This is a genomic window from Burkholderia sp. LS-044 (assembly GCF_004803625.1).
In the GTDB taxonomy this organism is placed as follows: Bacteria; Pseudomonadota; Gammaproteobacteria; order Burkholderiales; family Burkholderiaceae; genus Burkholderia; species Burkholderia cepacia.
In genome coordinates, this window is the sequence record NZ_SSWO01000027.1 from 1 (window position 1) to 55539 (window position 55539).

A 55539-nucleotide genomic window follows, 5' to 3' on the forward strand; every position below is an offset into this window, starting at 1 on the left:
TGGCCAGCGGCCACGCCAGCGCGGCCACCGCGGCCGGCAGCGCCCAGCCCGCGAGCGCGGCGAGCCAGCCCCAGCGGGCCGCGGCGAACGGCGCGACGACGCTTGCGAGCACGGCACCGCCCATGATCGACGTCGAATAGACGCCCATCGCACCGCCGATCCGCGTCGCGAAATGGGCCTTCACGAAGCCGGGCAGCAGCGCCTGCACCATCGCGATCCCGACACCCGCGCAGCAGGCGCTCGCGAGCAGCAGCCACGCGTGCTGCGCGCCGATGCGCGACACGCAGGCCAGCCCGATCAGCGCGACGCCGAGCCACACGCCGCCCGCGATGCCGGTCACGCGCTGCAGGCGCCGCGCACTCAGCGCGCCGAGCCCCATCAGCAGGATCGGGATCGTCGTCAGCAGGCTGGCCGCGCCGTCGCCGATGCCGGTCGCGCGCTGGATCATGTCGAGCAGCGGGCCGACCGCGGCGAGCGCCGGCCGCAGGTTCAGCCCGACGAGCACGATGGCGGCGAGCCGCCATCCGGGGGAAGTGAAGCAATTCATCGCAAGGCCCTCGAAATCGGTGCGCGGCCCCGGAAGGGCGCCGCGCGATTTTCATGTAAAGTATCTCGACATCAAGATAAACGCCGATTTATCTCGACGTCAAGATAACTGGTGGACCGAGGAGGGTTAATGGATCAGGTGGATCGAGCCGCGCATGCGCTCGCGCAATGGCGTAACGAGCGTCCGGATCTCGACGCGTCGTCGATGGTGGTGATGGGGCGGCTGCAGGAAGCGGCGCTCGTGATCGCGCGCGACCGTCTCAATCCGCTGTTCGCGCGCTACGGGATGCAGCCGGGCGAATTCGACGTGCTCGCGACGCTGCGGCGCGGCGGTGCGCCGTTCGCGCTGACGCCGACGGCGCTGTACGACGCGCTGATGATGTCGTCGGGCGGGATGACCGCGCGCATCGACCGGCTGCAGAAGGCCGGCTGGGTCGAGCGCCGGCCGAACCCGGCCGACGGGCGCGGCACGCTCGTCGCGCTGACGGATACCGGCCGCGCGCTGATCGACGAAGCGGTCGTCGCGCACATCGACAACCAGCGCGCGTTGCTTGCCGTGCTGTCGGATGATGAGCAGGCGCAGTTGTCGCGACTGTTGGAGAAGCTGCTGGCGGGGCTGGGGGACGGGGTGCCGGGAGAGCCGGAAGGCAAGTAGCGCCGCGGAATGCGTCATGCACATGCACGCCGCGGGCAAAAACAAGGTTCTTCGTGAATTTTCGTGGATGTCGCTTGGCGACCCGAAGCGGACGATCAACGCGCCTTAAAGTGGGCATTCATTGGTTACTCGGGCGACAGTTTGATCCGTCAGCAAGAGAATCTGAGTGACGGAACCCGCGAATGCCCTGCCCAAGGTCGCCGCGAACAGTACGAACAGCGCCGCCAGGATGACGCGATCGCGCCCGAAACGGCGGGCGAGCCACGGCGTCGGCAATGCCAGTAGCCCCATGAGCACGTCGGGGATCGACGGCAGCAATGGCCCGATCGAACGATGCCCGGCCGCAGATTCACACCAATCAGCACCAGGCAAACGAGCCCCACGGCAAGCGACAACGGATTGTTGCGCCGACCATTTCCGACCGGTATTTCCAGCGGCGCACCCACATCGCTCACTTCGTGATTGAACTGATTACCCGACATGCTCTCGATCCTCAAGGCTGCTTGCGGGGCGGCCATTGACTGCCGCCCCGGCGCAGCAGGTCAGGCAACGGCGTCCTGAAGGAAACCTGCATCGATCTCGATCTTCGACAGGTGCGCGACCGTGTTGACGAGCGTCTTGCCGGCCACGGCCATCGCAATCGCCACCGCCGCGCGGCGGTCGAAGCCTGCCGCCTTCAGCGCGTTCACGTCGCTATCCGATACCTGCGTGCGCTTCGATGCGATGGCTGTCGCGAACTGGCGCACCGCTTCGAGCTTCGGATCGGCAAGCGCGCTGCCGGTACGCAACGCGTCCACCACGTCGGCGGGGGCACCGAGCCTGCCGGCCAGCGTCGCGTGGACGGCCACGCCATAGTCAGCGGCATTCACGCGGCTCGCGGCCGCCATTGCGACCTGCTGCGCCACCGCATCGAGGGTCGTGGTACCGAGAGAATGAAGCCACTGCAGGTAAGCCGATAGCACCGGCGGTTCGACCGCAAGCGCGTGGCCGAGATTCGGCACGAAACCGAATACGCCGCGCATCGCATCGAACAGCGGCTGCGCCTCCGCCGACGCAGACACGTCGTCCAGTGCGCCAAACAGCGCCTGACCTTGTGCGACGTCCAGCGTGCGTGCGAAGAACGCGCGAATGATGCCGGCCACTTCGTCCAGATGCGATTCGAGCGGGAAATGACCGCCATCGACGAAATGCACCTCGGCATCGGGGATATCACGCTTGAATGCCTCGGCTCCCGCAGGCAGGAAAAACGGATCGTGCTTGCCCCACACAGCCAGCGTCGGCGGACGATGCGTGCGGAAGTATTCGTGGAAGCGCGGATAGGCTGCGACGTTCGCCTTGTAGTCGCCGAACAGGTCGAGCTGGATATCGTCGTTACCCGCGCGGTCGAGGAAGTGCTGGTCGAGCGTGTAGCTCTCCGGCGCAATATGCGACGTATCCGCCTCGCCATGCTGGTACTGGAACTGCGTGGTGCCGGCCGTCAGGAAACCGCGCAGTTGCTCACGGTTCGCATCGGACGGGTCCTGCCAGTAAGCACGCATCGGATTCCAGCCGTCGCTCAGGCCTTCCTCGTACGCGTTGCCATTCTGCGAGACGAGTGCGGACACGCGATCCGGGCGCGACGCAGCCAGGCGGAAGCCCACCGGCGCGCCGTAATCGAAAACGTACAGCGCATAGCGCGTCAGGCCGAGCGTGTCGGTAAAGCTCTCGATCACGTCCGCGAGATGGTCGAAGGTGTAGCCGAACGTCTTCGCTTCCGGGGCGTCGGAGAAGCCGAAACCGGGCAGGTCCGGCGCGATCACCCGGTACTTGTCGGCGAGACGCTCGATCAGCCCGCGATACTGGTGGCTCGAAGTCGGGAAACCGTGCAGCAGCAGCACCGCGGGCGCGTCCTTCTGGCCGGCTTCCCGGTAGAACAGATTGAGGGCCGAGCCGGTACGACGATCGGCGACGGAGGTGGTTTGATACGTCACGAGTGTGGACATCGAAAATCTCCTGAATCACGGAAAGAGGCGTCGGCCTGAATTATCTGTACCGAACGATCGGTACAGTACGTCCGGAAATTACGGACGTCAAGGGTTGATTTAACGAGCGAGGCAACTTACCCTTCCGCTTGTACCGAACGATCAGTACTTTTGGGGAAGCGAAAAGATCTATGGCCACTGCTCAGGCATCGAAGGACGAAATCATTGACCGGCTGTTCACGGTGTTCCGGGATCGCGGCTTCGAGGGTGCGTCGATCACCGATCTGTCGCGCGCAACCGGTCTCGGCAAGTCGAGCCTCTATCACCACTTCCCCGACGGAAAGGAGCAGATGGCCGAGGCCGTGTTGGAGCGCGCGACAGCGGTAATCGACAGCGAAATCCTGAACGCGGCGCGATCGTCCGGCACGCTAAAGGCCCGCATTCGCAAAATCGTGGCCACGCTGGACCAGATGTACGTCGGTGGGCGCGCCCCCTGCGTGCTCGGTCAACTCGCCACGGCCAATATCGGCTCGGTTGCGAAACAGGGTTTGTTGCTGGCGTTTTCGCACTGGATCGACGCCATCGAAGCTTTGGCGCGTGAAAGCGGCATGTCGCCGGCACGGGCGCGGCATTTTGCGGAGGACTGGGTTGCTCGCCTGCAAGGGGCGCTCATCCTGCAGGCGGCAAACAGCGATCTCGGGCCGTATAAGCGGGCCATGGCCGCGTTGCTCGAACTTTCGAAGGACGGCAAGGATCACGCTCCGGAGTAAGTCTCATCGCCACCTTCTGATGGCTTCTGGTGATTCCGGAGGCTACATGGGGTATCGGCAGGCGAATCTCACGCACTGAACTGTCCGTTGCCGCGCGCGGCATGTGACGCTCCGGCTACCCTTCAAATATTTCCAGAGTCAACCGGGCGACTCGCCCATGCCGCATCTAGATAATCGTGTCCCGGTACATAAGGCTTCAGCAGAAAGGGATGACGCCGAGTCAGCCCATCCGCGAAGAAATACCAGTCGCCGATCGAGCTTTGATCCGCTTCGTACGTCTTGTCGCGGGGAACGCGCTGCTGGATCCGGGGCCACAGGTCGGCATGTAAATCGCGCCATCGCGACGGCCTGCCGTTGTCGATCGCCGGGATGAACGTCTTGATGCTGTAGCAGTCGTCTCGCACTTCACCCACAAATACGCCTTCTTCGCACGCGAGGCCCAACTGCAACCATTTCTCCCGGTAGATCCACGGCTGCAACCAATAAATATTCGCCATGGCGGTGTAGAGGCGTGTGCGAACCTCGTCCTCGCCAGTTAGGCCCGTCCGCTGAATGATCCGTTGCATCGCATGCTGGCTAACCTCGATCCGGTACATGAGACCGTCTTCCGGCCGAGCAACTGACGAACAGACAAGGAAGAAGAAATCCAGCCCGCCAGCGGCGCCACGTTGCTCGAACAATCCGCAGTACAGGGTCATTTCGCCAAGGCGTATCAGCGGAAACGTGACCAGGTGCTTGTCGAGTTCTGGCTTCAGCACACGTTCCATGTAGCGGAATGCCTTCCTGCCGCTCATCCCGGGTCGCCATTGCTTTGATACCCGCTTTATCGCGCCATCAAATACCCTGAGAAACGTGAACTGAGACGTCGCGTCTGAAATGGATCTTGCTCGTCCCTTCGCTATACGCGGATCTACGAAGCGCGGATGGTCCATGATTCATCGGACCTCTGCCGCATGCGGTCGATGTGCCGGGTCGGCCACAACGGGAAAGTCGATATGACCGCGCTGTCTGGCTACGCTCGCAGCGAATTTCACGACCGCTTCGGCCTTCGGATCCTTCGATCCACCGTTGCGGTTAAGTTCAATTTCGTCCGGGGATAGCTTTGCGAAGTTGGTGGCGAGAAAACGATGCGCGGACAGGCAGTAGTCCGATCCATTGACTTGCGCAACCACCAACGCAATGCGCTCACGGTTCCTGGAATCGAGCGTGGTGGACAGGCCGTCCTGAAAAGCCGCAAATGCTGCCAGTGCGACCGGGCTGCTGCCGATGAGACGGTAGAAATTCGGCACGACGCCCAGCTCTGATAGACAACGTCCAGTATCGGCTTACTCTCGACCGGAGCATCGTCTCGCGTAGAGATGTGCAAACGGGACATCGACGATTCCTTCACGAATCGCCGCGCCCGTCAGGCGCGACAATCCAACGTGATTGCTTCAATAGACGTGTTACGACCGACCACGCCCGCATGGAGAATTGCGCATGGTCAGAACGGAGCAACCAGCCATCGAGACCAGGCAGCCGGACGCTTCATACGGCGCCCAGTCCGCCCGGGCCTCAGGCGGCCTCACGGGCCCGGGTCTGAAGCGGCGGGAACGTCGCGTCGATGTCGGTCTTGAACGTGTTGTTGAAGAGGTTGGTGATGAAGCTGAACGCGGTCTCGGCGACGATGTCAACGATCTGCTCGTCGGTGTAACCCGCAGCACGCACGGCTTCGACATCCGCGTCTTCGATGTGACCGCGCGACGTGGCGATCTTGTAGGCGAACTGCAGCGCGGCGTCGGCCTTGAGATCGGTCGAATGACCGTCGCGGTTGAGTTCCATGTCTTCCGGCGTCAGCCCCTGCAGCTTGGCGCCGAGATAGGTGTGCGCCGACAGGCAGTAGTTGCAGCCGTTCACTTCGGCGGTCATCACGTGGATGCGTTCCCGGGTCTTGTGACCGAGACTCCTGCCGAGCGCGCCGTGCATGTCGGCGATCGCCTTCAGTGCATCGGGGGATTGCGAGATCAGGGCGAAGAAGTTCGGGATCACGCCGAGAACTTTTTCGTAGTTCGCGAGGATCGGTTGCGCTTTGGCGGGAGCAGCTTCTTTCGAGGGGATTGCAAGGCGGGCCATGAGATTTCTCCGTTGATCCGAGCCACTGCGGCTTCGGTAGGAGAGATAGTAGGGACTTCCGCCCAAAACAATAATTGGCTATTTTCGAGAACCGACCTTCCATTCAACGAAAGTATCGAGAAACGGGAAAGGGGCGCATTCGGTAGAGCGAACGCCCGTCAGGCTTTACCCAGCTCCGACATCGCCGAGCGCAACCGGTCGGTTGCGAAGTCGAGGAAGACCCTCATCTTGAGCGGCAACAGCCCGCGCTCTCCGTGGATGAGACTGACAGGAATCGACTCGACATCGAACTTCGGAAGGACGTGGACAAGCTCCCCGGTGCGGAGCGCGGCATCGCAGTGGTAGCGGTACACCCTCGTCAAACCGGTGCGACGGAGCGCTGCCTGTACGGCAGCCTCAGCGGTGGTGACGGACAGGCGCGGAATGATGTTGACATTGAAATCACGTTTGGTTGCCGGATCCCGAAACCACCACGTTGCGGTGGAAGGGCCAGTGAAGACAACGCACGGAAGCTTTTCCAGGTCAGTCGGGTGTTTGGGTTTGCCGTGCGCAGCTAGCAGGTCCGGCGAAGCGCACACCAATGTATCCATAGTACCAACACGGGTTGCAATCATGTTGCTGTCCGGCAAGGTGCCGATGCGAACGGCCATGTCAACGTGGTCATCATAGAGATGAAGGTTCCGATCGGAGAGAACCAACCGGACGTTGATCTCGGGATAGGCAGCCAGGAAGTCCGTGACAATGGGCAGGATGTACATATGGCCAAACAGCACCGGCGCGGTGAGAACCAGCTCTCCGCGTGGAGTGGTGTACTCGCCGGCCGCAGCTCGTTCGATTTCCTCGATCTCTTCCAAGATGCGTTTGGCGGACTCGACGTAAGCCTGGCCGGCATCGGTCAAGGTCAGCTTGCGCGTTGAACGATGCAGCAATTTCGTGCCTAGGTACTCTTCGAGTTCCGTGACCTTCCGGCTGACGGTCGGGAGCGGCATGTTCAAAGCCTTCGCGGCCGCAGTGAGGCTACCTTTTTCGATCGTGAGCAGCACGATCGACATTGCTTCCAGTCGATCCACTTAATCTTCCACCCAATGAAAGATGATTCATGGATGCAAAAGTATCATTTTTCTGGGTGAAACATTCGGAGTGCGCCGAATGAATGCTGCGGATGGCTGCTTCTGGCCGAGCGCGGTCGGCGCCGCTCGGTGATGCATGACCGGCGCAGATCGACCCGATTCAGACATTTAGCTCCACCGAAGGCTGCCTTCCAATGCAGTGCCCAAGTGGCGGGTCGAGCAGCAGTGCGAGGGCGGTCAGCTGGACGCGATTCTGCTAGCGATCTGGGCTGCACTTGCCAATTTGAATGCTCAGATCATCGGGACGCTCGGCATCCCCGCCACGCCCCGAAGCCAGAAGCGACTCGTACTGCTTTGAGTCTTCCCGCTTAAGTTGTTGCCAGTAGCCTTGGCTTGTATACGCACCCCGATACACAAGTTCAAATCTGCGCGAATCCTTGTCAAAGTTAGCGTCGGCTAACCCGGGCCGACATAGCAAGCTGCCAAATGTGAAGTCGTTTTCGACACATGTCGCCAAGAGCATTTTTCCGTCAAAGAAGGCCCAGTTTGCCTTCGGATCGCGGTTGAGCAAAGTACGGTACTCGGCGATTTTCGAATCGTCTTCAGTTAATCGACGCAACACAAATTCCTTACCGGGCTTGAACGCTTTGGGCGCCCACGTGGTTGTCTTACTGTCGTAATGCAGACCTGCAGACTGTTCGACGACACAGGCATATGCGCTTGGCTCAGCCGAAACACTGTCAACCTTCGCCAATACCAGTAGTGCGAACAGTCAACACCTAATCATTTTTTGTCACCCTGAATAAGGCAAAGGTTAAGCGCGAATTCCGTTTCTTTAATCATTTGCATCTTATGACTTCACAGAATCGATCAGTGTCTTTCGAGTGAAATCCCGCCTATCCGTCAGTTCCATGTTCTTCCCAAAATTTTTAGGAGAGAGGCCCCCGGCCGAAAGCTCACCCTCGTGTTCTTCCTGGAACTTCCACCATTCGCGATATGCTTGGAGGAAGGTCTCCAGATTCTTGAAAACTGCCGGGTTGCAGGCTTCAATCATGTCGTAAAGTTCGAAAGGCATGTAAAACTCATAGTCCGAAACTTCGATATCACGAGCAACCGTCACAATCACTTGCGACTCAAACCACGCGACATTCTCACGAGTCATCGTCAACATGCTTGCTCCTTGTCTAAAAGATTGAAACCCCGTTGCCCTGCATTCGGCCGTACAGGTGGCAATTATCAACAATTTAGATGCGAGTGTGAAGGTCCGCTTCTGGCCGAAGCCCGGCGCATCTCGCTGTGGCCGCGTTCAGAATACCTCGAACGAGCACCAGTCTGGCACAAACCCCTCGAAGATAAAAAAGTCTTCGATATACGTGAGGCCAAGCTTTTCCAGAGATCTCATGCATTCGTCGGCTGCATCACCTCCAAAAAAAGGTCCAAGCGATACCAGATTGTCAGATTCGTCAAAGTATCTACCAAGATTGAATTCGGTCATGACCATTGACAGGTCGACGTTCTTGGCCGAAAGCGCGGCCCGCCGGACAACAATTCCGAAATCCCGGGATACTTTCATCGATGTGGAGCTTGAGTGAATGAGTCGCCACGATTGTCGGCGCTCTATGTGCCGAGGTCGAGTGACCGAAACTGGTCGAACGCGGTCGCCCAGCAGTAGGCGTCGCATCAGGCGAAACCAAGTTCGAGACGCTCAAATTGGATACTCGAACATTCCGATGTAGACCAGTTCGAATCCTTCGCCTTGCACTGACCTTGGCGATTTTATCTGTTCGCAATTTATGAAAATCAGCGCGTTCGCATCTCCCAAATTTGCGGCGCGCGCCGCTTCACATAGCGCTTCCGACCATTTGTCCGAGTACGAGTGAGGTGCAAAGAACTCTTCCAGTGAAGTACCCGACTGTCGCAGCCCTGTTTCCATGAAATCATGATCACAGAAGAACTCCCCCTGGGAGCCGTAGAACTCGGAAACGGGTCGACTTTCATCCTCGCCGTAGTGTTCTGCGAGAAAGCTTGAAAATCGGGAGGCGTCAGTTATCCGGCCAAGATAGAAATGAGAAGCTTCCATTCTATGCATCGTTGGTTGACTCCCCTTGAGCGCAAAGAAAATTGCATTCCTTCACCTACTGAGCGGCTGCCTCAAGCCGACTGTCAACGTAGACATTACGTTGCAGCCAGCGCGGAGCAGGGCTTCCGCGCCTCCCCCCCAAAAACTCGGCCCACTGCGGATCTACCGACTATCCAGCTTGCCTTGTCCTCGTGAATCGTACGTGTTGCACAAACGCGCGATGCCGCAGCCTCTGCGGAAAGCGGCGGTTCTGGGAAATTTCTTGCAGTATGCCGGCTATCTCGTCGTCAACGGCCAGGCCTTGCTCCAACCAACCGATCGCGAGGTCACACCAATATGGAGTTGGCCATCGTAGTCCAGCGACAGCGACGTCGCGCGCGGAATCGATGTTCGAAGCGAAAGCCGTCAAGGGGTGTTCAAGTGGCTTGACTATTGAGGGCGATTTCATCTCGGATCTTGTTCAACTTGGTAGGGGACGTCGCGTGCAAGGTGAGTCTGATCGATTGTCATCCGTGTAGGCGCCCACGTCGACCGACAGCTTCTGGCCGAACACCGACCGTCTCCCCAGCATTCCCCGGAAAATCGCAATACCCCCGAAAGCCCGCCGCCCAACACGGCGGGCGCTTCAAGTCCACAGCTACGCAGGCCGGACAACGCGCGACCCGCCCAGCCGCTCAGCCGCGCGCCGGAATATTAAGCCCACGCGCAACAGCCGGACGCGCAACAAACGCATCGAGCACCCGTTTGACGTTCCGGAATTCACTGAAGCCGACCAGATCGCCCGCTTCGTAGAAACCAACAAGATTTCGCACCCACGGGAAGATCGCGATGTCGGCGATCGTGTAGGCATCGCCCATCACCCACTGGCGGTTCGCGAGATGCGCGTCGAGCACGCCGAGCAGGCGCTTCGACTCGTCGACGTAGCGGTCGCGCGGGCGCTTGTCCTCGTAGTCGCGGCCGGCGAACTTGTGGAAGAAGCCGACCTGGCCGAACATCGGCCCGATGCCGCCCATCTGGAACATCACCCACTGGAGCGTCTCGTAGCGGCCCGCGAGATCCTTCGGGATCAGCTGGCCCGTCTTGTCCGCGAGATAGATCAGGATCGCACCCGATTCGAACAGCGGCAGCGGCTTGCCGTCGGGGCCGTCCGGGTCGATGATCGCCGGGATCTTGTTGTTCGGGTTCAGCGACAGGAACGCGGGCGAGAGCTGGTCGTTCGTGTCGAAGCGCACGAGGTGCGGCTCGTACGGCAGGCCGGTTTCCTCGAGCATGATCGACACCTTGACGCCGTTCGGCGTCGGCAGCGAGTAGAGCTGGAGACGGTCGGGATGCTGGGCCGGCCACTTTTGCGTGATCGGGAAGGCGGACAGATCGGGCATGAAGGTTCGCTCGTCGAAGTGAATGACTTGCGCACCGTCCTTGCTGCCGCGCGCCACGGACGGTGGCGCGGCGGCGGGACGGCGCGCGCTGAAAACGCCCACTGTAGCCGATCCCGGCGATCGATGCTGGCGGCGGCTGCGCGCGACGGCATCAGCTCCGGCACAATAAATTTTGGAAATGCCAGCGAAGCTGGGAACGTTGACGAGGTGACCCGCAAAAAATTGGTTCATCGCAGGAAACCGCGGAGAGTTTTCGAGCGATTGCGTAATCCGACACCTGATTCTGAGGATAAGCGATGAAGTCAAACGAATTCAAGCAAGGTATATTTGCGTCTCTAATGGAGCGCGGCTTCCTCCGGCGAGGTAATTTAATGTGCTTTTCTGGAAATGGAGCACAAATTGCGGTCGGAGTGGAAAATGGTTTTGGTCAACAGTGGTTTGTTAATGTGGGATTCTGCCTTGACCGCATCGGAATCGGCGAAATAACTCGTATCGAACAGTCACACATGTACTTTCGGCTTGATCGTTTGTTTGCACAGCATCGCGAGTTGATTGTCTGGGCGGGGGCGCTTGATGATATGGAGCAGTCGAGAAAATATGAAGTTTTCCTCAGTCTACTGGCAAGCGAAGTTGGAGAAGAGTTGAAGCAATTTTCTAGTGAGCAAGCGATTGCTGATGCATATCGTGCCGGAAGGTTTCGGGAAGGCCTTATTACTAAGTCGGCTAGAGATTTAATTTCTTCTTCAACTTAAAATTTCATAGTAACTGCGGGGCCGACTTACTGAAAAATTTTAAATCTCTGGAATAAATTGACAGTATCCAAGCACTAGAGCGCCCGATGCATCGCATCGGGCGTTTTGTATTTCAGGGCGATATATGGCCGCTCATGGTTGTAGGTAGATATGCACCACCTGCTCGACCATCTTGGCAGCCTGTTCAAGGCGAATTCAACCGGTCGTCGCAGGTTCAAGCCCTTGCCCGGTTCAATCGTCACTTCTTCCTTGCGTTTGCGAGGCATAAAAGTGGCTCCTTGGTCGCCAGTTTATGCCTCGCACACAAAGTTTCGAATGAACTCGGCGGGTAACCCAGATGCATATTCATCTCGGCGCCCATCGCGCATTCGATGACGGCCTCGTCGAACTCCTGCATCAGATCCTGAACCTCGGCTGACGACATTGGCGCTTTGATCAACCATTCGAGCAGTTTCTTGGGCAGTTCAGGCAGCGGCACGCGGGCCGCTGCCTGAGACGCTACGTTCGTCTTTTCTTTTTCATCAGCATATCCATCGCCTTTGCACCTCATGATATGCCTCGCCTACAAAATGACGGATAGGTCCACTTAATTGGGAAATACCCCAAACTTTATTGCCACGAAACAGCCACCACATGCCCCGCAGCCGTCAAAAATTGTGCCGCAGCCCGACCATCGCGGCCGTCGTGCCGACGCCCGGCGCGACCGGCTGCCCGTACACGAGCATCTGGTCCATCGTGCCGCGATTGTTCACGTGGCCGACCTGCGCATAGACCGTCGTGCGCTTCGACAGGCTGTAGTCGGCCGCGAGCACGACCGACGTCGACTTGTTCGCCGAGACGTTGCGATCCTTCAGGTAATACACGGCCGAGCTCACCTGAAGGAAAGGCGTGAAGCGATAGCCGATGCCGGCCGACAGCATGTCGAGGTTCACCTTGTCCGCATGCGACGGATTCCGGCCGTTGCCGTACAACGCCGACACCGAGAAATCGCGGATCGTGTATTTCGCGCCGACGTAGACGAAGCGGTTGTTGTCGACGCCGGTCGGCGCGACGCCCGGCGCCGGGTTCGTGTCGTGCCCGTTGTAGTAGACGGCCGACGCGTTCAGCCCGTAGTTCGCATACTTGAGCACGACCGATTCGCGCGTGCCGCCCTGGAACTGCCCGGCCACGCCGCCCGGCGCGTATTCGAGCGCGATCGACGCGCCCGCGAACACCGGCGACTGGTAGACGAGCGCATTGCTGTCGTACAGCGCGCCGATCGCGCCGTTGGTGCTCGTCCCGGGCCAGCCGGCCGCCGTGTTCAGGCCGAGCCACGCGGTCAGCACGCTGCCGAAGAACTGCGCGTTGCGCACGTCGGTGTCGGCCATCGCGTAGATCATCGGCACGATCTGGCGGCCGGCCGTGAAGGTGCCGAACGGGCCCGACACGCCGAGCGACGCGACCTGGTTGAAGATCGCGACGGCGCCCGGCGTATCGCTCAGCTGCAGCTTGCCGGTGCCGCTGTCGAACGAACCCTGCAGCTTGAAGTTGACCTTGTAGCCGCCGCCGATGTCCTCGCTGCCCTTGATGCCCCAGAAGCTCGAGTAGATGCCGCCGTCCTTCATGCGGAACACCTTGCCCGTATTCGGCGCGGTGGGGCTGAACGACGCCGCCGACGTGCTCTGGTACAGCAGGCCCGTGTCGATCACGCCGTAGAGCGTGACGGAGGATTGCGCGTGCGCGAGCGCCGAGCAGCCGGCAAGCGCCGCGAGCGCGGCCAGTTTCGTCTTCATGAAGTCTCCAGGGTCGTATTGGACCGGACGGGGTCGAGCCCGTCCGGGTGAAGCGGGGAAGCAACGAGGCGGGCGGGAAGACGTGACAGGCGGCGCCCGCGTGAGCCATGCGGAAAGACTACGCAACGGCGGGCGGCCGCTCCCCCCCATGCGCGGGGGGCAGGGTTGCGGAGAATCGCGGGAGGTGGGGGCGGGAGCGCCGCCCGATCGGCGGAACCGGCGTTACGGCGCGCTTTCGAGCAGGCCGAGCACCAGCGCGCGGCGCACCGCATGCTTGCGCGAGCTGGCGTCGAGCTTGCCGAACAGGTTCTTCAGGTGCCACTTCACGGTTTCCTCGCCGACGGCGAGCGCCACCGCGATCTCCTTGTTCGACAGGTTGCGCGCGAGCAGCTCAAGAATCGCGCGCTCCTTCGGCGTCAAGACGACGCTCGGCACCGCGCGCGGGCTGGCCGCGCCGCGCGGGGCGGGCGGCACGATGCGCGGTGGCGGCAACGCGTGCCGCGCGGAGCCGGCGCCGGCGGCCGCTTCGTCGCCGGCGCGGCGCGCCCAGTCGGCGATGGCCGGATGCGCGTCGGCGAGCGTGCGCGCGAGCCCGAACAGCTCCGCGAGGTTCATCGCCTCGTCGAGCAGCGCGCGGCCGCCGCCCCCGGACTGTTCGCGCGCGAACGCGCCGAGCGCCATGATCTCGATGCGCGCCTGCCCCATGCTCATTTCACGGGCCAGCACCGCCGCTTCGTCGAGCGCCGCGCGCGCGTCGTCCCAGCGGCGCGCGGCCAGCGCCGCACCCGCATGCGCGCTCGCCTGCAGCAGCACGACCGGGCGCCGCCACAACGGCCCGTGCGACGGAAACTCGGCGGCCGCGATCGCATCGATCCGCTCGACGAGCGCATGGCAGGTCGCCTCGCGATAACGCGCCGCGTGAATGCGCACCTGTTCGGCGAGGCTCGCGACCGACAGGCGCGGCAGGCGGCGCGCGACGCCCATCGCGTCGAGCGCTTCGAGCAGGTCGATCGCGCGATGCTCGACGCCGCGCAGCAGCGCGATGCGCGCGGCGGTGCGATAGCCGAGCAGCACGGTATCGGGCGTGCCCGCATGTTCGAGCACGTCGAGCCGGTTCGCGAGCAACGCGGCGGCCTGGTCGACGCGGTCGGCCTCGTACGCGAGCGCCGCGCACATCGCCGCGAGCATGCAGGTCAGCGGATGGCGGCGCCCGAGATCGGCTTCCGCGCGTGCCAGCGCGGGCGACAGCGTGTCGTCGGCCAGCCGGACCTGGCCTTCGCGCAGGTAGCTCAGGCCCGTGATCAGCTCGCCCCAGCGCGCGACGTAGCCGAACCCGGCCGCCGTCTCGCCGCGCGGTGCCGCGTGCTGGAAACGGCGCGCCTGCGCCGGTTCGCCGACGATGATCGCGCGCGCCGACAGCCGGTTCGCGTGCATTTGCGCGAGCCAGGTCGCCGCCGGCGGCGTGAAGTCGGCCCACGGTTCGAACAGCTCGACGAAACGGTCGATTTCGTCGGCGTAATACGCGGCCGCGCTGAGGATCAGCGCGCATTCGTAGCGCATCGCCGCGGGCGTGCCGGTGTCCGCGAGGATGCCCGCGATCTGGCGCTGCGCCTCGACGTGGCGTTCGCCGAGCGCCAGTGCCCACGCGACCGCGATGCGCAGCGTCGGGCGCTTGTCGAGCTCCGCGTCGGGCAGCAGCGCGAGCCAGTCGAGCACGTCGTTGATGCGGCCCTGCTTGATCGCATCCTCGAGGCAGCGCTGCGCGAGCGCGTACGCCACCTCGAACTGGCCGGCCGCGTACGCGTGGCGCGCGGCTTCCTCGGTCATCCCGTGCGCGTTGAGCCAGGCGGCCGCACGCGCATGCAGCGCGCTGCGCTCGGCGTCGGGGCCCGCGGCGAGGCGGTCGCGCAGCGTGTCGCGCACGAGCGGATGCAGCCGGCACCAGTCCGAATCGTCCGACGCGATGAACAGCGGCGTGTCGCGGGCGAGCCGCGCGAGACGGTCGGGTGCGTCCGCGTCGTCGAGCAGCGCGGCGCACAGCGACGGATGCAGGCGATCGGCGACACTCGTGCGGATCAGGAACGCCGTGTCGTCGGCCGACAGGTTCGCGAGCAGCAGCTCGACGAGGCGGTCGCGCGTGCCGTCCACGCGGGCGGCGAGCGCGTCGACCGCCTGGCGCGGATCGGCCGAGCGCGCCATCGCGGCCATCGCGAGCTGCAGGCCGAGCGGCCAGCCGTCGACGCGTTCGAACAGCCGCGCGCACGCATCGGCGTCGACCCGCTGCGCAAAGCGCGCGCCGACCAGCGCGATCGTCTCGTCGAGCGTGAAGCGCAGCCAGTCGGGGCCCGCGAGCGTGCATTGGCCGCCGGCGAGCAGGTCGCCGGCCGTGTGGTCGAGCCCGCGCCGCGCGGCGACGACGACATGCAGGTTTTGCGGCGCATTGTGCAGCACGTAGGTCAGCGCCTCGAGGCCGGCCGGCGGCAACCGCTCCGCATCGTCGACGATCAGGAGCGCATCGATCGACAGTTGCGCGACCTCGGCCAGCCAGGCGGTCACGCCCTCGAGCGCACGCGCCGTGTCGGCCGCGCCGGGCGGGATCAGGCGCCCGAAGCCGGGCCGTGCGCAACCGGTCCGCACCGCCTGCACGAGCCCCTGCAGCAACCGGGGCGCATCGTCGCGCTCGTCGGCCGACAGCCATACGACCGCGCGGCCGAGCGCGAGGGTCTCGCGGCGCCATTGCGCGAGCAGCGACGTCTTGCCGTAACCGGCCGGCGCCTGCACGAGCGTGACCGGCCGGCCGTCGAAAGCGGGCGACGCGAGGCTCAGCCGCGCGCGGGCCAGCAACTGCGCCGGCACACGCGGCGCGGTCGTCTTCAGGACCAGTTCGGTGGGAGGCGCGTCGGCGCGAGCGGGTGGGTGGGCCATCGGGCAGCAGTGGGAATCCGGCGGTGCCGTGCGGGCCAGCGTCCGGGGTGGGTGTGGGGGGAAGGATCGGCCGAAGCGCGTTCGCGCGTCAATCCCCCCCGCGACGAGTGGGGCCGTGCCGGCACCGCGTCGATAGCATGGGTTCCGATCCATGACGAACGCAACGAGGAGAGGGCCATGAACATCGCATCGACCGGCACACGGCGCAACGCGTCGCTCGCCGGATAAACGGAGCGGCACGATGTACCGCCATCTGCTCGTGACGGTCGACGGCGCGCCCGGCGGCATCGACGCGATCGGCCATGCGCTCGAACTGGCGCGCGCGGTCGGCGCCCGGGTCACGTTCCTGCTGGCCGGCGCCGCGCCGGCCTCGCGTTTATCCGGAGCGCGGCTGCCGGAACACGGTGCGAAAGTGGAAGCCGCCGCGCGGGCGCAGGGGTTGTCCCATGCGATCGCGGGGGCCGGCCATCCGGGGGCCGGCGACGCGGCACCCGGCGCGCTGGCGGCCGAACTCGGCTGCGACCTGATCGGCGTCGCGGCGCTGCCGCACGATGCCGATGCGGCAGCCTGCGCGCAGCGGCAGCACCTGCTCGCGACGAGCGGTGTACCGGTGCTCGTGTGCACGTCGCGGCGAACGCCGGCCGAGGCGCGCGTGATGGCGCGTTGCCTCGATGCGCATCGCGCGGTCGGCGGATTGCTGCATGCGCTGATGGCGTCCGGCGTGGACGCGGATGCGGACGTGGATGCATGGCAGCGGCAAGCGCAGCATGGCCTGATGGCTTCCGCCGCACACGCGAACGTACCGCAGCGGCACGCGGCCGACGCACAGCGTGCGCTGGCATCGCTCGCCGCACTGCAGCGCGCCCGTGTCGGCACGGCCGCCGAAGCGCACCTCTTCGCGGCATTGCGCGTGCGCGCGGAGTGCGTCGCGGCCGAACTGGACGAACTCGACCGCCAGCGGCAGCGCGATGCGCAAGCGCTCGATGTGCTCGAGCGGATCGCCGCGGACGGGCTGCCGTCGGCCGCGTTCGACGCGGCGCTCGCCCGTTATGCACACGGCGCGTTCGAGCAGATGGGGCGGGTGGAAGGCGTGATTTTCCCGGCCGCGCGACGCTATCTGGGCGACGCGGACTGGGCCGGACTGGATGAACCGCTGGCGGACGGCGCAGCCGCGACGCCGCCGGACATGAACGAACCCGACGATGCGCGGCGCGCATCCGACTGACAACATACGGAGAACACGATGGCACATGCAGTGCGATTCCACGAAACCGGCGGTCCCGACGTGCTGCGCTGGGAAGCAGTCGACGTCGGCGATCCGGGCGCCGGCCAGGTGCGCCTGCGGCACGAGGCCGTCGGGCTGAATTTCGCCGACACGTATTTCCGCAGCGGCCTGTATCCGGTGCCGCTGCCGGCCGGTATCGGCGTCGAGGCGGCCGGCGTGGTCGACGCCGTTGGCCCGGGCGTGACGAACGTCGCCGTCGGCGACCGCGTGACCTACACGGGCTTCCTGAACACGCTCGGCGCGTACAGCACCGAGCGGCTGATCCCCGCCGCGCCGCTCGTGCGGCTGCCGGCCGGCATTTCGTGCGAAACGGCCGCGGCGATGACGATGCGCGGCCTGACGTCGGCCTACCTGCTGCGCCGTATCCACGCGTTCGCGCCGGGCGACACGATCCTGCTGCACGCGGCCGCCGGCGGCGTCGGGCTGATCGTGTCGCAATGGGCGAAGCTGCTCGGGCTCACGGTGATCGGCACGGTTTCGAGCGAGCACAAGGCCGCGATCGCCCGCGCGCACGGCTGCGACCATACGATCGACTACAGCCGCGAGGACGTCGCGAAACGCGTGCGCGAACTGACGGACGGCGCGGGCGTCGACGTCGTGTTCGACAGCGTCGGCAAGGACACCTTCGAAGGCTCGCTCGATTCGCTGAAGCGGCGCGGGCTGATGGTGTGCGTCGGCACCGCATCGGGCCCGATCCCGCCGTTCGATCCGCAGCGCCTCGCGATGAAGGGCTCGCTGTACCTGACGCGCCCGGCGCTGGCCGACTACATTGCCGATCCGGCCGAGAAGAACGACCTGGCCGGCGAACTGTTCGCGCACGTCGCGGCCGGCCGCATCAGGATCGGGATCAACCAGCGCTACGCGCTGCAGGATGCCGCGCAGGCGCACCGCGATCTCGAATTGCGCAAGACGACCGGTTCGTCGGTGTTCATCGTCTGAGGAGACGCGCATGCGAGTCGAACCCCTGACCTGTGCGCTCGGCGCGGAACTGCTGGACGTGAGCCTCGCCGACGCCGTGCACGACGACGGCCTGTTCGCCGAGATCCGCGCGCAGCTGCTGCGGCATCGCGTGCTGTTCCTGCGCGACCAGGACATCACGCGCGCCGAGCACGTCGCGTTCGCGCGGCGCTTCGGCGAGCTCGAGGATCATCCGGTCGCCGGCAGCGACCCGGAACACCCGGGGCTCGTGCAGATCTACAAGTCGCCCGACCAGCCGAACGACCGCTACGAGAATGCGTGGCACAGCGATGCGAGCTGGCGCGTGGCGCCGCCGTTCGGCTGCGTGCTGCGCTGCATCGACGGTCCGCCGGTTGGCGGCGACACGATGTGGGCGAACATGGTGCTCGCCTACGAGCGCCTGCCGGACCACGTGAAGCAGCAGATCGGCGACCTGCGCGCGCGCCACAGCATCGAGGCGAGCTTCGGTGCGGCGATGCCGATCGACAAGCGCCTCGCGCTGAAGGCGCAGTACCCGGACGCCGAGCATCCGGTCGTGCGCACGCACCCCGAAACCGGCGAAAAGGTGCTGTACGTGAACGCGTTCACCACGCATTTCACGAACTACCACACGCCCGCGCGCGTGCGGGTCGGGCAGGACGCGAATCCCGGCGCCGGCCAGCTGCTGCAATACCTGATCAGCCAGGCATACATCCCCGAATACCAGGTGCGCTGGCGCTGGAAGAAGAACAGCGTCGCGATCTGGGACAACCGCAGCACCCAGCATTACGCGGTCATGGACTACCCGCCGTGCGTGCGCCGGATGGAGCGCGCGGGCATCGTCGGCGACGTGCCGTTCTGAGCGCGCCGGCACCTTAACCGATTCGCAACCTGCACACGACGCGCCGGGCCCGCCGCCCGGCACGGCGGGATACGCACGCCCGTACGCCTGCACCAAAAACGATTTCCACTGGAGGACGACATGCAATTTCTCGACGATTCGCTGCACCCGGAAAACCAGGACAAGGTAGTCATCACGGTCGCGCCGTATGGCCCCGAATGGATGCCCGCCGATTTTCCGGAAGACATTCCGGTGACGATGGACGAGCACGTGCAGAAGGCCGTCGACTGCTACAACGCGGGCGCGACGGTGCTGCACCTGCATGTGCGCGAACTCGACGGCAAGGGCAGCAAGCGGCTGTCGAAGTTCAACGAGCTGCTCGGCCGGCTGCGCGAGGCGGTGCCCGACATGATCCTGCAGGTGGGCGGCTCGATCTCGTTCGCGCCGGAAGGCGACGGCGCGGAAGCGAAATGGCTGTCCGACGACACGCGCCACATGCTCGCCGAGCTGACGCCGAAGCCCGACCAGGTGACGGTCGCGATCAACACCGTGCAGATGAACATCACCGAGCTGATGAACCGCAAGGACATCGCCGGCACGTCGCTGAACGAAGCCGCGTTGTGGGACGCGTACCGCGAGATGACCGTGCCGGCCGGCCCCGGCTGGGTCGACGAGCACCTGCGCCGCCTGCAGGCGGCCGGCATCCAGCCGCATTTCCAGCTCACCGGCATGCATGCGCTGGAAACGCTCGAACGGATCATCCGCCGCGGCGTCTATCGCGGCCCGCTGAACGTCACGTGGGTCGGCATCGGCGGCGGCTTCGACGGCCCGAATCCGTACAACTTCATGGAATTCGTGCGGCGCTGCCCGGACGGCGCGTGCATCACGCTCGAATCCCTGATGAAGAACGTGCTGCCGATCAACACGGTCGCGATGGCGCTGGGCCTGCATCCGCGCTGCGGGATCGAGGACACGATCATCGACCAGAAGGGCAACCGGATGACGTCAGTGCAGCAGGTCGAGCAGTGCGCACGGATCGCGCGCGAACTCGGCCGCGACATCGCGACCGGCAAGGAGGCGAAGGCGATCTACCGGATCGGCGTGCAGTACGACGGCATCGACGAGACCCTCGCGCAGCTCGGGATGGCGCCGAACCGCCGGCCGGGCCAGCCGAACGTGCCGCTGCGGGCCGCCTGACGCGCCGGGCATCCGCGCATCCGGGACTGCGGCCATGGCGGCCGCGGCCCGCCGATCGTTGTGGCGTGGCACCCATCCCCGCGCGTGATGCGGGGGCGGACTCCGGTCAACGGAGCGGGGCCACGCAAGCCGCGCCGGAGCACGATCGCTCCGGTGCCGGAGGAGACACGCATGCTGATCCATCATGTCGAGCCGTCGATCCAGGACGTCGCCGCCGCCGGCCGGCGCGCGCCTGCCTATGCGTGGCTCGTGTTCGGGCTGACCGTCGGCCTGCTGCTGTCGGACTACATGTCGCGGCAGGTGCTCAACGCCGTGTTCCCGCTGCTCAAGCAAGCATGGGCGCTGTCGGACACGCAGCTCGGTTCGCTCTCCGGCGTCGTCGCGCTGCTGGTCGGGCTGCTGACGTTTCCGCTGTCGGTGCTCGCCGACCGCTTCGGGCGCGTGCGCAGCATCGTGCTGATGGCCGCGCTGTGGAGCGTCGCGACGCTCGGCTGCGCGCTGTCGACCCAGTACACGGAGATGCTCGTCGCGCGCGGCCTCGTCGGGCTCGGCGAAGCCGCGTACGGCAGCGCCGGCGTCGCGCTGATCCTCAGCATCTTCCCGGCGCGGCTGCGCGCGACGCTGACCGGCGCGTTCATGGCCGGCGGCGCATTCGGCTCCGTGTTCGGCATGGCGCTCGGCGGGCTCGTCGGCGCGCATCTCGGCTGGCGCTGGTCGTTCGGCGTGATGGCCGCGCTCGGTATCGTGCTGCTCGTCGCGTATCGCTGCGTCGTGACCGAACGGCGGCTCGCCGCATATCGCTCTGAATACGGCACCGAATGCGGCACTGAATACGGCGCCGAACCCTGCCGGCGCGACACCGACACGCCGCGCGACCTGCGCGGCAGCGTGCGCGTGCTGATGTCGGGGCTGTTCGCGTCGCGTTCGGTGATCTGCGCATATCTCGGCAGCGGGCTGCACCTGTTCGTGCCGGGCGCGCTGTTCGCATGGCTGCCGAGCTACCTGAACCGCTACTACGCGATGGCGCCCGACCGCGCGGCCGTGCTCGCCGCCGGTTTCGTGCTGCTCGCGGGTATCGGGATGGTCGGCTGCGGGATCGTCACCGACCGCGTCGGCAAAACCGACGGCAAACGCAAGTGGCTGACCGCGATCGCGTATTGCGTGCTGACCGGCGTCTGCCTCGCGATCGCGTTCCGGCTGCCGCCCGGGCCGCTGCAGCTCGCGCTGATCTGCGCGGGAATGCTGGTCGGCGCGGGCGCGTCCGGTGCGTCGGGCGCGATGGTCGCGAACCTGACGCCGGCCGCGATTCACGCATCGGCGTTCGCGACGCTCACGCTCGCCAACAACCTGCTCGGCATGGCGCCGGGCCCGCTGCTGACGGGGTGGGCCGCCGATCGCGCCGGCCTCGTCGGCGCACTCCAATGGATTCCCGTCGTGCCGCTCATGGCCGCCGTGCTGTTCGCGATCGGACGCGCGAGCTATGTGGCCGACCTCGCGCGCGTCGAACGCGAACGGCGCGCGTCCAGACTTTCCTGAACGCTTCGGAGGCTGCATGACCCTGACGACCGCACCCACCATCCTGATCGTGCCCGGCTTGCGCGATCACGTCGAAGACCACTGGCAGACGCACCTCGAACGGCGCCTGCCGAACGCACGATCCGTCGCGCCGCTCGAAGCCGACAAGCTGAGCCGTGCCGCACGCGTCGCGGCGCTCGATGCGGCGCTGGCCGCGATCGACGGCCCCGTGATCCTCGTCGCGCACAGCGCGGGGGTGATGATTGCCGTGCACTGGGCGCGGCAGGCCACGCGCAAGATCCACGGCGCGCTGCTCGCGGCGCCGGCCGATCTCGATACGCCGATGCCCGCCGGTTATCCGGCGCCCGACGCAATCGACGCGAACGGCTGGACGCCGGTACCGACCGGGCGGCTGCCGTTTCCGAGCATCGTCGCCGCGAGCCGCAACGATCCGCTCGCGCGCTTCGAGCGCGTCGAAACGCTGGCGGCAGGGTGGGGCAGCAGGCTCGTCGATCTCGGCGAGGTGGGGCACCTGAATCCGGCGTCCGGGTATGGCGAGTGGCGTGATGCGGAACGGTTGATCGACGAGGTGAGGGCGTTGGGTGAAGGCGATTCAGGCTTGAGGAATTGATATTCGGGCATTGTTTGCCGGCCTTGCGGCCGTTTTCGTCCATTCATCGGACGCCATGATTGACAGCGACGCGACCGCTGCATCCGATTGACGGACAAGCGGTCAATCACTGTCATTTTTTGCGGAATGCCGTCGTGGATCCCAAACGAAAGGTGCTGTACGGAGTCGTGTTGAAACCCTGCGCGATCATCCGTCCCACCAGCGAGGCCAAGGCTTCGACCGAAGCCGAGGAGGGTGACGTGCCGCGCGCAGCGCGAAAAGTCATTTCCGGACACCGGGACGAGTTGATCGCCCTGAAGAACCGCTGATATGCCGGGCCTGCCGAACGCCGACGGCACCGATCCAGTCGGGGCCCGTTGTATCCGCTTCGCCCGGATTACCCCCGCAGAGATATGACGTCGCAAGACGATTTGGCATCCAGCCGCGATCCCCGGCCCATCTTGCCCGGTAACCAAATTGGCACTCACCGGAAGGTGTTTGTCAGGGAAAGTCCCGCCCCACGCCGATCGGTTTTTTGTTGACCGACATCGTATAACGCCGTCATGATTTCCTGAAAAGAAAGGTCCCATCCACCGACCGAAGTGAGGAGACATGAACGCCACCACGATCGCTCGCCGTGTCCGCCGGATCGCACTCGCCGTGGGCTTCACGCTGTCGGCCGCGGCAGCCGTTGCCGCCCCCGTATCGCTGAACATCGTCGATGTCGCGGGCAACCTGCAACTCACGCAGAAGGCCATCGAAGCCTTCAGGGACAAGAACTCGACCCTCGTGTCGAGCGTCACGTTCACGAACGCGCCGGCGCCGCAGCTGCCGGGCAAGATCAAGGCGATGCAGGCGGCGGGGCGCGCCGACATCGACCTCGTGCTGACGGGCACCGACGCGCTCGCCGCCGGCATCGAGCAGAACCTGTGGCTGAAGGTGCTGCCCGACAACGCGGGCGCATTCCCCGGCGTGCTCGACAGGTACGCACCCGGCCCGCGCAAGATGCAGGACCTCGCACAGGGCTTCGGCCTCGAAGTCACCTACATGCCGGCCGGCCCGCTGCTCGAATACAACCCGGCGAAGGTCAGCGACCCGCCGAAAACACCCGATCAGTTGCTCGCGTGGTGCAAGGCGCACCCGAACAAGCTGATCTACGCGCGCCCGGCGAACTCGGGCCCCGGCCGCACGTTCCTGATGGGGCTGCCGTACGTGCTCGGCGACAAGAACCCGCAGGACCCGATCAACGGCTGGGACAAGACCTGGGCGTTCCTGAAGCAGCTCAACGACTGCGTCCCGTACTACCCGGGCGGCACGTCGGCGGTGATGAAGGAGCTCGGCGAAGGCACGCGCGACATGACCGTGACCGTCACCGGCTGGGACCTGAACCCGCGTGCGCTCGGCATCGTGCCGGCCGAGTTCCGGGTCCAGGCGTTCGACAACATGACGTGGGTCAACGATGCGCACTACATGGTGATCCCGAAGGGCGTGCCGAAGGACAAGCTCGACGTGCTGTTCAAGCTGATGAACTTCCTGCTCGAACCGGCGCAGCAGGCGATGACCTACGACGACGGTTACTTCTATCCGGGCCCGGCGGTGAAGGGCGTGACGCTTGAGATGGCGCCCGCGCACAGCCAGGAAGTGATCCGCAAGTTCGGCCGCCCCGAATACGCGAAGCTGCTGGCGGATCGCCCGCACGTGCAGCCGCTCAGCGCGCAGGCGATGGTCGCCGCATTCCAGAAGTGGGATCGCGAGATCGGTTCGCAGAAGTCGAAGTGACGCATGGGCCGGCGGGCGCCGCGGCGCCCGCGTCGATGGAGTTCGCGCAATGAAGCAGAGTTTCGAACGGCTGCGGCTCGATGGCGTCAGCCGCAGCTTCACCAATGCGGAAGGTGCGCAGGTCGCCGCGCTGAACGGGCTCGACCTCGAGATCCGGCGCGGCGAGTTCATCGCGCTGCTCGGCCCGTCGGGCTGCGGCAAGTCGACTGCGCTGAACTGCATCGCGGGGCTGCAGCCGCTCACGAGCGGCGGCATCTGGCTCGACGACACGCGCATCGACGTGCTGCCGCCCGAGCGCCGCGGCTTCGGGATGGTGTTCCAGAACTACGCGCTGTTTCCGCACCTGTCGGTGCTCGACAACGTCGGTTTCGGCCTCAAGATGCGCGGCGTGCCGAAGCAGGAAACGCGGCGGCGCGCGCAGCAGGCGCTCGAACTCGTGCAGCTCGTCGGCCACGAGGGCAAGCTGCCCGGGCAGTTGTCGGGCGGGCAGCAGCAGCGCGTCGCGATCGCACGCGCGATCGTCATCGAGCCGCCGCTCGTGCTGATGGACGAACCGCTGTCGAACCTCGACACGAAGCTGCGCATCGAGATGCGCGCCGAGATCCGCCGCATCCACACGCAGCTCGAACGCGCGACGATCTACGTGACGCACGACCAGGACGAGGCGCTGTCGATGGCCGACCGCATCGTCGTGATGAAGGAGGGTGTCGTACAGCAGGTCGCGACGCCGAAGGACGTCTACACGCGCCCGCACAACCTGCACGTCGCGCGTTTCATGGGCTATCGCAACGTGCTGCCGTTCACGCTCGACGGGATGGCCGGCGGCCACGTCAACGTCAGCGCCGCAGGCGTGCGGCTCACGGGCGTGCCGATGGCCGGCTTCGACGCGAAGGACGTCGCGGTCGCGCTGCGCCCCGACGACATCGAGCGCGCGGCAGACGGCGCCGGCAACGCATTCGACGCGACCGTCGAAACGGTCGAATACGGCGGCCGCGATTCGCTGATCCGTGCGGCCACGCCGTTCGGCCCGATCTGGGCGCGCGTGGCGGGCGAATTCGCGGAGGGCGAGCATTTGCGGTTATGTGTTGCGCCGTCGCGCACGCTCGTCTATGCCGGAGACGCGCGATGAACGGCCGCCGCATCGCGTGCGCTGCAACGCGTCACCGGGAGGCCGCGTGAGCACGCTCCCGGCCGGCGGCACACCGCGCGACGCGAAAGCCTGGCTCGTCACACCCGCACTCGCGTTCATCGTCGCGCTGTTCATCTATCCGTTCGCATACGGTCTCGTGCTGTCGTTCCAGCCGATGAACGGCGGCGGCGCGCTCGCGAACTACGTGCAGTTCTTCACCGACACCGCGATGTGGCCCACGGTGCTCGTCACGCTGAAGCTGGCGGTGCCGGCGACGCTGCTCAACGTCGGCGTCGCGGTGCCCGTCGCGTTCGCGCTGCGCCGCAATTCGCCTTACCAGAAGTTCGTCACGACGCTGCTCGTGATTCCCGTCACGCTCGGCACGGTGCTCGTCGCCGACGGGATGCTCACGTATTTCGGGCCGAACGGCTGGTTCCCGCAGGCGTTGCAGGGGCTGCACCTGTACACCGACGAAGTGCGTCTCACGCACAACTACTGGGGCGTGCTGCTGTCGCTGATCGTGTCGGGCTTTCCGTTCGCGTTCCTGCTGATGCTCTCGTACATCAGCGGCATCGACCCGACACTCGCGCGCGCGGCGGCGACGCTCGGCGCGAACCCGTGGCAGCAGTTCCGGCGGATCTACCTGCCGCTGCTCGTGCCGGGGCTCACGATGGCCGCGTGCCTGTCGTTCGTGCAGGCGTTCTCGGTGTTCCCGTCGGCCGTGCTGCTCGGCGCGCCGGCCGGGCCCACGCGCGTGATCTCGATCGCGGCAGCGGAAGCGGCGTTCGAGAGCTACGACTATTCGCTCGCGTCGGCGATCGCGATCGTGATGGGTTTCGTGCAGCTGCTGGTGGTCGCGTCGATGCTCGGCGCGCGCCGCTTCTTCTATACCGGCGCGGTGACGGGGGGCAAGGGCTGATGGCGACCGACAATCATGCCGCCCGCGCGTGGCCGCCGAAGCACGACGCACCCGACCCGCCCGACGTGCGGCCCGCCGACGCGAGGAAACCACGGAAGATGGCAGGCCATCTCGCCGGCCGGGCGTGGCACGCGCTCGTCTGGGGGCTGATGGCGTTCTTCCTGCTGAACGTGATGCTGCTGATCGCGACCGTCGCGGTGAACTCGGTCGCGACACGCTGGTTCGGCACGCCGCTGCCGCAGGGTTTCACGCTGCACTGGTACGCGAAGGCGTGGGCGGACTTCCAGCTCGCGAGCGTGCTATGGGTGACCGTCGAGGTCGTCGGCGCGGTCGTGCTGCTGTCGATCGCGCTCGGCGTGCCGGCCGCCTATGCGCTCGCGCGCGTGCAGTTTCGCGGCAAGCGCTTCGCGCTGCTGGTGTTCCTGCTGCCGCTGATGGTGCCGCCCGTCACGTACGGGATCCCGATGGCCACCGTGATGTACAAGGTCGGGCTCGCGGGCACGCTGCCCGGCGTGATCTTCGCGAACCTCGTGCCGGCGCTGCCGTTCGTGATCCTCGTGATGACGCCGTTCATCGAGCAGATCGATCCGAATCTCGAAGCCGCCGCGCGCATCTTCGGCGCGAACACGTGGCGCTATTTCCGCCATGTGCTGCTGCCGCTGCTCGTGCCCGGCATGCTCGCGGCGGGGCTGCTCGTGCTGGTGCGCACGATCGGGATGTTCGAGCTGACCTTCTTCACCGCGGGGCCGAGCACGCAGACGCTCGTCGTCGCGCTGTATTACGCGGTGTTCTCGACCGGCGTGCGCGCGCCGCAGTCGATCGACGCGATGGCGATGATCTACATGGCCATCACGCTCGTATGGGTGGTCATCGCGCTGCAGTTCGTGAGCCCGACGCAGCTCGTGAGCCGCGTGAAGCAGGAGCGGCAGTAGGCGCGTCAGTAGGCGAGGGAGAAGCGGAGGGGCGATCGCGCCCGTGCAATTGGTTACAAATGGATACCGCGCACGATACGCGGACGTTGCAGACTACGCGGCGTTCCCCCGATAACGGATATCCATGAAGTTCCAGACGCTGCTGACACTCGCCGGTGCATCGACCCTCCTGGCCGCCTGCAACCTGCTCCACGACGGCCCCGGATCGGGCGACGTCGATGCCGCCGTGCGCCGCGCGCTCGAGGCGGAAAACCACGGCGGGCTGAACGCGCTGTTCGGCCAGCCGCTGCCCGTCTCGGCCGATGTCGTGTCGGCGAAGCCCGACGGCGACTGCAAGAAGGTCGGCGATCGCACCTACTCGTGCGACGTCGTGGTCACGTGGCGCAATACCGACTACAAGCCGTCGCGCGCGAACCTGACCTTCGTGAAGGCCGCCGACGGCTCGTGGCAGACGTCCGGCGTCGACGCGGCGATCGTGACGGGCACCGCGAAATCGCTGGTCGACCAGATCGGCAAGGCATGGCCCGGCAATGCGGCAAGCGGCGCGTCGGCGCCGCAGTGACGCGGTGACCTGCGAGAGCGACGGGCGGGGCGTTTCCCTCCGGTAATACGCGGCCTGTCGCGCCCGAACGCCGCGCCGCGCCTTCCGCCGACTTCACGCCACCGACCGATTGCCCGCGAGCGCATCGCCGGATGCACCGGGGCTGGCGCAGCGGCGGGGCGGCGCCAGCGACCGGCCCGGTGGCCGGACACGGTTGCCGGCAGCGCCGGTAGGGCACGAACCCCGCAACCGGTGGCCCCATCCTGTTCGACCGACACTCAGGCGCGGACAGGCAGGGAAAAAGGGCGCGAGCATCGCGTCCGCGCGCGACCGAATGCATCCTCGGTATGCGGGCCGACTTATAGGGAAAACCCTTATTTCGAGATATAATCACGGCCTAAGTGATAGGTCGAACCATGCCTGAACGTTTCCAAACCCTTGAAAAATTTGTGTTTTCCCTCGTCGTGATGTCCGCGGTCGTGTGCTCGGCATTCCTCGCGTACGAGCGTCACCCCGAGATCAAGATCGCGCTGCACGAAGGCGAAGCGCTGATGCGCGAGAGCGCCAAGTATTCGGTCATCTGCTCGCCGTCCAAGGTCGATCCTTGCGTCGAGATGTCCGCTTACTGAAACGCGCGCATTCGGGGCGGGATCAGCGTGCCGGGTGGTGCACCGCAGCCAAAGCCGGCGAGTTCCAGTGCGGGGCCCGGCCAGCGCCAGACCGGCCCTGCAGCATCGGCGGCCCGAGTTCCCTGACGTAGCGCTCGTCACGCATTCAGAAACCCGCTGCAGGACAGGGTGGATGCACAAACCCGCTACGTGCCGGGTCGCCGGCGTAAGCAACTCCCAATCCAAAGCCCCGCTTCGAGCAATCGAGCGGGGCTTTTCTCGTAGAGCCGTCGAAACGATCCCCGCGGCTGCGCATCACACTACATGCGTCGGAGCGCCCTCGACGAACGCGGCGACATTGTCGACGAGCTGATCGGCGAGCGCCTGCATCGCCTCGTCGCTCGCCCACGCGACGTGCGGCGTCAGGATGAAGGCCGGATGCGACAGGATCGCGTGGAACGGATGCGCGGCCGGCAGCGGCTCCTGCGTGACCACGTCGAACCCCGCGCCCGCGATCTGCCCCGACTGCAATGCGTCGACGAGCGCGTTTTCATCCACGAGCCCGCCGCGCGCGGTATTGATCAGCAGCGGCCGGCGCGCCATCCGCGCGAACGCGGCCGCGTCGATCAGGTGCCGCGTCGCGGGCGTGAGCGGACAGTGCAGCGTGATCACGTCGCTGTCCCGAAGCAGCGTGTCGAGCGGCGCGTAGTCGTTCCCCGACGCATCGCCGTGCGCGGCGAACCGTACCCGCATGTCGAGCGCGCGCGCGATGCCGGCCACCGCGCGCCCGAGCACGCCGTCGCCGACGATCCCGAGCGTCGAGCCGGCCAGGTCGCGAATCGGATGATCGAAGAAGCAGAACTGCCCGCTGTCGAGCCAGCGCCCCGCGCGCACCGCGTCGCGGTACGCGACGAGGCTGCGGCGCAGCGCGAAGATCAGCGCGAACGTGTGCTCGGGCACCGTGCGGACCGCATACCCGCGAATGTTGCTCACGACGATGCCGTGCGCGGCACACGCGTCGAGATCGACGATGTCGGTGCCCGTCGCGGCGATCGCGATCATCCGCAGGCGCCGCGCGCCGGCAAGCGCCGCCGCGTCGAGCCGCACCTTGTTGGTCACGACGATGTCCGCGTCGCCGATGCGCGAAGCGACCTCGTGCACGGCCGTCCGCTCGAACGTGCACAACGCGTGCGGAAACGGGAACGGCTTCAGCACGGTTTGCGGCGACAGCGTCGCGCGGTCGAGGAACACGATCTTCGCGGGAGAGGAAACGGAAAACATGGCGGGCCTCGCTGGCAGGCGCCCGGGGCGGGCGCGGAACGGGTTCGATTCTGCCGGCGGCGCGCGGGCCGTCGTTTGACCGTTGCGCGAGTGCGCTTTCCCGGATGGAAAGGCTGGCGCACCGCATATGTGAACGGCCGCGGCACACGCCTTTCCGTTTCGGAAAGGCTGGTTGAGCATCGATCGATTTTCGCCGGTCGGGAACGCCGTCATGATCGCCGTCATCGACAACACGATTTCATCGGAGACAGCCATGACACGCCCCCTCGACGGCATCCGCGTGCTGGAACTCGGACAACTGATCGCCGGCCCGTTCGCGGGCAGGATGCTCGCCGAATTCGGTGCGGACGTGCTCAAGGTCGAGCCGCCCGCGCTCGGCGACCCGCTGCGCAAATGGCGGCTGCTGCACGACGGCACGTCGGTCTGGTGGGCCGCGCAGTCGCGCAACAAGCGCTCGCTGACGCTCGACCTGCGCACGCCCGAAGGGCAGGACGTCGTGCGCCGCCTCGTCGCGGAAACCGACGTGCTGATCGAGAACTTCCGGCCCGGCACGCTCGAAGCCTGGGGGCTCGGCTGGGACGCGCTGTCCGCGATCAACCCGGGGCTCGTGATGCTGCGCGTGTCGGGCTTCGGCCAGACGGGCCCGTACCGCGACCGGCCCGGCTTCGGCGTGATCGCTGAGGCGATGGGCGGCCTGCGGCACCTGACCGGCGAGCCGGGCCGCACGCCGGTGCGCGTCGGCATCTCGCTCGGCGATTCGCTGTCGGCGCTGCACGGCGTGATCGGCGTGCTGCTCGCGCTGCGGCATCGCGAGCAGCAGGGCGGCAAGGGGCAGGTCGTCGATGTCGCGCTGTACGAGTCGGTATTCAACATGATGGAAAGCCTGCTGCCCGAATACTCGGCGTTCGGTGCCGTGCGCGAGGCGGCCGGCAGCAGCCTGCCCGGCATCGCGCCGACCAACGCGTATCGCTGCCGCGACGGCCGGTATGCACTGATCGCCGGGAACGGCGACAGCATCTTCCGGCGCCTGATGGAGCTGATCGGCCGGCCCGATCTCGGCAACGATCCCGCGCTCGCGCACAACGACGGGCGCGTCGCGCAGGTCGAACGCATCGACGCGGCGATCGGCGCATGGAGCGCGCGGCACGATCTCGACGCCGTGCTGGCCGCATTGAACGACGCACGCATCCCGTCCGGGCGCATCTACGACGTGGCCGACATCGCCGCCGATCCGCATTACCGCGCGCGCGACATGCTCGTCGATGCCGCGCTGCCCGACGGCACGCCCATGCTCGTGCCCGGCATCGTGCCGAAGCTCGGTGCGACGCCCGGGCGCATCGAGCGCCCGGCGCCCGCGCTGGGCGCGGATACCGACGCGGTACTCGAAGCGCTCGGCATCGATGCGGCGACACGCGGCGACTGGCGCACGCGCGGCGTGATCTGAACCCGAACCAGGAGACGGCGACATGAGCGGGCAACGCACACGGCTCTACATCCACGAAGTCGCGACGCGCGACGGTTTCCAGAACGAAGCGGCATTCGTCGACACCGACGACAAGATCGCGCTCGTCGACGCGCTGAGCGCCTGCGGCTACGCGAAGATCGAGGTCACGTCGTTCACGTCGCCGAGGGCGATCCCCGCGCTGCGCGACGCCGAGGCCGTGATGCACGGCATCGCGCGCGCACCGGGCGTCGTCTATACGGTGCTCGTGCCGAACGTGCGTGGTGCCGAGCGCGCGCTGTCGTGCGGCGTCGACGAAGTGAACCTCGTGATGTCGACGAGCGAAAGCCACAACAGCGCGAACCTGCGGATGACGCGCGAGCAATCGTTCGCACAGCTGCGCGACGTGATCGACGCGGTACGCGGCACGGGTGTCGCCATCAACGTCTCGCTGTCGACCGCGATGGGCTGCCCGATGGAAGGGGACGTCGCGGCCGAGGGCGTGCTCGCGTGGATGCAGCGCTTCGCGGATCTCGGCGTGCACGGCTTCACGCTGTGCGATACGACGGGCATGGCATTTCCGTCTCAAGTGCGCGAACTGTCGGCACGTGCACGCGAGCGCTTCGGCGCGCTGCAGCTCACGCTGCACTTCCACAACACACGCGGGATGGCGCTCGCGAACACGCTCGCGGCACTCGACGCCGGGATCGACCGTTTCGACGCATCGCTCGGCGGCCTCGGCGGCTGCCCGTACGCGCCGGGCGCGACCGGCAACGCGTGCACCGAGGAACTCGTGCACATGCTCGAACTCGACGGCTACGATACGGGCGTCGATCTCGCGGCCGTGCTGGCCGCGTCGGCGCGGCTGCCCGCGCTGATCGGCCACGACGTGCCGAGCCAGATCCTGAAGGCCGGGCGCCGCTCGGACCTTCATCCGCCACCGCGCGCGGACGCCGGCGACATGCCCGCGCAACGCGCTTTCTCGTGAACGACCAACCGGAGCGAACCTCATGGCACTGATTGACCACCTCGACCATCTCGTGCTGACCTGCGTCGATCCCGACCGGACGACGCATTTCTACACCGAGGTGCTGCAGATGCAGCTCGAAACCTTCGGAGCCGGCCGGATCGCGTTCCGCTTCGGCAACCAGAAGATCAACCTGCACGTGCGCGGCGCGGAGTTCGAACCGAAAGCGCATGTGCCGGTGCCCGGCGCGCTCGACCTGTGCTTCATCGCGTCGGTGCCGCTCGACGACGTGATCGCGCACCTGAAGCGCGTCGAATGGCCGATCGTCGAAGGGCCCGTCGAACGCACGGGCGCGACGCAGAAGATCCGCTCGGTCTACGTGCGCGATCCCGACCTGAACCTGATCGAGATCTCCGAGCTGATCTGACTCGATCCGACCGCCGGGCGCGCCGGCGGGCATCTCGTGCCATCGCGCATGCGGCCCGGATCGTACCGGTGCGAACGCATGCCGCGTCGGTCTGCCGCCGAAAACGGACAGCCGGTTTCCGCGCTCGCCGATTCCGGATAGCCGGCCCGTGCCGCGCTGCGGATAATGCGTGCTTCGGCGACTGAGAAGCCGCCTTCGCACCGGACGCGACGCCTGCGTCCGCGCTTCCGCAACCCGACCCATACGATTCCGATGACGATCCTCTATCGCGGCATGGACCGCGCGGCACTCGACGCCGCCTATCTGAACACGAAGGTGGTACCCGATTTCCCTGCGCTGCTGGCGTCGATGCAGGCGCGCAGCGCGGCGCTCTACGACACGACGCGCGGCCGGCGCGACCTGCGTTACGGTGCGCAGCCCGCGCAGCGATTCGACTGGCTGTCGTGCGGTCGGCCCGATGCGCCGCTGTTCGTGTTCATTCATGGCGGCTACTGGCAGCACTGCGCGAAAGAGGATTTCGCGTACGCGGCGAGCGGGCCGCTCGCGCGCGGTTTCGACGTGATACTCGCGGAATACACGCTGGCGCCGGTCGCGACGATGACCGGCATCGTCGGCGAGATCGGCGCGCTGCTCGACTACCTGGCGAACGACCCCGACGCAATCGGTACCGCCGGGCGGCCGATCCACCTGAGCGGCCATTCGGCGGGCGGCCACCTGACGGCCGTGTACCGCGCGCATCCGGCCGTCGTGTCGGCGCTCGCGATCAGCCCGCTCGTCGATCTCGAACCGATCTCGCTGTGCGTCCTGAACGACAAGCTGCAGCTCAGCGCGCGCGAAGTCGACGCGTACAGCCCGTTGCGCCATGTCGGGCCCGGCGCACCGACGGTCGTTGCGGTCGGCGATGCCGAGCTGCCCGAACTCGTCCGGCAGGCACGCGATTATGCGACGGCATGCGAAGCGGCCGGCGAACGGATCGTCCACGTCGGGCTCCCCGGCATGCGGCACTTCGACGTGCTCGACGATCTCGCGAAGCCGGACGGTGCGATGCTCGCCGCGTTGCAGTCGATCGCGCCGCGCTAGGCGCTGTTTTGCGCCGTAGTGCACCGTATCGCGCGGGGTCGGCCGGGCGTATGATCGGCGTCAGGCCGCCGCGCTGACGGCAAGCGCCGGCCTGGCCTCCCCAGGACCCACGACATGGTGAATCCGCTTCATTTCGATCTGCAATCGCTGCGCGTGTTCGCGCTCGTCGCCGAGCACGGCAGCCTGACGAAAGCGGCCGAGCACGGCCAGCTCACGCTGTCCGCGGTCAGCAAGCGCATCGCCGAGCTCGAAAGCGTGACGGGCAGCGCGCTGTTCGTCCGGCATGCGCGCGGTGTCGAGCTGACGCCCGCGGGCCGCGCGCTGCTCGACCATGCGGCGAAGGTGATCGAGCAGGTCAACCGGATGGCGCACGAGATGAGCGACTACGTCGCCGGCGTGCGTGGCCACATCCATGTGTGGACCAACACGTCCGCGATCGTCCAGTTCCTGCCCGCCGATCTCGCGGCGTTCCTCACCGACAATCCGGGTATCAAGGTCAGCCTCGAGGAGCGTTTGAGCCACGAGATCGTCGACGCGCTCGCGTCCGGCAAGGCCGATCTCGGCGTGTTCGCCGACAACGTGCCGGCCCCCGGTATCGAACGAAGGCTGTACCGCCGCGACGAACTCGTGCTGCTCGTGCCGCGCACGCACCGGTTCGCCGCGCGCGACAGCATCCGCTTCGCGGACACGCTCGACGAGGACTACGTCGGGCTCAGCGACGGCAGTTCGCTGCTCGCGCGCATGACCGACGCCGCGTTCGCGGTCGAGCGTTCGCTGAAGCTGCGGATCCAGGTATCGAATTTCGACGGCGTGAGCCGGATGATCGAGGCGGGACTCGGGATCGGCATCCTGCCGCGCGACGCGGTGACCGGCGAGCGCGCGGCGCGGCTCGGGGTCGTGAAGCTCGACGATGCGTGGGCGACGCGCACGCTTTGGGTCGGCGTGAAGGCCGGAACCGTGCTGACGACCGATATCGCGAAGCTGTTCGACTTCATGTCGGCGCGTTGAGGCCGGCCTGCGAGCTGGCGGGGATTGTCGCGGTGCGGCTTCGGGGAAGGGCGATCGTCGGGGCGCGTTCGGCTCGCCGCGGCGGGAAGCCGATGCCGTTGCGGGAAGCCGATTCGTAGCAGCCGCGTCAGACCGACCGGCGGACGACCGCGAACAGCCGGCGAGTAGTACAACCCGGATGCAGCCGACAGTCGCGAGCACGGCACGTACTTTCCTGTCTCGCCCCGGCAACGCCCGTGCCTGCCGCCCGCACACTTCGCCTTGTCGTCGCGGGTTCGTTCCTTGCACTATCGTTACACCGTTCCCGCTCGTGTCGGCGATGACCGTCGGGCCGGACCAATTCCTGCCCGCCGGACGGGCTGTGTGACCGATCTCTCCCTTGAAGCCGCCGCGTTGAGCAGTCATTTTTCGCACTCGACACAATATTCCCGCGCCTGAAACGTCTTCAGGTGCATGGAATCGCCACCCACTTCACGCACATGACCGACCCAGACCGCGACATCACCGCGATAGTGATGCGTGAACGAACGAGGCTGGTGAGCTTCATCCGGCGTCGGATTCGCGACCCGGACGATGCCGAGGACATCCTTCAGGACGTGTTTCACGAATTCGTCCAGGCCTACCGGCTTCCGGCGCCGATCGAACAGGTGAGCGCGTGGCTGTTCCGCGCGGCGCGCAACCGTATCGTCGACCGCTTTCGCAAGAAGAAGGAGCAGCCGCTGACCGATCTGTCCGAGGCCGACGACGACGCGGACAGCGAGTACCGCCTGGATCTCGTGCTGCCGGCGCACGATGCCGGCCCCGAAGCAGTCTACGCGCGCACGCTCCTGCTCGAAGCCTTGCAGGATGCGCTCGACGAGCTGCCGGCGAATCAGCGCGAGGTATTTATCGCGCACGAACTGGAGGGCCGTTCCTTCAAGGAGATGGCCACGCAAAGCGGCGTTGCGCTCAATACGCTGCTCGCGCGCAAACGCTATGCGGTCTTGCATCTGCGTGCACGACTGCAGCTCATTCATGACGAACTGGACAATATCTAGAGGAGTCGACAAATGAATTTTCGAATCAGATGCGCGGGCAAGGCGGTGCTCGCGTTGATTGCCATAGGCGTGCTCGGATGGGTCGTCATGATGTTGTGGAACTGGGTGATGCCGGCGCTGTTCGTCGGGGCCCGTACGATCGATTTCGCCCGGGCGCTGGGCCTGCTCGTGTTGAGCCGCATCCTGTTCGGCGGATTCCGCGGACACCACGGCTGGCGCGGCCGGCGCCACTGGCGCAAGTGGGAATCGATGACGCCCGAGGAACGCGAGCATTTCCGCAACGCGTGGCGCTCCGGCGACGACCGGCCCTCGGGAGCGTGAACGTGCGCGAAAAATCCACGGGCGACTGCAAACAGCAACCGGGCGTGATCGCGCCGGTCGTCGATCTGAAGCGTTGCGAAGGCAAAGGGGATTGCGTCGCGGTTTGCCCTGAAAACGTGTTCGAGGTCAGACGCATCGACCCGGCCGATTACGTCGGCCTCGGCCTGATGCATCGCCTGAAGCTGCGCGTGCACGGCATGGAAGTCGCCTACACGCCGAACGCGCATGCGTGCCGGTCATGCGGACTGTGTGTGACCGCGTGCCCCGAGCGCGCCATCACGCTCGCCCGAATCGCATGACAACCTCCGCATGTCGCCGATATCGAGCGACCGCGCCGAAACCCTGGCGGAAGAGGCGCCGCCGAATACATCGTCGACGTGATCAATCTCGTCAAGGAACGCACATGGCTTCACCTACCGCCGTTCTTCTGCGACGGCTCCACGAAGAGAGCCGGACCGAAATCATCGCCCGCGCCCGCGCGCAGTTCCCGGGATCGAACGAGGAGCTTCTGTCGTTAGCAGAGGAATACGAAGCGATCGCCCCCCGTCTGCGGGGGCGGTTTCTCGAAACGTTCGGGCTGTTCACCGACGACTTCGAATCCCCGGAAGGCAGCCGGCTATCGTTGGCCGTGTCGCCGGAAACGGGCGGGTTCTTGCGCAACATGGTGCTCTCGCAACGGCCGGCCCGCATCCTCGAACTCGGCAGCTCGTGCGGCGTGTCCACGCTGTATTTCGCCGAAGCACTGCGCACGTTGGGCCGTGGCGTGGTCGTCGCGACCGAACGCGACCCGCTCAAGTGCGCCCGATTGCGCGATCACGTCGGCACGGCGGGCCTGGATGCCCATGTCGACATCCGGGAGGGCGACGTATTCGAGACCGTTGCCGAACTGGACGGGCACTTCGACATGGTATTCATCGACGTCTGGGCCGACGCCTACCTGAAGTTGTTCAGGCAGATCGAGCGCCTGCTGCGCCCGGGGTCGATCGTCCTGGCCGACAACATGTACACGGCCGAGGACGCCGTTCGACCGTACAAGCACTATCTCGATGACGATCCGCGCTTCTCGACCATGACACTGGATTTTGAATCCGGGATCGAATTCACGGTCGTCGTTTCTCGCGCGGACATGGCGTCGCAGGGCCCTTGCCGCGACGGCGCGTAGTGAAGGGCAGAACCGTCGATCGCCGGGCATCCCGCTTCGGATTTCGCCCGCCAGCGGTCGGCGCACGCGGGCGTTGCGTGACCGCGGCCGTAACCGTGACCGTGCGCGGAAGATGCGCCCGTCTGCCGTGGGCCGCCGGGCAACCGATAGCCCGGCCATCCGCGAAGCATCAGGAACGATGCGTGAGCGCGTTCCCGCGCCAGCATCGACACACGCTCAAACCGGATTGATCTCGTCCTGGCTGCGCCGCGTCGTCAGCGGCCCGAGCACGCGCAGCGTGATGGCGACCATGCCGAGCGCAACCGAGATCACGCCGAACATCGCGCCCGCGCCGTAACCGCCGAGCACCGGCAGCAACACGAACGGCAGCGCACCGCTGACGATGCGCGACAGCGCATAGGTACTGCCGATCGCCGTCGAGCGTACGTGCGCCGGAAAGATCTCCGCCTGGTACACGTGATACGCGTTGCTGAACACGTTCGACGCGCAGGTCGTCAGGAACCCGAAGCCGACGATCAGCACGGTTTGGCCCGAGTACGCGAAGCACAGCCCGAACGCCGCGATCGACAGGATCGACGCAATCACGAGCGTGCGGCGCTCGATCCAGTTGAGCAGCGGAATCGACAGCAGCGAGCCGACCGGATAGCCGATGAACGACAGCGCGATGAACAGCGTACTGTCCGTCACGTCGAAGCCGCGGCTCTTCACGACCGTGCCGGCCAGCGTGCCGAAGCCGTAATAACCGAAGCCCTGGAACAGATGAAAGATCGCGAGCATCAGGTAGCGCGCGCCGTACGGTTCGCGCCGCAGCAGCGCGATACGCTCGCCGAGCCCGAGCGGCCGTTGCGGCTCGACCGGTTCCGCGAATTGCTCGGGCACGCGCACGCCGGTGCCCTCCGCGAAGCGCCGCAATGCCGCGCATGCATCGGCGGTGCGGCCCTGCGCGAGCAGCCAGCGCGGGCTTTCCGGCAGCCGGTGCTGGACGAACAGCACGTACACCGCGCCGAGGCTGCCGATCGCGAGGATGATGCGCCAGCCGGCCACGCCGCCCACGTGCAGCGGATTCAGCCACAGCGCGAGGAAACCGACGAGCGGCACCGCGACATAGGAAGTCGTATAGGCCCACGCGGCGAGGCGTCCGCGCTTTTCCTTCGGCAGGATCTCGGACAGGAAGCTGTCGGCAACCGGATAGATCGCGCCGACGCCGATGCCGGTCAGGAACCGGCACGCGACGAGCATGTCGGCGTTCACGGAAAACGCGCCGACCAGCGAGAACGCGCTGTACCACGTGAGCGTCAGCAGGAACGCCTTGCGCCGGCCGATGCGGTCGGCGAGGCTGCCGAGGCACATCGCGCCGACGAACATGCCGATGAACGCCGAGGCCAGCAGCAGCTTGAAATCGGTGCTCTGCCGGCTCAGCCCGTATTCGTTCTGCAACGCGGAACCGATCGTGCTGACGAGGAAGATCTCGTACATGTCGAAAAACAGCCCGATACCGATCACCCAGACGACGAACCGGTGCAATGCGCCAACCGGCAGGTCGTCCATGAAATCGCCGAGCGTGACGCGGCGGGCGGGGAGGGCCGACCCGGCAGCGCCCGTGCCGGCGGCGGCCGCAGGTCGTGCGGGCGCGGGTTCGCCCGCGTTGCCGCCGAGATCGAGGGAATGGCTGTTCATCGTGTCTCCTGATTATCGGTACGCCGTGGCGCGAAGCCCGGCCGTTCGCGACCGGCGCGATGCATCCGGTCGCACGACGTGGCGGCAGGCACCGCAAGGCCGTTGAAAGGCCGGACAGGCGGGCTGTACCGATCGTCCGGCACATGGTGGGCAAATCCGCGGCACGTGATAATTGCGGATGTTTCAAGCATCCTTTCCCGCGCAGAAAGGGTGCGGAACACGCGGCAGCCGGCATCCGCGCGTGAGGCCCGTACAGCCTGCGTGGCGTGCGGTCGCGCACCGGAACCGCCGGCGCGCTCACGCAACCGGCTGGCCGGGAAAACCATGAGGCCCGTTGCGCGACTGCCGGCGAAACAACCGCCGGCAGTCGGGCCGTCATGCTCAGTCGGCCGGCACGAACGCCGCCCCGTGAAACACGCGCACGGGGTTGCCGCGCTCGAGCGCAAAGTGCTGCATCCGCCGCTGCCGGCGCGCGTCGGACGCGTGACGGTCGGCTTCCTGCTGCAGTCGAACCTGCAGCAACTGCAGCGCGAGGCGCTTGTTCGCGTGCTGGCTGCGCTCGCTTTCCACGCGCACCGACAGGCCGGTCGCGACATGAGTCGCACGAATCGCCGAACTCGTCTTGTTCACGTGCTGGCCGCCCGGCCCGCGTGCGCGCATCGCTTCGAACCGCACGTCGCCATCCGGCAGCGGCTGCGCGTCGGCGCAGCGCGTGACACCGATGAACCAGTTCTTGCGCGGATGGCGCAACCGGTACGGGCTTGCGCAAATCCATTGCAGCGTGCCCGTCCAGCGGTCCGCCAGCGCTTGCGCGCCGGCACCGTCGAGATCGAGCAGCGCCGAGCGCAGCGTGCCGGGCCGTTCGCCCGGCTGCACATCGAGCACCGTGACGACGACGCGCTGCGCATCGGCTTCCGCCTGCAGGCGCCGCAACGCATTGGCTGCGGCGAGCTGGCACTCCAGCGGCCCGTGCGCGGAAGAAATCTGCATCAGCATCGGCCGGCCTCCCCGGACGTCTTGTAGGTCAGCACCGGCGCGAGCCGCGCGAGCTTGCGCAGCAGGCCGGCCGCCTCGAGCGCGTCGACGACGCTGTCGATCGGCTTGTAGGCCTGCGGCGCTTCCTCGTACAGCAGTTCGCGGTCTTCGCAGACGACGTGGCTGCCGAGCGGCGTACGCGTGAGCTGCGACGGGGTGAAGCGCCGTTCGAGACGCCCCTTGCAATCGCCGCGCGCCCACTTGCGGCCCGCGCCGTGTGCAAGCGACGCGAGGCTGGCCGCATCGTCGGGCCGCACGGGGGCGACGAGATAGCTGTAGTCGCCGCGCGACCCGGGAATGACGACCGGCCCCGCATCGGCCGGCGTCGCACCTTTGCGATGCAGCCAGCCGGGCTCGCCGTCGACGCGCGCGCGGCTCACCAGGTTGTGGTTCACGTCGAGCACGCACCGGCCGTCGCTGCGCCAGCGCGCCAGCATGCGCCGCGCGATCAGGTCGCGATTCGCGATCGCGTAGCGCAACGCCGCGTCGTGGCGCGCAAGGTAGGCCGTGCATGCGGCATCCGTGTCGTCGAGCCCGTTGTAGCCGTGCTCGCGCATGTGCTGTTCGAGGATCGACTGGCCGAAACCGCGCGACCCGCTGTGCACGAGCAGCAGCAGGCGCTCGCGATCGAGGCCGAGCGCCTGGACGGCATCAGCGTCGTACACCGCGTCGATCCGCTGCGCTTCCGAGAAATGATTGCCGCTGCCGATCGTGCCGAGCGATGCCGCGAACGCGTGATCCGCGAACCCGGCGGCCGCGATGAGCGGCTGCCAGCTTGCATCGGGCGTGGTGTCGATCGAGCCGAGCCGGCTCGCGAGCTTCGACGGGCTGACGCGCCGCGCATCGAGCGCGGTTTGCCACAGCGCCATTCCGCAGCCGATATCGCCGCCGATCAGCGCCGGGTACAGCCGGCCCGTCGAAAAGAACGCGGCGCCGACCGGGTAGCCGCGTCCGGGGTGAAGATCGGGCATGCCGGCGACACGCCGCATGCCGGGGAGGGCGGCAGCGTGTTCGAGCTGCCGGATGGCCTCACCTTCGATCCAGGTGGTGGCGCAAGCGCACAAGGTGACGCGCTCGCCCAGGTATTGCATGGAATTGCCCATGGAGGTTTCCGTTCGATGAAAAGGTAGAACGGCGGGCCATGGCACAGGCAGCGCTCGAATGCGCTGCCTGACATCGGAAGTCGGGAAGAGGGCGGCACGACCGGATCGGAACGACCCGGCTCATCGCCGTGACGGCGATACGGTGTGCGGCTGCGTGGCGTGAACGATGAAACGGACGGACGCGAAAAACCCGGACTACGACCCGCGACGGGAGGAGCGTTGGCGTGACGTCATGATGTTCTTCTCCTTGCGGGTGAGGGGTTGATCGGAATGGCGGCGACTCTAGCATGCACGCAGCGGGCGCAGCAAGCGGGTAGCGCGGCGGCGCCTACCGAATCGTCGCCCGATGTGGCGAAAAACACACATATAGACATCCTGACAATGTTCGTGCCGATGGCGCGTGCGGCACGCCACAGCAGGCACTCAACGCATGCAGGCGGCTGCATCAGCGGGCTCCGGCAGCGCTTGACAGTGCAAAAGCCGTTTCGTAGCATCCGCCTGCTTCATCCCTGAACCCTCATCGAACCGGTGATCCAAGTGCCCGCAAACATTCGTCCCTTCGCCTGATACGCCGACGACTGCCGTCCCGGCCGCGTGTCGTCCTGCCCGTTTCCGCCCGCCTCGCGGCGCCGGAACGTCGACTGCGGGAACGCGCCCGGACAAGCACTGACACCGCAACGCACACCAGACCGTTCGTTCACGTCGTCGGCTTTTCCCCTGTTTCCGGAGAAAGACCATGACGCTGGATTTTCGCGCATACGCGCAATCGCTCGACCTCGCCCGCTACCCGCGCACGCCGCATCTCGAAGGTTCGCGCCTGCAGGACGGCGACGAAGGTCGCGAACACGTTCCCTATCGCACCCTCGCGGGCGCACACATCGTCGTCGAGGAAAAGCTCGACGGCGCGAACACGGGCGTCAGCTTCGGCCCGGCGGGCGAACTGCTGCTGCAGTCGCGCGGCCACTATCTGGCCGGCGGCGGCCGCGAGCGGCAGTTCGGTTTCGTGAAGACGTGGGCCGCCGCCCATGCAGGCTGGCTGCTCGACCGCCTCGGCGATCGCTACGTGATGTACGGCGAGACGATGAGCAAGAAGCACGCGGTGTTCTACGACGCGCTGCCGCATCACTTCTTCGAATTCGACGTGTTCGACCGCACGACGGGCCGTTTCCTGTCGACGTGCGCGCGTCGTGCGCTGCTTGCCGACGGGCCCGTGCTGTCGGTGCCCGTGCTGTACGAAGGCATCGCGCCGGCGCGGCTCGCCGACCTGAAGGCATTGCTCGGCCCGTCGCTCGCGAAGACGCCGGACTGGCGTCGCGCGTTCGAGGAAACGGTGCGGCGGCAGGGGCTCGACCTCGCGCGCGCATGGCAGCAGTGCGACAAGTCGGCCCGCGCGGAAGGGCTCTACGTGAAGGTCGAGACGGACGACACGACGACCGCGCGCCTGAAGTGGGTCCGCCACGATTTCGTGCAGGCGATTCTCGAATCGGCGCGCCATCACTCGGAGCAGCCGTTCATCCCGAACCTGCTCGCACCGGATGTCGACCTGTATGCGCCGCGGCCGACGGTCACGTGGCGATCGATCGCCGCGACGCGCGCGCACCCATGAATGCGGAACGGCCGTGCGCCGTTTCGAGAGGAGTCTTGATCATGAAGTACGAACAACTGCAGGCACTCGTGCCAGCGCCCGGCCGGCAGCCGGACTATCGCGCCTGCCTCGCGGCGTTTCCCGCGCTCGAACAGGCGAAGACGACACCGCAGGAGCCGGCGCATCACGGCGAAGGCGACGTGTGGACGCATACGACGATGGTGATCGATGCGCTGCTCGCGTTGCCCGGTTATCAGGCCGCATCGCGCGCCGACCAGGAAATCGTGTTCCTGGCCGCGCTGCTGCACGACATCGCGAAGTACCGCACGACGGTCGTCGATCCCGTCACCGGCGCGATCGGTCATCCCGGCCACTCGCGCAAGGGGGCGATCGATGCGCGTATCGCGCTGTGGGATGCCGGCGTGCCGTTCGCGGTGCGCGAGGCGATCTGCCGGATGATCGCCGTGCACCAGGTGCCGTTCTTCGCGATGAGCGGGTCGCGCCGCGGCACGCCCGAGTTCATCGCGCGTGAACTGTCGTGGCAGGTGAGCCTGCCGCTGCTGTGCCTGCTCGCCGAAGCCGATATGCGCGGGCGCATCTGCAGCGATACGCAGCGCGTGCTCGACAACATCGAACTGTTTCGCGAACTGGCGCGGGAAGAGGGGTGTTATGGCCAGCCGCGCGCGTTCGCCGATGCGCACACCGCGCTCAGCTACTTTCGCGGCGCGGACGTGCATCCCGACTATCCGCTGTTCCGCACGTCGGGTTCGCGGGTCGTCGTGATGTCGGGCCTGCCCGCGTCGGGCAAGAACACGTGGGTCGCGCGGCATCATCCGGACCTGCCCGTCGTGTCGTTCGACGATGCACGCGATGCATTGGGGCTGCGCCATGGCCAAAACGAGGGCGCCGTCGCGCACCATGCGGTCGACGCGGCGAAAGCGCTGTTGCGGGAGAAGCGGCCGTTCGTGTGGAACGCGACGAACCTGTCGCCGCTGATGCGCAAGAAGACGCTCGACCTGCTGTTCGCGTACGGCGCCGACGTGACGCTCGTCTATCTCGAGCAGCCGCGCGCGGAGCTGTTGCGCCGCAACGCGCGGCGCGACACGTCGCTGACGAACCGCGCGCTCGAGGCGATGCTGCCGCGCTGGGATCCGCCGCTGCCCACCGAAGCGCATGTGGTGCGGTACGAAGTCTGATGCGGCAACGTCGCGGCAAACGTCACCGCACGAACCGGTACACCGCCCGTCATTGCGGCATACCGGCTCGCATCATTTCAGCGCGGGATTCTGCTGCGTCGCACACGCGCGCAACACGGTGACGAGATCGGGCTGGCCGAGCTTCTCGAACAGGTCGGCCATTTCCATCTGCGCGACCGGATCGCCTTCGCGCGCCGCGCGCCAGCGCAGCGACGCGATCATCCCGCTCATGCCTTCGCCGGGCGTTTCGCCGTCGTAGCCCGACATCGCCTGCAAGACATCCGCGAGCTTGTTGTAGCCGGCCGGCACGTGATGAACGAGCAGCCACGCAATCGCCGGCTGCGCGCCTTCCCAATCCTCGTCGTCGAGCGAACTGCTCGCGAGGCGCGCGGCCGCACGCCACGAACCGAGCGATGCGGCCTTCGCGTAGGCCTTGTCGGCGTCGCGGCCGCGCGACGACGGCGCCGCGTCGAACGCGGCCTGCGCTTCGGCCGACGGCGGCGGCAGCGCGAGCTTCGTGCAGCTGAACGCACCGGCATCCGGTGCGTTGCCGGGCAGGCCGGCCCAGCGCGCCTGGTCCTTCAGCGCGCGATCGAGCGTGGGCCGCACGTCGCTTTCCTTCATCGACGCGAACACCCAGTCGGTACGGACATGGCGCGCGGCGTCCCAGTCGCTTTCGGCAGCGGCATGTTGCGCGAACGCGAGGCAGGCCGCCGCGCAGCCGATGCGGAACAGGTTTCGGACAGGAGATTTCATCGCCGATCGCACCTCAACTCGCCACGATGATGAAGGTGGTGAGCGCGATCGGAAACAGCGCGAGGCCGAGCAGGCCCAATGCGCCATCGGCCGCCATCGCGATCGGCGACAAGGCCAGCTTCGCGCCGCGGCCGACAGCCGTCAGCTTGTCCGTCACCGTGACCTCGTACGGCCGATTGAACGCCTGCGGGACTGACGAAGACGTGACACCGTTCGGCAGATAGCGCTTGCCGCTGATCCTGCCTTCCGACTCCAGGTAGGCACCGTCCTTCTTGAAGCCGTCCGCGAGCGCACGCTCGCGCACGTCGGAACCGGTCGGCGCATCCGCGTAGTCCAGCCGCATCGTGTATTGACCGGTAATGGCGTCGCCGTGCGCCTCGAAATCGCTGAACGCCGTGTGAATCTTGGGGCGATAGGGGGCGTTGAGCACCGTCGCAAGGCTCAGCGGCATCTCGAAGATGTAGTGATACTTCTTGCCGAGCACGACGAGCTGTTTGCCGTCCGCGGTAATCAGGAACGTCGACAAGGTTTCGTCGTATTTCGAATCGCTCATCCACGCCTTGGTGACGGGGCCGAAATTGGAGCAGCCGGCAAGCATGCCGGACGCGGCCACGGCGGGCAGCGCGAGAAATGTTCTTCTTTTCATGAGTGCTGGTTGGTTGTGGTTCGTTATTCAGCGGAACCGCTTGAATGTCAGACGCTGCGTTCGATGAACGCGGCACCCTGACGGCCGTTCGTGCGGTTTTTTCGCCTGCGCATTGTAGGGCCAAAGCGGCAAGTGCAGCATCCCCCGGGCCGGGCATCGCACCGGTGTGCGGTAGACTGCTCGCTCGCTTGCCTGCCGCCCATCACACGGCCGTTCGCACCCGGCCCGCTCAAACAATGGATCGAATCGACGCGATGAAGGTGTTCGTCGCCACGCTGGACGAAGGCAGCCTCGCGGGCGCGGGCCGCAAGCTCGGCCGGTCGCCGGCGGCGGTCAGCCGCGCGATCGCGTTTCTCGAGGCGCACACGGGCACCGCGCTGCTGTACCGCACGACCCGGACGATCCGGCTCAGCGAAGCCGGCGAACGCTACGCCGCCGCGTGCCGCCGCATCCTGTCCGATCTCGAGGAAGCCGACATGCTGGTCGCCGACGAACGCTCGGCGCCGCGCGGCATGCTTACCGTCACCGCGCCGGTCGCCGCGGGCGAGGACGTGCTGCGCGCGCTGCTCGACGAATTCATCGAACGCCATCCCGCCGTGTCGATCCGCCTGCAGTTGCTCGACCGTCCCGTCAGCCTGATCGACGAAGGCATGGACGTCGCGCTGCGGATCGCGCACCTGAGCGATTCGACGCTGGTCGCGATTCCGGTCGGCGCGGTGCGGCGGGTCGTCGTGGCGTCGCCCGATTACCTGGCCAGGCATCCGGCCATCGAGACGCCGGCCGATCTCGCCCGGCACCGGATCATCTCGATGACGCATTTCGGCCTCGATTCGTGGAGCTTCCCGCCGTCCGCGCCGGCGGCGCTGCCGCAGGTCGTCCAGTTCGCGCCGCGCTTCATCATCAACACGATCCGCGGCGCGGTCGCGTCGGCCGTCGCCGGCCACGGCGTCACGCGGCTCTTTTCCTATCACGTCGCCGAACCGGTGCGGGACGGCATGCTGCGGATCGTGCTGCGCGACAGCGAACACGCGCCGTTGCCGATCCATCTCGTCACGCCTTACGGGCGCCTTTCCGTACCGAAGGTGCGCGCGTTCGTCGATTTCGCGGCGCCGCGCCTGCGCGAGCACTTCGCGCGGCTGGCGGCCATCACCGACGGCGATTGAACCGGGATGCGGAAGAATGGCTTTCGAGTGACGGCGATTCACTCGGCAATCGGCTCAATCTAGACTTCCTTCAACCAACGGACGCGCATGGCGCCCGTTCAGCGAATGGAGGTCAACATGGATCGAGCGCTTCCTGGCCGGCACCGCGCCCGTGCGTTCGGCGCGCGCCGCGCCGGATCCGGCATCGGCGTTGCGCGTTTCGCCTTGGTGCCGTTGCCGGCGCACTTCGTCGCGCAAGGGTTTGCCGCACCGACGACCGCAACGGCGAGGGCGCAATGAGCACGATCTCGCCAGCCCCCGCCGCAGCACGGGCCGAACGGCCCGCCGCCAGCTACGCCGAACGCAACGCGCGCTACTGGCGGCGCAATCTCGCCGTCTGCGTGTTCGGGTCGTTCACGACGCTCGTCAGCCTGAGCATGCTGCTGCCGTTCCTACCGCTGTACGTGCGGCAACTCGGCGTCGAAGCGCAGTCGGCCGTGATCCAGTGGTCGGGCGTCGCGTTCGGCGCGACGTTTCTCGGCACGGCCGTCACCGCGCCGCTGTGGGGCCGGCTCGCGGACCGCTTCGGCCGCAAGCCGATGCTCGTGCGCGCGGCGATCGGCATGGCGATCGTGATGTCGCTGATCGGCGTCGCGCACAACGTGGTCGAACTCGTCGTGCTGCGGCTGCTCGCGGGGCTCGTCGGCGGTTACGCGTCGGCCTCGACCGTGATGGTCGGCACGCAGGCGCCGCGCGAACGCGCGGGCTGGGCGCTCGGCATCCTGTCGACCGGCGCGCTCGCGGGCAACCTGGTCGGGCCGCTCGTCGGCGGGCTGCTGCCGGGCTGGCTCGGCATTCGCGGCACGTTCTTCGCCGGTGGCGCGATGATCGCCGTCGCCGCGCTGCTGACGATCTTCGTCGTGAAGGAGGATTTCCACGCGGGCACCGACGCGAAACCGCGCACCGCGAGCGCGACGGCCGGCACGTCGCGCGGCACGAATCGTGCGGCGGTGGCCGCGCTGCTGGTGACGGCGATGATGGTGCTGCTCGCGAACATGTCGATCGAACCGATCATCACCGTCTATATCGGCGGCCTCGGTGTCGGTGGCGATCATCTTGCGCGTATCGCCGGCGTCGTGATGGCGTGCTCGGCGCTCGGCAGCATGCTGACCGCCGCCCGGCTCGGCGCGCTGGCCGACCGGATCGGCAGCTGGAACGTGATCATCGGCTGCCTGTTGCTGACCGCGCTCGCGATGGTGCCGCAGGCGTTCGTCACGCACTGGTGGCAGCTCGCCGCGCTGCGCGCGCTGATGGGCATGACCCTCGCGGGGTTGCTGCCGTCGATCGGCAAGCTCGTGCGGCAATCGGTCGACGAGCACGCGACCGGGCAGATGCTCGGCTACCTGCAGTCCGCCCAGTTCAGCGGGCAGGTGATCGGCCCGGTGATCGGCGGGCAGATCGGCGTCGCGCTCGGGCTGCATTCGGTGTTCTTCGTGACGGGTGCGCTGCTGGCGGCTTGCGCGGGGCTCGCGCATTGGGCGCGCGGCCGATAGCCGCTGGCCGGCGGGCCACGGGCGGGCGTAGGATGGGCGCAGCAGCAGGTGCCGCGCCGCGCAACGCGCGATGTCGTACGCCGTCGCCGCGACGGCAAACACCGCACCGCACGGCTGCGCGCCTTTTCGACAGAACTTTCATGCGACCGGCTGCGCGCAAGGCACGACTCACGCGCACCGATCCGAACCCGACGCACGCGCTTCGGCCCGCATCCGGTCGAGGCATTTCGATTGCGGATCTTGCAGGAGGCCAGCGACATGAATCAATCGACCGACAACCGTACGCTGTTGCGCGCGCTCGGCGTGCGCACACCGATCGTCCAGGCGCCGATGGCCGGCGTCAGCACGCCGGCGCTGGCGGCCGCCGTGTCGAATGCGGGCGGGCTCGGCTCGCTCGGCGTGGGCGCGACGAACGCCGCAGGCGCCCGCAAGATGATCCGCGACACGCGCGCGCTCACCGACCGGCCGTTCAACATCAACGTGTTCTGCCACCGGCCGGCACGCGCCGACGCGGCCGTCGAACGCGCGTGGCTCGACTGGCTCGCGCCGGCGTTCCGCGAATACGGCGCGACGCCGCCCGCATCGCTGTCGGAGATCTATACGAGTTTCGTCGCGGACGACGCGATGCAGGCGCTGCTCGTCGAAGAGAAGCCGGCCGTCGTCAGCTTCCATTTCGGGCTGCCGTCCGCGGACGTGATCGACGCGCTGACGCGCGCGGGCGTCACGCTGTTCGCGACCGCGACGAACCTCGACGAGGCGCACCGGATCGCCGCCGCCGGCATCGACGCGATCGTCGCGCAGGGCATCGAAGCGGGCGGCCACCGTGGCGTGTTCGATTCGACCGCCCATGACGACCGCCTCGGCGCGTTCGCGCTCACGCGCCTGATCGTGCGCGAATGCGCGCTGCCGGTGATCGCCGCCGGCGGCATCATGGACGGCGAGGGCATCGCCGCCGCGCTCGCGCTCGGCGCGCAGGCCGCGCAGCTCGGCACCGCGTTCGTCGCGTGCCCGGAGACATCGATCGATGACGGTTATCGCCGCGCGCTGCTAAGCGACGCTGCACGGCGCACGACGTTCACGGCCGCGATCTCCGGCCGGATCGCGCGCGGGATCGCGAACCGGCTGACCGCGCTCGGCGACGACCCGCAGGCGCCGGCCACGCCCGCGTACCCGATCGCCTACGACGCCGGCAAGGCGCTGCATGCAGCCGCGAAGGCAAAGGGCGAATTCGGCTACGGCGCGCAGTGGGCCGGGCAGGCGGCGCCGCTCGTGCGGCAGTTGCCGGCGGCCGAGCTGTTCGCCGCACTCGAACGCGAGACGCGGGCGGCGATCGAGCGGATGCAGCACGTGCTGGATTGATCGCGCGATCCGCGCTCCACACGCGGCGGGCCGCATGCGCATGCCGGCGATCGGAGAATGCAACGCGATTGCAGCGCCGCCGATTTGAAACGTCCTGTATCTGCGCGAACTGCGGATACATCGCGATACATCGCAGGTTCGGGCGTCCGCTATAAAGCAGGCATGACCTCTTCTGGAGTGCACGATGTCTGCAACCTGGCTCAAAGGGTCCTGCCATTGCGGGGCCGTCAGATTCGAAGTCCGAGCCGCCGTGACGCCGGCGGTTCGCTGCAACTGCAGCCTGTGCCGCCGGCGCGGCGCGCTGATGAGCCCGATGTTCGCCGCGAGCGAACTGAAGATCGTCGAAGGCGAGGGCGCGCTGACGTGCTACCGCTTCAACACACACACGGCGCGCCACTATTTCTGCAGCCATTGCGGCGTCTATCCGTTCCATCAGACCCGCAAGGACCCGGCCTGCTGGCGCGTCAATCTCGGCTGCCTCGACGGTATCGACCCGTATGCGCTCGACGCGACGGTCGCCGACGGCGCGAGCCTTTCGGTCGTGGAGGACGCATGAAACGCTGGCTGATGATCCTGCTGTTTGCGGCAGGCGGAGTCGCGACCGAAATCGCGCATCCGGTGCAATGCACGCTGCTGTCGGCCAGCCGCGTGCAGACCGGCAAGCGCCGCACGCCGCATTGACGGCGCGCGGCGCCCGTTGGTTCATCGAGACCGATTTATCATGCTTCCGATAAGATCGCACGCGATATATAATCCGTCCATCTGCGGCCGTTCGCGTCGCTGGAGGACGTTCATGAAACCGACCGAAGCACCATCCACCGCCGCGCCGAAGCTGTCCGAGTTCCTGTGCTTCGCGATCTACTCGACGAACCTCGCGTTCGGCAAGGCCTACAAGCCGATCCTCGAAGAGCTGGGCCTCACGTACACGCAATACATCACGATCATTGCGCTGTGGGAGCAGGACAACCAGACGGTCGGCCAGCTCGGCGAGAAGCTGTTCCTCGAATCCAATACGCTGACGCCGATCCTGAAGAAGCTCGAGGCAATGGGCTACCTGGAGCGGCATCGCGATCCGTCGGACGAACGCCAGGTGCTCGTCAGCCTGACGAAGAGCGGGCGCCGCGTGCGCGAGAAGGGGCTCGACATGAACCTCGTCGAGGCCACCGGGCTGAAGCCGGACGAATTCGCGAAGATGCAGAAGGCGATCGTCACGCTGCGCGGCAACCTGATCCGCTCGACCGACGAATAAGCCCACGGGCTACCAGCGGCCGGCACGTGCATCGTGCCGGCCGCGTCGTCATGCGTGCCCGTCGCCCAGCACCAGCAGGTGCATCTCGCGGCGCACGACAAAACCCAGTGCGAGATAACGCTCGATCGCGACCCGGTTGGACGTGAGGACGTGCAGGAAAGGCGTTTCCGCGCGCGCATCGATGGCCGCGATCAACGACCGGATCAGACGTGCCGCCAGCCCTTGCCGCCGGAACGCGGCATCCACGCACACGGCGCTGATCTCGGTATACCCGTCGACCTGCATCCGCTCGCCGGCCATCGCGGCCAGCCTGCCTTCGTTGCGGATGCCGATATAGCGGCCAAGCTCGAACGTGCGCGGGCCGAACGGGCCGGGCTGCGCGGCCGTGGTCAGCGCGAGCATGTCCGGCACGTCGGCTTCGGCGAGCGTGACGTGGCCCGCTTCAGGTGCCGGGGCGGGCGTCCCTTGCCAGACCATTTGCAACAGGGTCGCGCGCCGGATCGCCGACAAGCCCGCCGGCAGTTCGATCTCGTCCGGCATGACGAGTGCCGCCGGTCCGTGTGCGGCGACCAGTGCGCGCAACGCGTCGAACGATGCCGCGCCGGTATCCTCGATCGCGGCAAACGGCGCGATGGCGGCCGGAAACCGCCATGCACGGCCGTCGCCGAGCGCAAAGCGGCGCTGCCTGCCGGTCAGCGCGTTCCACACCACATGGTCGAGCGGGTGCGTACTGCCTGTTGCGCCTGTCGCGTTTCCGGTCGTTGCATCGGACATCGGCTGCTCCTCGATTGAAGGTTTCGGTTGCACAGCATAGACCGGGACCGGAGAGGCAGGGCGCGGCGCAACATCGATCGTGTCACCGGCACGGTGCGGGGTGCGCGGCACGTGTTGCCGAAGCCCGGGCCAGCGTTGCCGGCGCGCCGGCTCCGCCCTGACTGGAAACGACAGGATCACCGCCAGCCCGTGCCCTCCGGTACCGGCAGTCACCTCGACGAGATGCCGCTTGTCGCGATGCCGGCCGAACAGGCCGTCGCGATCGTTCACTGCGCGTTCGTGCGCCACCTGGCCGCGGATGGCGTGTTCTACCCGTTCACCTACGTGCCGCGCTACCTGGAGGCGATGCACATTCGCGCCATCCGGATCGGCATCGCGTGGATGAACTTTCCGCCCGCCGTCGTGTACCGCGTTCGAACGCCGGGTCGATGCAATCGGCCGTCAATGGCCCGATGCACCGCCGCAGCGGGATGCGGTTGCGGAAGCAACGATCCTGCACGGCGTCGATATCACCCGGTTGCGCCATACGCCGTCACTCGATTCGAGCGGCGCCGGGCCATCGGCAGACGTGCGTTCATCATCGTGAACGCGTTTGGGAATGGGATGTTGTTCGGCCTGCCACGAATGCTGTCTCTTCTTGCATGCGCGCGGGTCGCGAGAACCGGCGGCCGCATCGGTGCCGCGCGCGATCGAATCCCGGGCCGACGCAAGTAACGGATGTACATCAACCTGCATCGCTGCTTGCCGCCAAAAGGCGACGAGGAGCGCGTCGTGCTCGCGCGCCCCCGTTCCCCGCACGTCGTACCGCGCCGCCCGGACGGGCGTAACGATTCCGGCGACGCATGCTCAATGGCCGAAGTAGATCGAGCGCTCCGCCATGCGAATCACGCTGCGGTTTCCCGACTGCGTTGCACCGACGGCATCGCCGCCGTAACCGGACGCTTGCGACCCGACCGCGACCGCATCGTTGTCGTGGACCCGGCGCAGCGCGGCCTGCAGATTGTCCGGATAGTTCGGGTCGTTGGGACGGTTCGGCAGGTAGCCGGCCTTTTGCAGTGCGGCCAGTTCCGCACGCACCTGCGCACGCGACACGGTGCTTTCGCCAGCGTACGTCGGCGCGGCAACGGCGGCCGACACGGCAACAAGAAGGGCGGCGATCAGTGGGGTCTTCATCATTCACCTCGACAAAAAAATGGATTCAGCGGTTGCGCATCGTGCGCCGGCAGCCGGCGCCGTTCGCGGTTTCGTTCAATGACCGAAGTAGATCGAGCGTTCGGCGACGCGTGTCGCGGGCCGGCGGCCCGACTGCGTCGCGGCGACGGTTTCGCTGCCGTAGCCGGATGTCGCCACATCGGCCACCACGGCGTCGTTCGCGTGAATGCGCGTCAGCGCGGCCTGCAGGTCGACCGGATAGTGCGGATCGTTCGCGCGGCCCGGCCGATAACCGGCCTGTTCCAGCTGGACGAGCTCGGCACGCACCTGCGCGCGGGACACGACGGCTTCAGCGGCGAACGCCGGTACGGCGGCGGAGGCGGACACGGCGACGAGAAGGGCAGCGATCAATTGGGTTTTCATCATTTACCTCGACAGAACAGGGATGGAAGGAATTCAGGGTTCGCGTTTCGACGGACGGCGCAAGCACGCTCAATGTCCGAAATACACCGAGCGGTCGGCCACGCTGACTGCATGCCGGCGGCCCGATTGCGTGGCCGCATCGCCGTTGCCGCCATAGCCGGACGCCTGGTCGTTGCCGGCGACCGCATCGGCCGCCTGGATCCGCGTGAGTGCGGCCTGGAGATCGTCCGGATAGGTTGCGTCGGTCGCGCGATTCAGCGGGTAGCCGGCGTGTTGCAGCTGGGCGAGTTCGGCGCGCACCTGCGCACGCGTCACGGTGGTTTCGCTGGAGAACGCCGGTGCGGCAGCAGAGGCCGAAACAGCGACGAGAAGGGCGGCGATCAGTCGGGTATTCATCATTCACCTCGAAAAAAAGAATAAGAACCGGGCATTCGGTCAGGCGGCGCCAGGCCGCCCGACGTGCGTTCAAGCGATACGGATGTCGACGTCGATGTTGCCGCGCGTCGCCTTCGAATACGGGCAGGTCTGGTGCGCGGCATCGACGATGCGCTGCGCGACGTCGCGATCGAGCCCCGGCACGCTCACGTTCAGCCGGGCCTGCAGGAAGTACGCGTTGCCGGCGGTGCCGAGATCCACTTCGGCGTCGACGGCGAGATCGGCCGGCAACGTCACCTTCGAGGCACGCGCCGCGAGCTGCATCGCGCCGATGAAGCAGGCCGACCAGCCCGCTGCGAACAGTTGCTCGGGATTGGTGCCGGTGCCGGCGCTGCCCGGCGACGACAACTGGATGTCGAGGCGGCCGTCGGAACTGCGTGCCGCACCGTCGCGGCCGCCGGAAGTCGTATGCGTCTTGCCCGTGTACAGCACTTGTTCGATCTTGCTCATCATTTGCTCCGTCAGTTGAGGTTTTTCTCAGATGCGATTCGATCGCATGCGACGCAGTTTGGTCTTGTCGCCCGCCCACGTCAAGCGCATTCGATTAAATCGCATGCGATATTTTGTATTTCAATGTATCCGGAATGCGGGGCGCCTTCCAGGACAAGGCTTTCCGGCGATCGATCCCTGATAACCGGGGAACACGGAACGACGCCGAAACAGACACGGAAGCGGGGAGTTGCCGGCCTGACTTTCCAGAAAGCGAACAGGCTCCTTGTCATTATTTCGCTTTCTACAACGCAATGTCTCTTCTACCCTTGCCACACCCGATCGCAAGCGGCCCGCCCACGGCCGGCACTTGCACGGATCACGAGCACAATCGAAACGGAGACATTACGTGTCGCGCGTCAGCCCTCTTGCAACGGCCACGGATTCCCGGCCGACCGGAACCCTCGCGAACCTCCGATCCATCTTCAGCGGATCGGTAGGCAACCTCATCGAGTATTACGACTGGTACGTGTATTCCGCGTTTTCGCTGTATTTCGCGAAGGCGTTCTTTCCCAACGGCAACCTGACCGTGCAGTTGCTGAACACGGCGGCCATCTTCGCCGTCGGCTTCGTCATGCGCCCGATCGGCGGCTGGCTCGTCGGCCTGTACGCGGATCGCAACGGACGCAAGGCCGCGCTGCTCGTCTCGGTGCTGGCGATGTGCGTCGGCTCGCTGATCATCGGCCTGACCCCCGGTTACGACACGATCGGCCTTGCCGCGCCGGTGCTCCTGGTCTTCGCGCGACTGCTGCAAGGGCTGAGCCTCGGCGGCGAATACGCGAGTTCGGCAACCTACCTGAGCGAGATGGCCGACAAGTCCCGGCGCGGCTTCTATTCGAGCTTCCTGTTCGCGACCCTGTCGCTCGGCCAGTTGCTCGCGATGGGCGTGCTGGTCGTGCTGCAGCAGTTTTTCCTGACCACCGCGCAACTCGAAAGCTGGGGATGGCGCATCCCGTTCCTGCTCGGATCGCTGCTGGCCTGCAGCGCGATCTTCCTGCGCAGCAACATGCAGGAAACGGCATCGTTCGAGCAGCACCGCCGCAGCAAGCGCCGCCACGCGTCGATCGCCGACCTGTTCCACCACAAACGCGAGTGCCTGATCGTGGCCGGCCTGACGCTCGGCGGCACGGTCGCGTTTTATGCCTATACGACGTACATGCAGAAATTCCTCGTCAACAGCGCGGGGATGAGCAAGGCCGACGCATCGATGGTCTCCGTGATCAGCCTGCTGGCATTCGTCGCGATGCAGCCGATCTTCGGCAGCCTGTCCGATCGCGTCGGGCGTCGCCCGCTGCTGATCGCGTTCGGCGTACTCGGCACGCTCTGCACCGTGCCGATTTTCCAGGCGCTCCGCGGCGTTCAGACAACCGGCGCCGCGCTGGCGCTGATCGTCGCCGCGCTGCTGATCGTCAGCCTGTATTCGTCGGTCAGCGCCGTGGCCAAGGCCGAACTGTTTCCGGTCGGCGTGCGCGCACTGGGCGTCGGGTTGCCGTACGCAATCACGGTGTCGCTGTTCGGCGGAACGGCCGAATACGTCGCGCTGTGGATGAAGAGCATCGGACACGAAGCGTGGTTCTTCTACTACGTGTCGGCGTGCGTGCTCGTGTCGCTGCTGTGCTACCTGTGGATGCCCGATCCCAAGCAGGTCTCGCGCATCGACGAAGCGTGACGACGGCACGCTTCGTCGCGATCGCCCGGGCCTGACGCCGGGCGGCAAGCACGGGTTCAGCGGAAGTCCGCGTAATGCCGCACCAGCGACAGCATCGACGGAATCAGCCCGCGCACGTCGCCGCGGCGCCACTGGAACGCATATTGAAGCGGCGCCAGCGGCGGCTCGCTCGTCAGCTGCACGAGATGGCCGCCCGGCCGCGCGCGCGCCCAGTCGACGGGCAGGAAGCCGATGCCGACGCCTTCGCCCAGCATGCCG

At 66.5% G+C, this 55539-nt stretch carries 61 protein-coding genes and 2 pseudogenes (1 of these 63 only partly in view); 36 read left to right on the forward strand and 27 right to left on the reverse strand.

What is annotated here, in order from left to right; all coding sequences use genetic code 11:
• Window positions 1-547: CynX/NimT family MFS transporter (locus tag E9536_RS38420; RefSeq protein WP_136472775.1), on the reverse strand; the 547-nt coding region annotated here is incomplete at its 3' end.
• Window positions 548-685: 138 nt separating this feature from the next.
• On the opposite strand from E9536_RS38420, the gene E9536_RS38425 reads away from it, so the two are divergent.
• Window positions 686-1201 (forward strand): MarR family transcriptional regulator, encoded by a 516-nt coding sequence (locus E9536_RS38425; RefSeq protein ID WP_136472851.1) that lies wholly within the window; start codon window positions 686-688, stop codon window positions 1199-1201.
• A 105-nt stretch (window positions 1202-1306) separates the two neighbouring features.
• On the opposite strand, the gene E9536_RS38430 is transcribed toward E9536_RS38425, so the two are convergent.
• A complete protein-coding gene (locus tag E9536_RS38430; protein WP_136472777.1) occupies window positions 1307-1519 on the reverse strand; it encodes an MFS transporter in 213 nt (70 codons plus the stop codon).
• Here E9536_RS38430 and E9536_RS38435 point away from each other — a divergent pair.
• A complete protein-coding gene (locus E9536_RS38435; protein WP_136472779.1) occupies window positions 1519-1722 on the forward strand; it encodes a hypothetical protein in 204 nt (67 codons plus the stop codon). The two genes, E9536_RS38430 and E9536_RS38435, sit on opposite strands and share 1 nt — an antisense overlap.
• A 21-nt stretch (window positions 1723-1743) precedes the next feature.
• Here the strand turns inward: E9536_RS38435 and E9536_RS38440 are convergent, their stop codons facing one another.
• Window positions 1744-3183, reverse strand: coding sequence for an alpha/beta fold hydrolase (locus E9536_RS38440; protein WP_136472781.1), 1440 nt, complete (start codon window positions 3181-3183; stop codon window positions 1744-1746).
• Window positions 3184-3353: 170 nt separating this feature from the next.
• Between E9536_RS38440 and E9536_RS38445 the strand changes: the two genes are divergently transcribed.
• Complete coding sequence (locus E9536_RS38445; RefSeq protein WP_059858382.1) at window positions 3354-3932, forward strand: TetR/AcrR family transcriptional regulator; 579 nt, start codon at window positions 3354-3356, stop codon at window positions 3930-3932.
• 122 nt (window positions 3933-4054) lie between these two features.
• On the opposite strand, the gene E9536_RS38450 is transcribed toward E9536_RS38445, so the two are convergent.
• The 9 genes from E9536_RS38450 to E9536_RS38490 form a co-directional block, all read right to left on the reverse strand.
• Window positions 4055-4726: a hypothetical protein gene (locus E9536_RS38450; protein WP_136472783.1), complete on the reverse strand. Its 672-nt coding sequence runs from the start codon at window positions 4724-4726 to the stop codon at window positions 4055-4057.
• 141 nt (window positions 4727-4867) lie between these two features.
• The gene (locus tag E9536_RS38455; protein ID WP_168799620.1) at window positions 4868-5221 is read right to left on the reverse strand and encodes a carboxymuconolactone decarboxylase family protein; all 354 of its coding nucleotides are present in this window, start codon (window positions 5219-5221) and stop codon (window positions 4868-4870) included.
• Window positions 5222-5486: 265 nt separating this feature from the next.
• Window positions 5487-6044, reverse strand: a complete 558-nt coding sequence (locus E9536_RS38460) for a peroxidase-related enzyme (protein ID WP_136472787.1) — start codon at window positions 6042-6044, stop codon at window positions 5487-5489.
• 158 nt (window positions 6045-6202) lie between these two features.
• Window positions 6203-7114, reverse strand: a complete 912-nt coding sequence (locus tag E9536_RS38465) for a LysR family transcriptional regulator (protein ID WP_136472789.1) — start codon at window positions 7112-7114, stop codon at window positions 6203-6205.
• 256 nt (window positions 7115-7370) lie between these two features.
• Window positions 7371-7868, reverse strand: a complete 498-nt coding sequence (locus E9536_RS38470; protein WP_136472791.1) for a hypothetical protein — start codon at window positions 7866-7868, stop codon at window positions 7371-7373.
• Between the two features lie 96 nt (window positions 7869-7964).
• Window positions 7965-8285, reverse strand: a complete 321-nt coding sequence (locus tag E9536_RS38475) for a hypothetical protein (RefSeq protein ID WP_136472793.1) — start codon at window positions 8283-8285, stop codon at window positions 7965-7967.
• Window positions 8286-8420: 135 nt separating this feature from the next.
• Window positions 8421-8687 (reverse strand): hypothetical protein, encoded by a 267-nt coding sequence (locus tag E9536_RS38480; RefSeq protein WP_060180831.1) that lies wholly within the window; start codon window positions 8685-8687, stop codon window positions 8421-8423.
• A gap of 132 nt (window positions 8688-8819) precedes the next feature.
• Entirely contained in the window at window positions 8820-9194 is a 375-nt protein-coding gene (locus tag E9536_RS38485; RefSeq protein ID WP_166741989.1) for an immunity 22 family protein, read from the reverse strand.
• Between the two features lie 674 nt (window positions 9195-9868).
• A complete protein-coding gene (locus tag E9536_RS38490) occupies window positions 9869-10573 on the reverse strand; it encodes a glutathione binding-like protein (RefSeq protein WP_136472795.1) in 705 nt (234 codons plus the stop codon).
• Between the two features lie 296 nt (window positions 10574-10869).
• On the opposite strand from E9536_RS38490, the gene E9536_RS38495 reads away from it, so the two are divergent.
• Entirely contained in the window at window positions 10870-11325 is a 456-nt protein-coding gene (locus E9536_RS38495; RefSeq protein WP_124532825.1) for a hypothetical protein, read from the forward strand.
• A gap of 325 nt (window positions 11326-11650) precedes the next feature.
• Here E9536_RS38495 and E9536_RS38505 read toward each other — a convergent pair.
• The 3 genes and pseudogenes from E9536_RS38505 to E9536_RS38515 all read right to left on the reverse strand — a co-directional run.
• Window positions 11651-11875 (reverse strand): annotated as a pseudogene (locus tag E9536_RS38505) (hypothetical protein); the annotation flags it as partial.
• Window positions 11876-11972: 97 nt separating this feature from the next.
• Window positions 11973-13097, reverse strand: coding sequence for a porin (locus E9536_RS38510; protein ID WP_136472797.1), 1125 nt, complete (start codon window positions 13095-13097; stop codon window positions 11973-11975).
• A 222-nt stretch (window positions 13098-13319) separates the two neighbouring features.
• Window positions 13320-16022, reverse strand: coding sequence for a LuxR C-terminal-related transcriptional regulator (locus E9536_RS38515; RefSeq protein ID WP_136472799.1), 2703 nt, complete (start codon window positions 16020-16022; stop codon window positions 13320-13322).
• A gap of 241 nt (window positions 16023-16263) precedes the next feature.
• On the opposite strand from E9536_RS38515, the gene E9536_RS38520 reads away from it, so the two are divergent.
• From E9536_RS38520 to E9536_RS38575, 13 genes are all read left to right on the forward strand, one after another.
• Window positions 16264-17247: a universal stress protein gene (locus tag E9536_RS38520; RefSeq protein ID WP_136472801.1), complete on the forward strand. Its 984-nt coding sequence runs from the start codon at window positions 16264-16266 to the stop codon at window positions 17245-17247.
• 18 nt (window positions 17248-17265) lie between these two features.
• The gene (locus E9536_RS38525; protein WP_136472803.1) at window positions 17266-18246 is read left to right on the forward strand and encodes a quinone oxidoreductase; all 981 of its coding nucleotides are present in this window, start codon (window positions 17266-17268) and stop codon (window positions 18244-18246) included.
• 10 nt (window positions 18247-18256) lie between these two features.
• The gene (locus E9536_RS38530) at window positions 18257-19105 is read left to right on the forward strand and encodes a TauD/TfdA family dioxygenase (protein WP_136472805.1); all 849 of its coding nucleotides are present in this window, start codon (window positions 18257-18259) and stop codon (window positions 19103-19105) included.
• Between the two features lie 120 nt (window positions 19106-19225).
• On the forward strand, window positions 19226-20281 hold the full coding sequence (locus E9536_RS38535; protein WP_021159631.1) for a 3-keto-5-aminohexanoate cleavage protein: 1056 nt from the start codon (window positions 19226-19228) through the stop codon (window positions 20279-20281).
• A 171-nt stretch (window positions 20282-20452) separates the two neighbouring features.
• Window positions 20453-21817, forward strand: a complete 1365-nt coding sequence (locus E9536_RS38540; RefSeq protein ID WP_136472807.1) for an MFS transporter — start codon at window positions 20453-20455, stop codon at window positions 21815-21817.
• 16 nt (window positions 21818-21833) lie between these two features.
• The gene (locus tag E9536_RS38545; protein WP_060084885.1) at window positions 21834-22427 is read left to right on the forward strand and encodes an alpha/beta fold hydrolase; all 594 of its coding nucleotides are present in this window, start codon (window positions 21834-21836) and stop codon (window positions 22425-22427) included.
• A 134-nt stretch (window positions 22428-22561) separates the two neighbouring features.
• Window positions 22562-22735, forward strand: coding sequence for a hypothetical protein (locus E9536_RS41720; RefSeq protein ID WP_168799621.1), 174 nt, complete (start codon window positions 22562-22564; stop codon window positions 22733-22735).
• Between the two features lie 283 nt (window positions 22736-23018).
• On the forward strand, window positions 23019-24185 hold the full coding sequence (locus E9536_RS38550) for an extracellular solute-binding protein (RefSeq protein ID WP_136472809.1): 1167 nt from the start codon (window positions 23019-23021) through the stop codon (window positions 24183-24185).
• A gap of 49 nt (window positions 24186-24234) precedes the next feature.
• Window positions 24235-25314: an ABC transporter ATP-binding protein gene (locus E9536_RS38555; RefSeq protein WP_027787393.1), complete on the forward strand. Its 1080-nt coding sequence runs from the start codon at window positions 24235-24237 to the stop codon at window positions 25312-25314.
• 46 nt (window positions 25315-25360) lie between these two features.
• The gene (locus tag E9536_RS38560) at window positions 25361-26233 is read left to right on the forward strand and encodes a sugar ABC transporter permease (RefSeq protein ID WP_059682835.1); all 873 of its coding nucleotides are present in this window, start codon (window positions 25361-25363) and stop codon (window positions 26231-26233) included.
• Window positions 26233-27165 carry an ABC transporter permease gene (locus E9536_RS38565; RefSeq protein ID WP_136472811.1) on the forward strand — a complete coding sequence of 311 codons (933 nt, stop codon included), beginning with the start codon at window positions 26233-26235 and terminating at the stop codon, window positions 27163-27165. The genes E9536_RS38560 and E9536_RS38565 overlap by 1 nt, the downstream gene beginning before the upstream one ends.
• A gap of 124 nt (window positions 27166-27289) precedes the next feature.
• Entirely contained in the window at window positions 27290-27727 is a 438-nt protein-coding gene (locus E9536_RS38570) for a hypothetical protein (RefSeq protein WP_021159623.1), read from the forward strand.
• 395 nt (window positions 27728-28122) lie between these two features.
• Window positions 28123-28335 (forward strand): hypothetical protein, encoded by a 213-nt coding sequence (locus tag E9536_RS38575; RefSeq protein ID WP_006497261.1) that lies wholly within the window; start codon window positions 28123-28125, stop codon window positions 28333-28335.
• A gap of 294 nt (window positions 28336-28629) precedes the next feature.
• Here E9536_RS38575 and E9536_RS38580 read toward each other — a convergent pair whose 3' ends face one another.
• Entirely contained in the window at window positions 28630-29595 is a 966-nt protein-coding gene (locus tag E9536_RS38580; RefSeq protein WP_136472813.1) for a D-2-hydroxyacid dehydrogenase, read from the reverse strand.
• A 253-nt stretch (window positions 29596-29848) separates the two neighbouring features.
• Between E9536_RS38580 and E9536_RS38585 the strand changes: the two genes are divergently transcribed.
• The 9 genes from E9536_RS38585 to E9536_RS38625 all read left to right on the forward strand — a co-directional run bounded on the left by E9536_RS38585 (window position 29849) and on the right by E9536_RS38625 (window position 37038).
• Entirely contained in the window at window positions 29849-31039 is a 1191-nt protein-coding gene (locus E9536_RS38585; protein WP_136472815.1) for a CoA transferase, read from the forward strand.
• A gap of 22 nt (window positions 31040-31061) precedes the next feature.
• Window positions 31062-32024, forward strand: coding sequence for a hydroxymethylglutaryl-CoA lyase (locus E9536_RS38590; RefSeq protein ID WP_136472817.1), 963 nt, complete (start codon window positions 31062-31064; stop codon window positions 32022-32024).
• Window positions 32025-32046: 22 nt separating this feature from the next.
• Complete coding sequence (locus E9536_RS38595) at window positions 32047-32430, forward strand: VOC family protein (protein ID WP_059588273.1); 384 nt, start codon at window positions 32047-32049, stop codon at window positions 32428-32430.
• Between the two features lie 252 nt (window positions 32431-32682).
• Window positions 32683-33510: an alpha/beta hydrolase gene (locus E9536_RS38600; RefSeq protein WP_059682831.1), complete on the forward strand. Its 828-nt coding sequence runs from the start codon at window positions 32683-32685 to the stop codon at window positions 33508-33510.
• A gap of 114 nt (window positions 33511-33624) precedes the next feature.
• Window positions 33625-34518: a LysR family transcriptional regulator gene (locus E9536_RS38605; RefSeq protein WP_021159618.1), complete on the forward strand. Its 894-nt coding sequence runs from the start codon at window positions 33625-33627 to the stop codon at window positions 34516-34518.
• A 479-nt stretch (window positions 34519-34997) separates the two neighbouring features.
• Window positions 34998-35555 carry a sigma-70 family RNA polymerase sigma factor gene (locus E9536_RS38610; RefSeq protein ID WP_027787385.1) on the forward strand — a complete coding sequence of 186 codons (558 nt, stop codon included), beginning with the start codon at window positions 34998-35000 and terminating at the stop codon, window positions 35553-35555.
• A gap of 12 nt (window positions 35556-35567) precedes the next feature.
• The gene (locus E9536_RS38615; RefSeq protein ID WP_027787384.1) at window positions 35568-35876 is read left to right on the forward strand and encodes a hypothetical protein; all 309 of its coding nucleotides are present in this window, start codon (window positions 35568-35570) and stop codon (window positions 35874-35876) included.
• A gap of 2 nt (window positions 35877-35878) precedes the next feature.
• Window positions 35879-36175, forward strand: coding sequence for a 4Fe-4S dicluster domain-containing protein (locus tag E9536_RS38620; protein WP_059700385.1), 297 nt, complete (start codon window positions 35879-35881; stop codon window positions 36173-36175).
• Window positions 36176-36279: 104 nt separating this feature from the next.
• Window positions 36280-37038 carry a class I SAM-dependent methyltransferase gene (locus E9536_RS38625; RefSeq protein WP_136472819.1) on the forward strand — a complete coding sequence of 253 codons (759 nt, stop codon included), beginning with the start codon at window positions 36280-36282 and terminating at the stop codon, window positions 37036-37038.
• Between the two features lie 216 nt (window positions 37039-37254).
• Here E9536_RS38625 and E9536_RS38630 read toward each other — a convergent pair whose 3' ends face one another.
• The 3 genes from E9536_RS38630 to E9536_RS38640 all read right to left on the reverse strand — a co-directional run bounded on the left by E9536_RS38630 (window position 37255) and on the right by E9536_RS38640 (window position 40853).
• On the reverse strand, window positions 37255-38715 hold the full coding sequence (locus E9536_RS38630; RefSeq protein ID WP_136472821.1) for an MFS transporter: 1461 nt from the start codon (window positions 38713-38715) through the stop codon (window positions 37255-37257).
• 381 nt (window positions 38716-39096) lie between these two features.
• Window positions 39097-39711, reverse strand: coding sequence for a peptide chain release factor H (gene prfH, locus E9536_RS38635; RefSeq protein ID WP_021159612.1), 615 nt, complete (start codon window positions 39709-39711; stop codon window positions 39097-39099).
• Window positions 39705-40853, reverse strand: coding sequence for an RNA ligase RtcB family protein (locus tag E9536_RS38640; RefSeq protein ID WP_136472823.1), 1149 nt, complete (start codon window positions 40851-40853; stop codon window positions 39705-39707). The genes prfH and E9536_RS38640 overlap by 7 nt, the downstream gene beginning before the upstream one ends.
• A gap of 736 nt (window positions 40854-41589) precedes the next feature.
• Between E9536_RS38640 and E9536_RS38645 the strand changes: the two genes are divergently transcribed.
• Together E9536_RS38645 and E9536_RS38650 are read left to right on the forward strand one after the other, a co-directional pair.
• Window positions 41590-42459, forward strand: a complete 870-nt coding sequence (locus E9536_RS38645; RefSeq protein ID WP_124544959.1) for an RNA ligase family protein — start codon at window positions 41590-41592, stop codon at window positions 42457-42459.
• A 41-nt stretch (window positions 42460-42500) separates the two neighbouring features.
• The gene (locus E9536_RS38650) at window positions 42501-43634 is read left to right on the forward strand and encodes an AAA family ATPase (protein ID WP_136472825.1); all 1134 of its coding nucleotides are present in this window, start codon (window positions 42501-42503) and stop codon (window positions 43632-43634) included.
• Window positions 43635-43706: 72 nt separating this feature from the next.
• Here the strand turns inward: E9536_RS38650 and E9536_RS38655 are convergent, their stop codons facing one another.
• Both E9536_RS38655 and E9536_RS38660 read right to left on the reverse strand, forming a co-directional pair.
• A complete protein-coding gene (locus E9536_RS38655) occupies window positions 43707-44390 on the reverse strand; it encodes a hypothetical protein (RefSeq protein ID WP_136472827.1) in 684 nt (227 codons plus the stop codon).
• 13 nt (window positions 44391-44403) lie between these two features.
• The gene (locus E9536_RS38660; RefSeq protein WP_136472829.1) at window positions 44404-45036 is read right to left on the reverse strand and encodes a 5-formyltetrahydrofolate cyclo-ligase; all 633 of its coding nucleotides are present in this window, start codon (window positions 45034-45036) and stop codon (window positions 44404-44406) included.
• A 236-nt stretch (window positions 45037-45272) separates the two neighbouring features.
• Between E9536_RS38660 and E9536_RS38665 the strand changes: the two genes are divergently transcribed.
• From E9536_RS38665 to E9536_RS38690, 6 genes are all read left to right on the forward strand, one after another.
• Window positions 45273-46199 carry a LysR family transcriptional regulator gene (locus E9536_RS38665; RefSeq protein ID WP_136472853.1) on the forward strand — a complete coding sequence of 309 codons (927 nt, stop codon included), beginning with the start codon at window positions 45273-45275 and terminating at the stop codon, window positions 46197-46199.
• A gap of 275 nt (window positions 46200-46474) precedes the next feature.
• Window positions 46475-47731 carry an MFS transporter gene (locus E9536_RS38675; RefSeq protein WP_136472833.1) on the forward strand — a complete coding sequence of 419 codons (1257 nt, stop codon included), beginning with the start codon at window positions 46475-46477 and terminating at the stop codon, window positions 47729-47731.
• Window positions 47732-47989: 258 nt separating this feature from the next.
• Window positions 47990-49090, forward strand: coding sequence for a nitronate monooxygenase (locus E9536_RS38680; RefSeq protein WP_136472835.1), 1101 nt, complete (start codon window positions 47990-47992; stop codon window positions 49088-49090).
• 184 nt (window positions 49091-49274) lie between these two features.
• On the forward strand, window positions 49275-49646 hold the full coding sequence (locus tag E9536_RS38685; protein WP_048022703.1) for a GFA family protein: 372 nt from the start codon (window positions 49275-49277) through the stop codon (window positions 49644-49646).
• Entirely contained in the window at window positions 49643-49771 is a 129-nt protein-coding gene (locus E9536_RS42600) for a hypothetical protein (RefSeq protein WP_255221834.1), read from the forward strand. The genes E9536_RS38685 and E9536_RS42600 overlap by 4 nt, the downstream gene beginning before the upstream one ends.
• Window positions 49772-49883: 112 nt before the next feature.
• Entirely contained in the window at window positions 49884-50339 is a 456-nt protein-coding gene (locus E9536_RS38690; protein WP_059682567.1) for a MarR family transcriptional regulator, read from the forward strand.
• A 48-nt stretch (window positions 50340-50387) separates the two neighbouring features.
• Here the strand turns inward: E9536_RS38690 and E9536_RS38695 are convergent, their stop codons facing one another.
• The gene (locus E9536_RS38695; RefSeq protein WP_119337040.1) at window positions 50388-51113 is read right to left on the reverse strand and encodes a GNAT family N-acetyltransferase; all 726 of its coding nucleotides are present in this window, start codon (window positions 51111-51113) and stop codon (window positions 50388-50390) included.
• Window positions 51114-51335: 222 nt separating this feature from the next.
• On the opposite strand from E9536_RS38695, the pseudogene E9536_RS42715 reads away from it, so the two are divergent.
• A pseudogene (locus tag E9536_RS42715) lies at window positions 51336-51699 on the forward strand (phospholipid methyltransferase); the annotation flags it as partial.
• Between the two features lie 260 nt (window positions 51700-51959).
• On the opposite strand, the gene E9536_RS38705 reads toward E9536_RS42715, so the two are convergent.
• The 4 genes from E9536_RS38705 to E9536_RS38720 all read right to left on the reverse strand — a co-directional run bounded on the left by E9536_RS38705 (window position 51960) and on the right by E9536_RS38720 (window position 53573).
• Window positions 51960-52289 carry a DUF4148 domain-containing protein gene (locus E9536_RS38705; protein WP_091925411.1) on the reverse strand — a complete coding sequence of 110 codons (330 nt, stop codon included), beginning with the start codon at window positions 52287-52289 and terminating at the stop codon, window positions 51960-51962.
• 72 nt (window positions 52290-52361) lie between these two features.
• Entirely contained in the window at window positions 52362-52688 is a 327-nt protein-coding gene (locus E9536_RS38710) for a DUF4148 domain-containing protein (protein WP_060372797.1), read from the reverse strand.
• Between the two features lie 69 nt (window positions 52689-52757).
• Window positions 52758-53084, reverse strand: a complete 327-nt coding sequence (locus E9536_RS38715) for a DUF4148 domain-containing protein (protein ID WP_027787367.1) — start codon at window positions 53082-53084, stop codon at window positions 52758-52760.
• Window positions 53085-53153: 69 nt separating this feature from the next.
• A complete protein-coding gene (locus E9536_RS38720) occupies window positions 53154-53573 on the reverse strand; it encodes an organic hydroperoxide resistance protein (protein ID WP_136472837.1) in 420 nt (139 codons plus the stop codon).
• A gap of 388 nt (window positions 53574-53961) precedes the next feature.
• Here E9536_RS38720 and E9536_RS38725 point away from each other — a divergent pair, with 388 nt between their 5' ends.
• Window positions 53962-55281, forward strand: a complete 1320-nt coding sequence (locus E9536_RS38725) for an MFS transporter (RefSeq protein ID WP_027787365.1) — start codon at window positions 53962-53964, stop codon at window positions 55279-55281.
• Between the two features lie 56 nt (window positions 55282-55337).
• Here E9536_RS38725 and E9536_RS38730 read toward each other — a convergent pair whose 3' ends face one another.
• Window positions 55338-55539, reverse strand: the 3' end of a protein-coding gene (locus tag E9536_RS38730) for a LysR family transcriptional regulator (RefSeq protein WP_060084902.1). It continues 686 nt past the right edge of the window; 202 of the gene's 888 nt are visible here — the last part of the coding sequence; the start codon falls outside the window, past its right edge; its stop codon occupies window positions 55338-55340.

Coding starts and splice junctions, on each gene's coding strand:
- E9536_RS38435 (WP_136472779.1), top strand. CDS start 1,519: ATGGCCCGATCGAACGATGCCCGGCCGCAGATTCACACCAATCAGCAC.
- E9536_RS38440 (WP_136472781.1), bottom strand. CDS start 3,183: ATGTCCACACTCGTGACGTATCAAACCACCTCCGTCGCCGATCGTCGT.
- E9536_RS38445 (WP_059858382.1), top strand. CDS start 3,354: ATGGCCACTGCTCAGGCATCGAAGGACGAAATCATTGACCGGCTGTTC.
- E9536_RS38450 (WP_136472783.1), bottom strand. CDS start 4,726: ATGAGCGGCAGGAAGGCATTCCGCTACATGGAACGTGTGCTGAAGCCA.
- E9536_RS38460 (WP_136472787.1), bottom strand. CDS start 6,044: ATGGCCCGCCTTGCAATCCCCTCGAAAGAAGCTGCTCCCGCCAAAGCG.
- E9536_RS38475 (WP_136472793.1), bottom strand. CDS start 8,285: ATGTTGACGATGACTCGTGAGAATGTCGCGTGGTTTGAGTCGCAAGTG.
- E9536_RS38480 (WP_060180831.1), bottom strand. CDS start 8,687: ATGAAAGTATCCCGGGATTTCGGAATTGTTGTCCGGCGGGCCGCGCTT.
- E9536_RS38485 (WP_166741989.1), bottom strand. CDS start 9,194: ATGGAAGCTTCTCATTTCTATCTTGGCCGGATAACTGACGCCTCCCGA.
- E9536_RS38490 (WP_136472795.1), bottom strand. CDS start 10,573: ATGCCCGATCTGTCCGCCTTCCCGATCACGCAAAAGTGGCCGGCCCAG.
- E9536_RS38495 (WP_124532825.1), top strand. CDS start 10,870: ATGAAGTCAAACGAATTCAAGCAAGGTATATTTGCGTCTCTAATGGAG.
- E9536_RS38510 (WP_136472797.1), bottom strand. CDS start 13,097: ATGAAGACGAAACTGGCCGCGCTCGCGGCGCTTGCCGGCTGCTCGGCG.
- E9536_RS38515 (WP_136472799.1), bottom strand. CDS start 16,022: ATGGCCCACCCACCCGCTCGCGCCGACGCGCCTCCCACCGAACTGGTC.
- E9536_RS38520 (WP_136472801.1), top strand. CDS start 16,264: ATGTACCGCCATCTGCTCGTGACGGTCGACGGCGCGCCCGGCGGCATC.
- E9536_RS38525 (WP_136472803.1), top strand. CDS start 17,266: ATGGCACATGCAGTGCGATTCCACGAAACCGGCGGTCCCGACGTGCTG.
- E9536_RS38530 (WP_136472805.1), top strand. CDS start 18,257: ATGCGAGTCGAACCCCTGACCTGTGCGCTCGGCGCGGAACTGCTGGAC.
- E9536_RS38535 (WP_021159631.1), top strand. CDS start 19,226: ATGCAATTTCTCGACGATTCGCTGCACCCGGAAAACCAGGACAAGGTA.
- E9536_RS38540 (WP_136472807.1), top strand. CDS start 20,453: ATGCTGATCCATCATGTCGAGCCGTCGATCCAGGACGTCGCCGCCGCC.
- E9536_RS38545 (WP_060084885.1), top strand. CDS start 21,834: ATGACCCTGACGACCGCACCCACCATCCTGATCGTGCCCGGCTTGCGC.
- E9536_RS38550 (WP_136472809.1), top strand. CDS start 23,019: ATGAACGCCACCACGATCGCTCGCCGTGTCCGCCGGATCGCACTCGCC.
- E9536_RS38555 (WP_027787393.1), top strand. CDS start 24,235: ATGAAGCAGAGTTTCGAACGGCTGCGGCTCGATGGCGTCAGCCGCAGC.
- E9536_RS38565 (WP_136472811.1), top strand. CDS start 26,233: ATGGCGACCGACAATCATGCCGCCCGCGCGTGGCCGCCGAAGCACGAC.
- E9536_RS38570 (WP_021159623.1), top strand. CDS start 27,290: ATGAAGTTCCAGACGCTGCTGACACTCGCCGGTGCATCGACCCTCCTG.
- E9536_RS38575 (WP_006497261.1), top strand. CDS start 28,123: ATGCCTGAACGTTTCCAAACCCTTGAAAAATTTGTGTTTTCCCTCGTC.
- E9536_RS38580 (WP_136472813.1), bottom strand. CDS start 29,595: ATGTTTTCCGTTTCCTCTCCCGCGAAGATCGTGTTCCTCGACCGCGCG.
- E9536_RS38585 (WP_136472815.1), top strand. CDS start 29,849: ATGACACGCCCCCTCGACGGCATCCGCGTGCTGGAACTCGGACAACTG.
- E9536_RS38590 (WP_136472817.1), top strand. CDS start 31,062: ATGAGCGGGCAACGCACACGGCTCTACATCCACGAAGTCGCGACGCGC.
- E9536_RS38595 (WP_059588273.1), top strand. CDS start 32,047: ATGGCACTGATTGACCACCTCGACCATCTCGTGCTGACCTGCGTCGAT.
- E9536_RS38600 (WP_059682831.1), top strand. CDS start 32,683: ATGACGATCCTCTATCGCGGCATGGACCGCGCGGCACTCGACGCCGCC.
- E9536_RS38605 (WP_021159618.1), top strand. CDS start 33,625: ATGGTGAATCCGCTTCATTTCGATCTGCAATCGCTGCGCGTGTTCGCG.
- E9536_RS38610 (WP_027787385.1), top strand. CDS start 34,998: ATGACCGACCCAGACCGCGACATCACCGCGATAGTGATGCGTGAACGA.
- E9536_RS38615 (WP_027787384.1), top strand. CDS start 35,568: ATGAATTTTCGAATCAGATGCGCGGGCAAGGCGGTGCTCGCGTTGATT.
- E9536_RS38625 (WP_136472819.1), top strand. CDS start 36,280: ATGGCTTCACCTACCGCCGTTCTTCTGCGACGGCTCCACGAAGAGAGC.
- E9536_RS38630 (WP_136472821.1), bottom strand. CDS start 38,715: ATGAACAGCCATTCCCTCGATCTCGGCGGCAACGCGGGCGAACCCGCG.
- prfH (WP_021159612.1), bottom strand. CDS start 39,711: ATGCTGATGCAGATTTCTTCCGCGCACGGGCCGCTGGAGTGCCAGCTC.
- E9536_RS38640 (WP_136472823.1), bottom strand. CDS start 40,853: ATGGGCAATTCCATGCAATACCTGGGCGAGCGCGTCACCTTGTGCGCT.
- E9536_RS38645 (WP_124544959.1), top strand. CDS start 41,590: ATGACGCTGGATTTTCGCGCATACGCGCAATCGCTCGACCTCGCCCGC.
- E9536_RS38650 (WP_136472825.1), top strand. CDS start 42,501: ATGAAGTACGAACAACTGCAGGCACTCGTGCCAGCGCCCGGCCGGCAG.
- E9536_RS38655 (WP_136472827.1), bottom strand. CDS start 44,390: ATGAAATCTCCTGTCCGAAACCTGTTCCGCATCGGCTGCGCGGCGGCC.
- E9536_RS38660 (WP_136472829.1), bottom strand. CDS start 45,036: ATGAAAAGAAGAACATTTCTCGCGCTGCCCGCCGTGGCCGCGTCCGGC.
- E9536_RS38665 (WP_136472853.1), top strand. CDS start 45,273: ATGGATCGAATCGACGCGATGAAGGTGTTCGTCGCCACGCTGGACGAA.
- E9536_RS38675 (WP_136472833.1), top strand. CDS start 46,475: ATGAGCACGATCTCGCCAGCCCCCGCCGCAGCACGGGCCGAACGGCCC.
- E9536_RS38680 (WP_136472835.1), top strand. CDS start 47,990: ATGAATCAATCGACCGACAACCGTACGCTGTTGCGCGCGCTCGGCGTG.
- E9536_RS38685 (WP_048022703.1), top strand. CDS start 49,275: ATGTCTGCAACCTGGCTCAAAGGGTCCTGCCATTGCGGGGCCGTCAGA.
- E9536_RS42600 (WP_255221834.1), top strand. CDS start 49,643: ATGAAACGCTGGCTGATGATCCTGCTGTTTGCGGCAGGCGGAGTCGCG.
- E9536_RS38690 (WP_059682567.1), top strand. CDS start 49,884: ATGAAACCGACCGAAGCACCATCCACCGCCGCGCCGAAGCTGTCCGAG.
- E9536_RS38695 (WP_119337040.1), bottom strand. CDS start 51,113: ATGTCCGATGCAACGACCGGAAACGCGACAGGCGCAACAGGCAGTACG.
- E9536_RS38705 (WP_091925411.1), bottom strand. CDS start 52,289: ATGATGAAGACCCCACTGATCGCCGCCCTTCTTGTTGCCGTGTCGGCC.
- E9536_RS38710 (WP_060372797.1), bottom strand. CDS start 52,688: ATGAAAACCCAATTGATCGCTGCCCTTCTCGTCGCCGTGTCCGCCTCC.
- E9536_RS38715 (WP_027787367.1), bottom strand. CDS start 53,084: ATGAATACCCGACTGATCGCCGCCCTTCTCGTCGCTGTTTCGGCCTCT.
- E9536_RS38720 (WP_136472837.1), bottom strand. CDS start 53,573: ATGAGCAAGATCGAACAAGTGCTGTACACGGGCAAGACGCATACGACT.